Origin of the sequence: Streptococcus atopicus, from assembly GCF_049166725.1 — a bacterium.
GTDB lineage: Bacteria > Bacillota > Bacilli > Lactobacillales > Streptococcaceae > Streptococcus > Streptococcus hominis.
The window spans coordinates 173015-230442 of the sequence record NZ_JBMHFC010000001.1; the positions used below are offsets into that span (position 1 = coordinate 173015).

Here is a 57428-nt window from a genome sequence, read left to right on the forward strand (position 1 = left end):
GTTATGATTGACGGAAATGCGATTGGTGATGTCGGAATTATCGTTCTTCGTGACCGCAAAGTTCTGTCTGAAGATGGTATCTTTATCGTAGCCATTACAGTAAACCGTCGTGACAAGAAGATTATTTCCAAAGCCAAGGTTCATACACGTGGATTTGTTTATGTCAAGAAAAGCCGTGATATTTTGCGTGAGAGTGCTGACTTAATCAATAAAACAGTTGAAGATTACCTTGCAAAAGATAATTTTGACTGGAGTGAGTTGAAAGGCTCGGTGCGTGACAATCTTGCGAAATATCTCTTTGAGCAAACCAAACGTCGTCCGGCGATTTTACCCGTTGTAATGGAAGTGCGTTAAGCAGGTTAAATTAGCACATTTTATATAGTGATAAAATAGTGGGGTCAGGACGTTTGTTCCAACCCCTTTCTTACATTTATATTAAAAGGAGAAAAAATGGCATTTTTTGAAATAGAGTATCATTCAGCAGTGTTGGAAATGGAGCGTCGTGTCAATGTCATCTATCCTGATGCGGATGCAGTAGCTCCCGATCAGGTAGCAGATACGGATATTCCCGTTCTTTACCTTTTGCACGGCATGGGCGGCAATGAAAATTCGTGGCGAAAACGGACGAATATTGAGCGTTTACTGCGCCATACAAATTTAATTGTCATTATGCCATCAACAGATCTTGCTTGGTACACCAATACTGCTTATGGATTGAATTATTATGATGCCATAGCAAAAGAATTGCCTGAGGTTATGCAGCGATTCTTCCCCAATATGAGTCGGAAACGGGAGAAAACATTTATTGCAGGTCTGTCAATGGGAGGTTATGGGGCTTATAAAATAGCCTTGACGACAGATCGATTCTCTTATGCAGGGTCATTTTCAGGCGCTATTGGGCTCGGTCTAGATGATGTGGACATAGAAGAACTTCCAGGTGGGACGCTCAACTATTGGCAAGGTGTGTTTGGTGATTTGAAAGCAGCTGATGTCAAGCAGCATTTTTTGACGACAATGACAAAGAAGTCAGATAAAAAGACTAAATTTTACGCTTGGTGTGGGGAGCAGGATTTTCTTTATCAAGCAAATGAAGTAGCTGTTAAACAATTGCGCGAATGTGGCTTAGATATCACCTATCATCATAATCCGGGAAAGCATGAGTGGTATTATTGGGAAAATCAACTAGAAGAATTTCTGAAATGGTTGCCGATTGATTTTGAAGTGGAGGAGCGCTTATCCTAAAGTTGCTTGAGAGATGACTTTTTTGACAGCAATTTACATTTTTTTGTCAATATTTTATTCTTTCTTTTACAGTTCTCTATGTTAAGAAATTTTTAAGAGAATCTCATTATACTTACTCTTTACATTTGAGATTAGGAGGGAAGTATGAGGTTTATATTTCGAATATTTTCGGCGCTGTTGCGCTTGATATGGCGTTTAGTTTATAGTCTTGCATTAACAGCACTCTTTTTAGTGGGAATCTTGTATATCATGAGTCCTTCTAAAAGCAGTTTTTCGACAACACTTCAGCAAGATGTCAGTCAAATTTACCGATATGTAAGTGGACAGGATAGTCAACTAGGCGTCGGGCAAAATGTGAAAGACCTGACCAAACAGCTATCGGACAATCATGTTCACCAAGCGTCTGGTGTTCGATGGGACACAGCAAGCGCTACGGTTTATATAGATACACAAGATGAGACATTTCACTCAGCTTATCAAGAAGCCATTCGTGCTTGGAATCAAACAGGGGCTTTCACTTTTCAGATTGTAAATGATAAAAATCAAGCCAATATTGTGGCGACAGAGATGAATGATGGTACGGTGAGTGCGGCAGGTGAGGCAGAATCACAAACTAATTTATTGACGAAACGCTTCACAAATGTAACGGTTCGGCTAAATCGTTACTATCTATTGAATAGTCAATACGGCTACTCTTATGAACGAATCGTAAACACAGCAGAACACGAACTGGGACATGCGATTGGATTAGAACATAATGAAGAAAAATCTGTCATGCAGTCCGCTGGCTCGCTTTACGGGATTCAAGCAGTAGATGTTCAAGCAGTAAAGGAGTTGTATCAAGCATAAAATGATAAGAAATATCTTTAAAATCATTAGACGTTTCCCAGAGCAAGTTTTCTTGTTTGTCTTTAATTCTAGTATTTTTGCATGGCTATGGCAAAGTGGTTCTGATATTGCCAATCATATCGGTGTGACAGCTGCATGGCAGGAACATGTTCCTGTGTCCATTCAGAATTTCTTTGGTCAAAATAGTCAAGCTATTCAAGGATTTTTCAATCATTCAGCTGTGATGTGGTTGATTGGTTCGATGATAATTCTTTGGGTCATTCGTTTTGTAAAAGGAATCATCAAATTAGGGCTTTTTGCTTTGATTATTCTATTAGGTATTTACCTTGTGATGCAAAATCAAGAGATTTTAAGTAGTTTTAAATGAAAATGCGGTCGAAATGAACCGTATTTTTGTTTTCTAAGATAGCAGTTGAGATAGGAATCTGCTATAATAGGTTTATGATTATTTTACAAGCAAATAAGATTGAACGCTCTTTTGCAGGGGAGGTTCTTTTTGATAATATCAACCTGCAAGTGGATGAACGAGATAGAATTGCCTTAGTAGGGGAAAATGGAGCTGGTAAGTCCACTCTTTTGAAGATTTTAGTCGGTGAAGAAGCCCCAAGTGCTGGGGAAGTCAATAAAAGGCGGGATATATCCCTGTCTTATTTGGCGCAGGACAGTCGCTTTGAGTCTGTCAATACCATTTACGATGAAATGCTGCATGTCTTTGATGATTTACGTCAGCAGGAGCAACGATTGCGACAGATGGAGCTGTCTATGGGGGATTTAACTGGGACGGATCTGGAAAAACTGATGACAGACTATGACCGCTTGTCAGAGGATTTCCGTCAGGCAGGCGGCTTTACCTATGAGGCAGATATTCGTGCGATTCTCAATGGTTTCAAGTTTGATGAGTCCATGTGGCAGATGAAAATAGAAGAGCTTTCGGGCGGGCAGAATACTCGATTGGCTCTAGCGAAAATGCTACTGGAAAAGCCAGATTTATTGGTACTGGATGAGCCTACCAACCACTTGGATATAGAGACGATTGCTTGGCTGGAAAATTACTTGAGCAACTATAGCGGAGCTCTCATCATTGTCAGTCACGACCGTTATTTTCTTGATAAAGTAGCCACTGTGACACTGGACTTGACCCAGCATTCGTTGGACCGCTATGTGGGAAATTACTCTAGTTTTGTTCAGCAAAAGGAGCAGAAGCTCTTGACGGAGGCCAAGAATTATGAAAAACAGCAGAAGGAAATTGCTGCTTTGGAGGATTTTGTCAATCGCAATCTGGTTCGGGCATCTACAACCAAACGCGCTCAATCCAGACGCAAACAGCTGGAAAAAATGGAGCGTCTGGACAAGCCAGACAGAGGCAGTCGTTCTGCTAATATGACCTTTCGCTCGGCTAAGCCTTCTGGAAATGTCGTTCTGACTGTAGAAGATGCGGCTATTGGTTATGATAACCAAGTGTTGTCCGAGCCTATCAATCTGGATATTCGTAAATTTAACGCAGTAGCTATTGTCGGACCAAATGGTATTGGGAAAACAACTCTTATCAAGTCCATTGTAGGACAAATTCCTTTTATCCGTGGGCAGGAGCATCTGGGGGCAAATGTGGAACTGGGCTACTATGATCAGACTCAAAGCCGATTGACACCGAGCAATTCAGTCTTGGACGAGCTTTGGAATGATTTTAAGCTAACACCAGAAGTGGAAATCCGCAATCGTCTGGGTGCCTTTCTCTTCTCAGGCGATGATGTCAAAAAGTCTGTTAGTATGCTGTCAGGTGGGGAACGGGCGCGGCTTTTACTGGCTAAGCTGTCTATGGAAAATAAAAATTTCTTGGTGCTGGATGAGCCAACCAACCACCTAGATATTGATAGCAAAGAGGTGTTGGAGAATGCCCTGATTGACTTTGACGGCACTCTGCTCTTTGTTAGCCATGACCGCTACTTTATTAACCGCGTTGCCACGCAGATTATCGAGCTTTCTGATACTGGCTCTACTCTTTATCTGGGCGATTATGACTATTATCTGGAGAAAAAAGCAGAGCTGGAAGCTTTGCAGGAGGAGAAAGCTACTGCATCAGAGCCCACTCAACCTCAGCCAGTCACCAACTACCAACTCCAGAAAGAAACGCAGAAAGAAACTCGAAAATTAGCTCGCCGTTTGGAGCAGCTAGAAGCTGAAATCGAAGAGCTGGAGATGCAAACGACCGAGTTGACTACAGCTATGCAGGAGACCAATGATGCGAGCGAGCTTATGGAGTTTCAGCAGAAGCTAGACCAGCTGACTGAACGACAGGAAGCAGCCATGACAGAGTGGGAAGAAGTGGCAGAACAGGTGTGAGCGAGCTATTTTTAAGTCAAGAAAGTTCATCCGAAGCGGAGGAATTCTTCCCTGAGAGTAAATCCCGAACATTCCAAATGGGGATGAGAGTTTTTTGAGCAAAAAACCTCGTCCTTCATGAAGGACGGGGGAACTTTTAAGTAATTTTCCATTTTCCACATGCGGACGACAAGTTTTAGGGGAGAGATTGCTTTGACCAGTTTTCGGAAGGAAGTTTTTGGAGCAAATTCTGAACATTCTTGTTTCGGACAAAGCTTTTTTGAAAAAATAATGTCGTCCGATTTTCGGACAAGAAGATTTTGACAAAGAAAGACGTGTCCGAAAGTAAAATCCGAACTTTTTAAGAATATCTTCAAAAAACTAGGTTGGATTCCAACCTAGTTTTTTGTTTTGAGTTCTTTTTTGGCTTTGGCTAATTCATTTTTGAGAGAAAAATTCTTCGGCATGCTGATGAGGATAGTAGTGATAGCTCCAAGTAAGACAGAGAGTAAAATTAAGAGAATCAGTGGAATTTTAAAACGAAAGAGAATAAAGCTAACGGTGACGCTTTGCATATTAGCCAAAGATAGTCCAGCGATTAGGAGGATTGCAAGTAGCAGTAAAATGTAGTGCATTCTTTCTTTCATCATTTATCTCCTTTTGTTGACCTAATTTTTATTCAAACTCTGCCTTGCTCTTGACGTCGCCGTATTCTTCGGGGACTTCTTGCGCTAGAATGTCCTCGTAGTTGGCGAGTGGAATCTCTTGACCGTATTTATTCTTCAGGGCGGTTGTCACTAGGCGGTAAGCTAGATTGGCATTGCGGGATAGGATAGGACCGTGGAAGTAAGAGCCAAAGACATTCTTGTAGTGCACGCCTTCGCTTTGGTCTTCCTTGTTGTTTCCATTCCCATAAATAATTCTGCCGAGCGGTTTTTCATCTTCAGATAGGAATGTCCGTCCTTGGTGATTTTCAAAACCATAGTAGGTTTCGTCAAATTCATCATTATGAATCTTGATGTCGCCGATATAGCGATTATTTTTTTGATTGAGAGTGTAATGTCCCATAATTCCAAGTCCCTCAATCCGCCGACCAGAAGCTTCAATGTAATATTGACCTAGAAGCTGAAAGCCACCACAAATAGCTAGCACCACGCCGTCATGATTGATAAATTCTTCCAAACTATCTTTTTTTGCAGGCAGATCTCGTGCCACAATGGTCTGCTCGTAGTCTTGCCCTCCGCCGAAAAACGCCAAATCATAGTAATCTTTATCAAATTCATCTTCAAGTGAGACAATATCAACTTGAACGCGAGCGCCTAACTTTTCAGCTACATATTTGAGCATGAGAATATTGCCATTGTCACCGTAGGTATTCATGAGATTGCCATAGAGATGAGCAATCTTCAAATCATAAGTATAATCCCGATTTTCAGGAGAAGTTAGTGATGTATAAACCATTAGTTCATCTCCTTTCTGACGACTTGATGAGAAGCCAGCAATTCGCGAAACTCTAGCATGGCGGTGTAAGTAGCTAGGATATAGGCATGCTTGGTTTCTTGGTTTTTAATTTTTTCAAAGACCCGGCTTAAATCAGCTACTTCACTGATTTGTTCAGCATTATAGCCAGTCACCCGCAAGCGTCGGGCAATCTCAGAATGACGAACCCCGCCAGCAATCATATGCGGGATATCCATGTTTAAAACCTGCTCAAAATCTGCATCCCAGATCCAGCTCGTATCGATACCGTCCGCATAATTAGCATTGAGCAGAACTGACAAGCTAAATGGATAAGGAGCTAGTTTAATCATTTCTAGAGCTTGCGTAGCTCCAACAGGATTTTTAATGAGAACTAGCGTACACTCCTTGTTGCCAATCTTGAAAGTTTCCTGACGTCCGAAAACAGCTCTGCTCTTGTCAAAACCAGTCTTGATAGTAGTCGGCTCAACTTCAAAGAATTGAGCAACGGAAACGGCAGCTAAAGCGTTGTAGATATTGTAGAGACCACCGATATTGATGTGATAGCTTTGACCGTCAATGACAAAATCCGAACTGTTGTGACGAAGACTGGTCAATTGGGTTAGTTTGTAGTCTAATTCAGGGCGCCTAAAGCCACAGTGCTCACAAATATAATCGCCTAGATTGGCATAAGTGTTGAGCTTGTATTTTAGAATGTGCTGACATTTAGGACAGAGAATACCCTCCGTATTGTAATGAGCTAGTTTTGGCTTTCCTTTTTCTGTATCAAAACCATAATATTGAACCGGATTTTTGAGAGTAACAGAGTTAAACAGCGGACTGTCTCCATTTAGCAAGACGGTTGCCGTAGGAACCTTTTGAGCAGCATCCAAAATCATTTGGTAGGTTGTGTAAATCTCCCCGTAACGATCCATTTGGTCGCGGAAAATATTGGTAAAGACGAAAAGGCTCGGTTTAATGTAGTCGCAAATGCGAGAAAGACTCGCTTCATCAATTTCCAGTACAGCGATATTCTTGCCAGATTTTCCTTTTTTAGCGGTCAGAAAAGTCGTCGCAATCCCGCTAATCATATTGGCTCCGCTGGGATTGGTCACAACTTCGCCAAAAGCCTCTTTGAGGATTCCAACTGTAAGAGCAGTAGTCAGAGTTTTACCGTTTGTCCCTGTAATCACCACTACTTCGTAATCACGAGCTAGTATGTTTAAAATGTCGTTGTCAAATTTCAGAGCAAGTTTTCCAGGCAGAGTTGAACCACGTCCCAGTTTGCTTAAAACAAAATGGGAGGATTTCCCTGCAAGAGTGCCCAACATAGTATTTATCTTCATAAGAAATATTTTATCATAAAAAAGTAAAGAAGGTTACAGAAAAATATCTTGAAAAGTGATATAATAGTCAAGAACGTTTTTAGGTTGAGAAAGAGAGGACACTGAAAATGAATTTTCAGCAATTGTCCAATCTCCAATATTGGTCTAGTTTATTTTCTAGCCCTTGGAGTATTGTTACCAATATTATAGATATTGCACTGGTTGCTTGGATTTTATTTTATTTTACAAAAGCAATCGCTGGTACTAAAATTATGATTCTCGTTCGAGGGGTTTTAATCTTTGTGCTGGCTCAGATTCTTGCCAATGCCATTGGTTTAACAACGGTTTCTTGGTTGATTAATCAAGTCATTACCTATGGAGTTATTGCGGCTGTTGTGATTTTTACACCTGAGATTCGTACAGGTCTGGAAAGGCTGGGGCGTGCAACAGATTTGTTTTCAACAGCACCCATTAGCTCAGAAGAAAGAATGGTGCAGGCATTTGTCAAAGCAGTGGATTATATGAGTCCGCGGAAAATTGGGGCTCTCGTTGCTATCCAAGGTAGCAGAACCTTGCAAGAATACATTGCAACAGGGATTCCTTTAGATGCCGATGTATCAGGTGAGTTGTTAATCAATATCTTCATTCCCAATACACCGCTGCATGACGGTGCTGTCATTGTAAGAGACAATAAAATAGCTGTTTCTTGCGCTTATCTTCCGCTCACAGAAAATACAGGGATTTCTAAGGAATTTGGGACACGTCACCGCGCGGCAATCGGTCTGTCAGAAGTGTCCGATGCCCTTACTTTTGTAGTATCGGAGGAAACTGGAGGTATCTCTATTACACATAATGGAGTTTTCAAGCATAATTTGACATTAGAGGAATTTGAAGCAGAATTGCGGAAAGTGCTGATCTCAGATGAACAACCAAAATCACCATTTAGAAATCGTGTGCTAGGAGGTTGGAAACATGAAAAATCGTAAACAGATTTGGTACATCATTTCTTCCATCTTTTTTGCGGGTGTTTTATTTATTTACGCCACCACGACAAATTACCAAAATAATTCAAATGCTAGACAAACAACTTCTGAAAACTATACCAACACCTTGCCTAGTGTACCAATTGATATTAAATACAATAGTGAAAAATATTTTATCAGTGGGTTTGCATCTGAAGTGTCAGTAGTGTTGACAGGATCTAATCGTGTGACTCTTGCTAGTGAAATGCAAGAAAGCACACGAAAATTCAAGGTTGTGGCAGATTTGACAAAAGCTACAGAAGGAACGAGAGAAGTACCTTTGGCGATTAAAAATTTACCTAGTGGTTTAACTGCGACTGTCACACCAGCTAAGATTACAGTGAAAGTTGGCAAGAAAGCAAGCAAGACAGTTGAAGTGAAAACAACTATCAGTTCAGCCCAGTTAGCAGATGGGTTGATGGTTGATCGCGTGACGGTTGGTGACAATAAGGTAACTGTTACAAGTGACGAAGATACGCTGGCTAAGGTCGATCATGTAGAAGCGGTAGTGCCAACTAGTGAAAAAATATCCGCTAACTATTCAGGAAATGCCCCACTACAGGCAGTTGATGCAAATGGCACAGTTTTGCCAAGTGTGATTACTCCTTATGAGACAACCATAAAAATTACTGTTAAATCATCAAGTTCGTCTTCGAGTTCGACGAGCTCATCCAAATAAAAGTATTGAAAGGATTTTATAAAAATGGGAAAATATTTCGGAACGGACGGAGTTCGTGGAGAAGCAAATGTGGAGTTAACACCAGAGTTAGCTTTTAAATTAGGGCGTTTTGGTGGTTATGTATTGAGCCAGCATGAGAAAGATGTACCCCGTGTCTTTGTAGGACGTGACACACGTATTTCAGGAGAAATGCTGGAAAGTGCTTTAGTAGCTGGACTTTTGTCTGTTGGGATTCGTGTTTATAAGCTCGGAGTTATTGCCACGCCAGGCGTTGCTTATCTGGTGAAATCTGAGAGAGCAAGTGCTGGTGTCATGATTTCAGCTAGCCACAATCCTGCACTTGACAACGGTATTAAATTCTTTGGTGGCGATGGCTATAAATTGGACGATGAGCGTGAATTGGAAATTGAAGCTCTTCTTGATGCCAAAGAAGACGATTTACCGCGTCCAAGTGCGGAAGGTTTAGGAACTCTTATGGATTATCCAGAAGGATTGCGCAAATATCAACAATATCTCGTATCTACTGGTCTTGATTTAGAGGGAATGAAAGTTGCCCTTGATACAGCAAATGGTGCTGCTTCAACGAGTGCTCGTCAGGTATTTGCGGATTTGGGAGCTAGATTGACGGTCATCGGGGAAAATCCAGATGGGCTAAATATCAACTTGAATGTTGGCTCTACACATCCTGAAAAATTGCAAGAAACAGTCCGTGAATCAGGATCAGCACTTGGTCTGGCATTTGACGGAGATAGCGATCGCTTGATTGCAGTTGATGAGAATGGTGAGATTGTCGATGGTGATAAAGTTATGTATATCATCGGGAAATACCTCTCTGAAAAAGGTTTGCTTGCTCAAAATACAATTGTAACAACTGTTATGTCAAATCTTGGTTTCCATAAAGCTTTGGATCGTGAAGGCATTAACAAGGTGATTACAGCTGTTGGTGACCGCTATGTTGTAGAAGAAATGCGCAAATCTGGTTACAATTTGGGCGGTGAGCAATCTGGTCACGTAATCATCATGGATTATAATACGACGGGTGACGGTCAGCTAACAGCCGTTCAATTGACAAAAGTGATGAAAGAAACAGGTAAACCTTTGTCTGAATTAGCGTCAGAAGTAACGATTTATCCACAAAAATTGGTCAATATCCGTGTTGAAAACAGCATGAAGCACAAGGCTATGGAAGTACCTGCTATTAAAGCGGTGATTGAAAAAATGGAAGCGGAAATGGCTGGCAATGGTCGTATTCTTGTTCGTCCAAGCGGAACAGAACCACTTTTACGAGTCATGGCAGAAGCACCAAGCCACGAAGAAGTAGACTATTACGTTGATACAATTGCAGATATTGTACGTACTGAAATTGGTATTGAATAAAGTAAAGAAGCTCTTGTTTGTACAGCAAACGAGGCTTTTTTCTTTCTATTGCAACTTGTTTTGTTAATCAATTTTTTATATAATACAAGCAATATATGGGGTGATGATGTGAAAACAAGAGGGCTATTGGTACTGGATGTTGACAGTACCTTGATTAGAGAAGAAGGAATTGATTTGCTAGGTGCTGCAGCAGGAGTTGGTGAGCAAGTCGCAGCCATTACAGAACGGGCTATGCAAGGGGAATATGATTTTGAGACAGCTCTGATAGAACGCGTGGCCTTGCTCAAAGGACTTCCTGAAACAATTTTTAAACGAGTTTCTAAGCAAATTCATTTTACAAAAGGAGCTCAACAGTTGATAGAAGACATGCATCAGCGTGGATACAAGGTTGGCGTTGTATCAGGTGGCTTTCATGAGATGGTAGACGAATTAGCCGCGAAATTGAATGTAGATTACGTAAAAGCTAATCGTTTAGAAGTGAAAGACGGTAAGCTAACCGGCAGAGTTTTAGGAACAATTGTCACAAAAGAAGTCAAAAAAGCAATGCTAAGACAATGGGCGGAGGAAAACAATTTGACTCTTGCTCAAACCATTGCTGTAGGAGACGGTGCCAATGACCTCCCAATGATATTGACGGCAGGAATCGGGATTGCTTTTAACGCCAAGCCTCTTGTGAGAGAACAAGCGCCGTATCAAATCAATCAAACGGACTTGTATCAAGTCATAAAAATTTTGGAAGAGATAGAAAGTGAGGACTAAGTCATGCATATTTTAATTGCACCAGATTCTTTTAAAGAAAGTTTATCAGCCCAAAGTGTTGCAGAGGCTATAAAAGCAGGATTTTCCAAGGCACTCCCTGAAGCGACATTTGACTTGCTACCCATTGGAGATGGTGGTGAAGGAACGATGACAGCTTTGATCGCAGCCTTGCAGTTAGACACTTATACTCACATCGTAACTGGGCCTTTCGGAGAACCTGTTTCGATGAAATATGCTCGCAAAGGAGATATAGCTCTCTTTGAAATGGCTGATTTGGTTGGTTTAGCCTCTATTTCACCAGAAAAAAGAAATCCTCTGACTCTTGATACCAGGGGATTGGGAGAGTTGATTTTGTATCTAGCCAAGGAAGGTGTGAGGCAAATCTATATTGGCGTAGGGGGCTCTGCTACCAATGATGGTGGGATTGGAATGGCAGTTGGACTGGGTTATGAATTTTTCGATAAAGACAATCATTTGCTTCAAGCAAAAGGTGCATCGTTGGGGCGTGTGGCTCGCATTTCAGCTGACAAAGTTCCTACAATTTTAGAAAATCTGGACATCCAGATTTTGACAGATGTCACGAATCCTCTCTGTGGTGAAAACGGCGCAACATACGTTTTTGGAGGACAAAAAGGCTTATCCGCTCTGCTATTTTCTCAAGTGGATCAGGCAATGGCAACATTTTATAAACAGGCTAATCCAGCAATTTTTTCGCTGGCTGGTGCAGGTGCTGGAGGAGGTATGGCAGCTGGTCTGGTGACATTTGCGCATGGAAAAATTGTTTCAGGAATTGATACTTGTCTTAACTTGCTTGATTTTGATAATCGTGTCAAAAAGGCTGATTTAGTCATCGTGGGTGAAGGACGAATGGATCAACAAAGTTTGGCAGGCAAAGCCCCGATTGGAGTGGCAAGAAGAACACCAAGGAATGTCCCCGTTATCGCTATTTGTGGGAGCCTAAGTGATGACTTACCTGCTTTTCCAGTAGAAAACATTCAAGCTGCTTTCCCAATCATTTCTCAAGTCGAACCTCTAGCTATTATTCTAGCCAAGGCAGAAGAAAATCTCATCCGAACAGCTCAAAATATTGGAAATCTATTAAAAATGAAAATATAAGATTTAACTCTATCGGCTGAATCTTGAGAAAGTGGAATTTGACCTATTTGCATTTTCGTTGAGGCGATTATCTCTATCACATCTGCCATTTTCGACTAATTTAATAAGGGATTAGAGCTAGTATTCTTTCACTTCCTTAATTTTTTCTTTTGTTGTCCAATCTCACTCCCATTTTTCTTTTTTTTATGATAAACTATATAAGAGGGGGTGTAGACATGATAAAGATATTTGGTCAGTTGCGCTATCATTGGCAACCAGATCTTTCTCTTCTAATCATTTATTGGTCTTTATCGGTCATTCCGATTTTTATAGGTTTTGCATTTTTATTTGAGAGTTCAGAAGTTCCGTTTTTAGTTCTTTTCTCTTTCTTTTTGTTCATGGTATTATTGGGGATTGGTGTACATAGATATTTTACGATATACGACAACGGGATTTTAAGAATTACTACGGCAAATCCATTTACACCTTCGAAGATTGAAATTTCAACAATTCGTAAAGTAGAAGTGACAAAAACTTCTATTACTCTTTTATTTGATGGCAAAGAAAAAGGCCGTACGTTTTGTATGCGTAAGTGGCCTAAGAAGTATTTTGTAAATGCTTTGGCTTTGAATGATCATTTTAAAGGTGAAGTTGAACTAATGGACAACTTCACCCACGTAGACTATTTTGAAACCTATTATGCTCATCCTAAAAAAACTACTCTTTCTTAAGAGCTTTTGTAGGACAGTTTTTGATAGCTTCAATAACATCAGGTGTTTCAGGAATTTCTTTTTCCAGAAGTTCATCGTCTTGATGAAATTTAACAATGCCATTGTCATGATAATCAAATAGTTCAGAATAGGTTTGGCAAAGCCCGCAGGCAATGCATCGTTCAGGAATGAGTGTCACTTTCATACTCATATTGTAATCGGAATTTTGAAAAAATACAAGGAGGAAGTCATGGCAAAGGAACCATGGGAAGAAGATATTTACGACAAGGGAGAAAAAGAATTGACGAGAAGTAAAAAAACGAGCGATGTAGCGGCCAATCGTGTGTTGACAATTTTAGCGGTTATTTTTTTCATCATGGTGATTACAATTGTAGGTATGATGATTTATTTATCAACTGGCGGAAGCAGCAAAAAAGCAGCAACACAGGGCTTTTATAATACTAAGGCTACCAGCAAACCAAGTGAAAGTTCTAGCGTTCCAGAGTCTTCTAAGGCAACAAGTGATAGCAGTCAAACGCAATCATCTGAAGGAACGCTTACTGTTCAAGCTGGAGAAGGTGAGGCGGCCATTGCTGCGCGTGCAGGGATTTCGATTGCTGAATTGGAGCGTTTGAATCCTTCTCATATGACAACAGGCGCTTGGTATGCCAATCCAGGTGATGTGGTGAAAATTCGATAGGAGTGTAGAATGAAACAAATTCAAATTGCCATTGATGGTCCGGCTTCAAGCGGAAAGTCAACGGTTGCTAAGATTATTGCGAAAGATTTCGACTACACTTACTTGGATACAGGCGCTATGTATCGTGCGGCGACGTACTTAGCTTTACAAAATGATTTATCTGCAGAAAAGTGGTCTGAAATTGTCGCATTATTAGACACTTATCCAGTTAGTTTTGGGCGTGATAAAAATGGGGAGCAGCTTGTTTTTGTCGGAGATGTAGATGTGACGCATCCGATTCGTGAAAACGAAGTGACCAACAATGTCTCTTGGGTGTCTGCAATTCCAGAAGTACGAGAAAAGTTGGTGGATTTACAGCGAGAAATTGCATCTCAAAGTGGTATCGTCATGGATGGTCGTGATATTGGAACGGTTGTGCTACCTCATGCAGAATTAAAAATTTTCCTCGTAGCCTCAGTTGACGAAAGAGCTGAGCGTCGTTATAAAGAAAATCTTGAAAAAGGCATTCCGACGAACTTAGAAACTCTGAAAAAAGAAATTGCAGATCGGGACTATAAAGACAGTCATCGAGCGGTTTCTCCTTTAAAACCAGCAGTTGATGCCATTCATTTTGATACAACGGGTATCGGAATTGCTGAAGTTGTTGCTTTTATCGAAGAAAAAGCTAAAAAAATCCTTGACAAATAATCTGAAACTTGATATCATATAAAAGTTGAGAAAAGCAGAAGTGAGAGCTTCTCGCCTTGCGACTAACGTTGTCTGGCTCTACGGATTAAGTTTCAGAGATGAAATACTATCATGTAGTGCGGGCTTGCGTTAGCAAGTCCGCTCTTGTTTTTCTCTAAAAATAAAAAAGAGGTGAAAACCATAGCAAAACAAGACTTATTCATCAATGATGAAATTCGTGTGCGTGAAGTTCGTTTGATCGGTCTTGATGGTGAGCAATTAGGCATTAAACCACTTAGCGAAGCACAAGCAATTGCTGACGATGCAAATGTGGACCTTGTTCTGATTCAACCACAAGCTAAACCCCCTGTTGCGAAAATTATGGACTATGGAAAGTTCAAATTTGAGTATCAGAAAAAACAAAAAGAACAACGCAAAAAGCAAAGTGTTGTTACCGTGAAAGAAGTTCGTCTCAGTCCAACGATTGACAAAGGTGACTTTGATACAAAACTTCGCAACGCACGCAAGTTCCTTGAAAAAGGAAATAAAGTGAAGGTTTCTATTCGCTTTAAAGGGCGGATGATTACTCACAAAGAAATCGGAGCTAAAGTATTAGCCGACTTTGCTCAAGCAACGCAAGACATTGCGATTATTGAACAAAGAGCTAAAATGGATGGACGTCAAATGTTCATGCAGTTAGCACCAATCCCTGACAAAAAATAATCTGTCAGAAGTTAGAAAAAGGAGAAAAATATCATGCCAAAACAAAAAACACACCGCGCATCAGCTAAACGTTTCAAACGTACAGGTTCTGGTGGCTTGAAACGTTTCCGTGCTTACACTTCTCACCGTTTCCACGGAAAAACTAAAAAACAACGTCGTCATCTTCGTAAAGCAGCAATGGTGCATTCAGGAGATTTCAAACGTATCAAAGCAATGCTGACAGGTCTTAAATAAGAGATTTTGTAGCAGATTATTCTAGGAAATATTGGAGGAAATATAAATGGCACGTGTTAAAGGTGGCGTTGTATCACGCAAACGTCGTAAACGTATTTTAAAATTAGCTAAAGGTTACTATGGTGCAAAACATATCTTGTTCCGTACTGCAAAAGAACAAGTAATGAATTCTTACTACTATGCATACCGTGACCGTCGTCAAAAGAAACGTGATTTCCGCAAATTGTGGATTACACGTATCAATGCGGCAGCTCGTATGAATGGTTTGTCATACTCACAATTGATGCACGGTTTGAAATTGGCTGAAATTGAAGTAAACCGTAAAATGCTGGCTGACTTGGCTGTCAACGATGCAGCAGCTTTCACAGCTCTTGCAGATGCAGCTAAAGCAAAATTAGGTAAATAATGAAAATAGGCTGGGAGAATGTTTTCAGCCTTAAATCATACTGTGTCATAAAATAACGATGCAGTGGTTGATTGTTCAAAGTATAGCTTTGAAGTTGCAAGATAGAATTTGCGAAACAAGTCTCAAGACTGTTCGTTTTTCAAACTCAGCAACTTTACAGGAGTGGGATGGAACTAAATGCTATCTCACTCCTTATTTTTTTAGCTAAAACTGGAGAAAATTCGTGATTTAGGATATAATGGAAAAAAGCAAAGGAGGATGCTATGGCTTCTAAAATGTTGCATACGTGCTTGCGAGTGGAAGATCTAGAAAAATCTATTGCATTTTATGCAGATGCATTTGAATTTAAAGAATTACGGCGCAAGGACTTCCCAGAACATCAATTTACAATTGTTTATTTGGGGCTTGAAGGTGATGAGTATGAGTTAGAATTGACTTATAATTATGGACACGGACCTTATGTGATTGGCGATGGATTTTCTCATGTAGCTTTGAGTACGGCTGATTTGCTACAGCTTCACGCTGAACACACTGCTAAAGGATATGAGGTTACACAGCCAAATGGACTTCCTGGAACAAAGCCGAATTATTACTTTATTAAGGATCCGGATGGTTATAAAGTTGAAGTGATTCAAGAAAAAACTTTATAAGTTTGTAAATAATTGCAAATGAAAGGCTTGAAACTATTTTAGCCTTTTTTAGTAGGTAAAGTCTTTTTTAAACGAAAGAGACGAGGTAGAAAGGTAGTGTAGTGAAAAAAATACTTCTCATTGTCCTAAATGTCGCTTTTTTAATGATTATTATTTTTGGGAGTTTTCGGATTAGAAAATTACTGCAAGAAAGAAAATTAAATCAACAAATTTCACAAGTTCTGAAAAGGGCAGATACAAAATATCATCAGGGTTCAGTACGAAAGCAAACAGGACGTGTAGGAAGTCGGCTCATTACGTCTTACTATCCATTAACAGAGAGTAAGCAAGATATTGGTGTTATTAAAGAGAAAATCAATGCCGATATTCAGAAATTTTCAGATAAACAAAGTCAAGCATCGCAATACGATAAACTTATTTTTTATGTGAGTCATTTTACAGAGACAAATTTTTCTGGAGTAAAGCAAGTTGAAATCAAGCGACTATCTTATCCAGTGTTGACTACGAAAGTTGGAAAGGCTAGAGAAGAGGTTTTGGACTCGCTTTACATGTCGTCTGACAATAAATTGTTTAGCTTAAATCGACTTTTTAAAAATGCTGAGCACGCCAAAAAGATATTGCTAGAAGAAATGCAGCAGCAAATCACCACTCTCCATAAAACAAAAGAGCAGAAGATTCTGCAGGAATTTCAAGCAAAGGATACCTCTCAATGGATATTCAGTTATGAAAAAGGAAAACTCAAGCTATTTTATAACAACAATGAACGAGCTTCAAATATGGAAATTGCCTTATCAGCTTTGTATGAGGTGATTGATGAGCATTATTTAAAGGGAGAGGATTTGGCAGCTTATCAGTCCTATCAAGCTAAAAAACAGCAAAAATTAGTAGTTTTGACGTTTGACGATGGTCCCAATGCAGCAACGACATCGCAGGCTTTGGATATTTTAGCCAAATACCATGTCAAAGGAACTTTTTTCATGTTGGGGAAAAATGTAGCTGGAAATGAGCAACTTGTCAAACGTGTTCACGATGAGGGGCATGAGATTGGCAATCATAGTTGGAGTCATCCGCAGTTACCAACTCTTGCTCTTGAACAAGCGAAAAAACAGATTGAGGATACACAAGCAGCACTTCGGGCTGTTATCGGAGAGAGTCCAAAAATGATGCGTCCGCCCTATGGAGCTATCAACGATACAATCCGAAATGCTGTTGATATGTCTTTCATCATGTGGAATGTGGATAGCTTGGATTGGAAAAATCGCAATACTGGGTCTATCATGGAGCAAGTGAAAAAGCAGACTTGTCCGGGATCAATTATTTTAATGCATGATATTCATCAAACAACCATTAATGCCTTGCCGAGTGTGATTGAATATTTGCAAAAGAATGGGTACACTTTGGTTACAGTTAGTGAACTTCTGAATCATCGATTGGAAGGACATCAGCTGTATTACGGTGCAAATTAGATAGAAAAAAAGGATAGAAATGGTTATTTCCTATCCTTTTTCTATACTCTTTTTATTTCACATAGAGTTCACGATCTTTTAAGATAATTTCTTGAACGTGAGCATATTTTTTAAGCGTTTTTAATTCTTCTGGGTGGCTGACGAATGTAATGACATAGCCTTCTTTGCCCATACGGCCGGTTCGTCCAGCACGGTGTGTATAGGTTTCCAGATCGCGAGGCAGGTCATAGTTGATGACACATTCGAGAGAATCAATGTCAATTCCTCTAGCTACCAAGTCGGTAGCAAGTAAGAGTGTGAGTTCGTCATTTTTAAATTGGTTCAAGATGACTTTGCGGAATTTGACATTGACATCACTTGCCAGAGACACGGCCTGAATCTGACGATATTGTAGTTTTTCCTCAGCATTTCCTAAGTCTGAGAGAGCATTGAAAAAGACAAGGGCACGAAATTCTGAGACTTGAGCCAGCTTTCGCAAATATTCAACTTTGTCGCGCTGTTTGACCTGCATATAAAAATGTTGAATATTGTCAAGCTGTTGATCTTCCAGTTTGATGAGCAAAGTATTTTCAGCAAGCTTGTCTTGGTCAAACTTAGCAGTCGCACTCATGTAAATCAATTGATGTTCACGTGGTACATAGTGCAGGATCTGCTGAACGAAATGATATTGCGAATCGCTAAGCAGTTGATCAAATTCATCCAGAATGATTGTATCAACATTCATCATTTTGATTTTTCTTAGTTTGATAAGTTCAAAAATGCGTCCTGGCGTACCAATGAGAATTTCAGGACCTTTTTTTAATCGTTCAATTTGTCGTTTTTGACTGGAACCAGATAGAAAGAGTTGAGCTGTTAAGTCAAGTAGTTCAGCCCACGTTTTAGTAACGTCAAAAATCTGTCCAGCTAACTCAGTGTTGGGAGCTAAGATAAGTAATTGCTGGGATTTCTTAGGTTTTAGTTTTAGAAGAGTTGGGAAAAGGTAGGCAAGTGTTTTTCCAGTTCCGGTAGGGCTTATCCCAAGGACATTTTCACCGTCTGTAATAGGTTGAAAGAGTTGTTCTTGAATGGGAGTTAAATGCTCAAAGCCAAGTTTGGTGAGTTGGTCTTGCCAACTTTGAGGGAAATTAGTTGTTGTCATGATCAGCCTCAAATCTAATACCGGCAACTTGTCGCATGCTAAACAGAGTTTTATGCACGGTTGCAGCAGCGTCTAGCCAGTTTTGGTAAATTTCTTGTTTTATCTCACCGCTCAATACTTGAGCGAATCGTTTGGCTTCTTCAGCCATGGTGTGAGAAGAGCGTGTGATTTCAAGAGTTGTTTTCTCCTTGTTTAGATTTTGGAAAACAGCAGAAGTGATGAATTCGATTGAATTTAAGGTTAGCGTACCGTCTGTTGTGTAAATTTCAGCAGGGAAAAAGCTATTGATATTTTTTCCGGTTTGGATAGTCACTTGAAATTCTGGATAGATTAAACTTCCTACTCCATTTAGATCAACGGTATTTGGTAACTGCTGAGCGGTGTAATAAGCATTTTCTGGTGCTCCAAAAAGTCGTATAGCTGCATAGACAGGATAAATGCCTAAGTCCATTAGAGCACCGCCTGAAAACTTAGCAGAAAAGACGTTTGGCTCTTGTCCAGCTAACAGAGCTGGCATTTTGGAAGAATACTTCGCATAGGTGAAATGTGCTCCAAGGATCGTTTTATTTTTGAGAAAATCTGAAATGACATCAAATGATTGCTCATGATAGTTACGAGCTGCTTCAAAAATGTATACATGCTGTTTTTGAGCTAATGTTATCAATTCAGCCCATTCTTCTGGGCGTGAGACAGCAGGTTTTTCTACAATTACATGTTTGCTTGCTAAAACAGCAGCTTTTGCTTGTGGGAAATGCAGAGAGTTGGGGCTGGCAATATAAATAATGTCTATATCACTAGTTAAAAAATCCGCTATATCTGTGTAGCAATCTACATTTTCATAATGACTGGCAAATGTTTGAGCAGCTTGTATCGTCCGTGAATATACTGTAGTCAATTGGTACTCTTTTGTCGCATGAGCAGCCTTGACAAATTGGTAAACAATGTCTCCTGTTCCAATCGTTCCGAGTTTTAACATCGTTTTCTCCTTATTTTTTGTCTTGTCATTTATTTTGATTTACCTCTTTCATTATATCATGATTTGGTGTAAAATAGATAAGATGATAAAAAATGGAGTGAATAATGCAAAATAGACCGATTATTATTGGCGTAACAGGTGGTTCTGGTGGTGGTAAGACGAGTGTTTCAAGAGCCATTCTGTCAAATTTCCCAAATGAAAAGATTTCTATGATTGAGCATGATTCTTATTATAAGGATCAGTCACATTTGACGTTTGAAGAGCGAATCAAGACCAACTATGACCACCCTTTTGCTTTTGATACAGATTTGATGATTGCACAAATCAAGGAATTGTTGGCAGGACGTCCAGTAGATATTCCGACGTATGACTATACAGCTCATACACGCAGTGATAAAACGTATCGTCAAGATCCGCAAGATGTCTTTATTGTAGAAGGAATTCTGGTTTTAGAGGACAAACGCTTACGTGATTTAATGGACATTAAGATTTTTGTTGATACGGATGATGATGTTCGGATTATTCGTCGGATTAAGCGAGATATGGATGAGCGTGGACGTAGTTTAGATAGTGTCATTGAGCAGTATCTAGGTGTGGTAAAACCTATGTATCATCAATTTATTGAGCCTACGAAGCGCTATGCGGATGTGATTATTCCAGAAGGAGCTTCTAATACAGTAGCGATTGATTTGATTACAACGAAGATTGAAAAAATCTTGCAGGAAGCAAGAGAGCAATAGAAAGGAAGTCTAGTGAGGAATTGCTAGACTTTTTAGGTGATGATGATAAATAATGTAAAAAGAAAAAGAGAGTTTCATTCGCGCTCGAAATTTTTTGCCTGTCTGCTGACTTTTTGTGCGGGATTTATTGATGCTTATACATTTATTGAAAGAGGCGGGACATTGGTTGCGGGCCAAACAGGAAACGTTGTTTTCTTGTCAGTTGAATTGATTCATCATGAGACAGGAGAAATAGAAGTGAAGTTAGCAACGATGCTGGCTTTTATGCTAGGCATTTTTGTGCTAACTATTTTCAAAAATAACTTTGAAAATTCTTTATGGCGCTTATCCAGCATTCTTCCACTGATTTTGGTTTGTGGGCTTACAGGATTTCTATCAGTAACTGTGTCCAACCTTTTCATTGTTCCACCGATTGGTTTTTGTATGGGGTTGGTGGCAACAGCTTTTGGTGAAGTGGACGGCATTGTCTACAATAATTCCTTTATGACGGGCAATATCAAAAAAACAATGGTTGCTTTTGGTACTTATGTGCGGACAAAAGAAAAAACTTGCTTAGCGGAAGGTATTTTCTTCGTTGCTTTATTAGGAAGTTTTGTGACAGGAGCGATTGTTTCCACTTATTTGATACAATTTTATTTGTTGAAAACAATCTGGCTCGTAGCTATTATTTTACTAGCATTTTTAACTTTTAGAATGGTGCAATACATTCGCAGAAGATAAATTAAAACTGCAACTCAGCTTTGATGAGAGTTGCAGTTTTTTGATAGAGTTATGGAATGTTAGTCTTTGTAAGAAACGATACCAATAATGGTATCAACAGCGCGTTCCATTGTTTGCAGACTGACATATTCAAAGCGCCCATGCATGTTTTCTCCGCCGGCAAAGATATTTGGTGTTGGAATGCCCATAAAGGAAATCTTTGAGCCGTCTGTTCCGCCACGAATAGGTTCGATAATTGGCTGGATGTCCAATTTTTCCATAACAGCCTTTGCAATATTGATAGGTGTCATGTCTTTTTCAATGACTTGGCGCATATTGTAGTACTGATCTTTAAGCTCTAGCTGAACGCGTTCACCGCCAAGCGTTGCATTCATTTTAGCGGCAATAGAGCGCATGAGTTCTTTGCGTTTTTCAAAAGTTGCTGTATCGAAGTCACGAATGATATAACTTGCTCTTGCTTCTTCGACAGTTCCTTCTACATTCATAAGATGATAGAAGCCCTCGTAGCCGTCTGTTAGTTCAGGGCGAGCACCGTCTGGCAATTGATTATGAAAGTCAATGGCTAATTGCAGAGCATTGATCATTTGTCCTTTGGCAGTACCTGGATGGACATTGCGTCCTTGGAAAATAATTTCTGCACTAGCTGCAGAGAAAGTTTCAAATTGAAGTTCTCCGAGAGGTCCACCGTCAATCGTATAAGCAAAATCTACATCGAAATCTACTGCATCAAACTTGTCAGCTCCAACACCGATTTCTTCATCTGGACCAAAGCCAACTCGAATTTCGCAGTGCTTGATGTCAGGATGAGTTGTCAGATACTCAATCGCTGTCATAATTTCAGCAATACCTGATTTATCATCAGAGCCGAGAAGGGTTGTTCCATCAGTTGTAATCAAGGTTTGTCCCTTATATTTTTTCAGACTATCAAAATCAGCAGGGTCAAGGTTAAAACCAGATTGTCCTAGCGAAATTACACTGCCGTCATAATTTTCAATAATTTGTGGATTGACACCTTCTGCATTGAAGTCGGCTGTGTCCATGTGGGAAATGAGACCAATTTTGCGCGTGAGACTTGGGTCATTTGCAGGAAGAGTGCCAATAGCGTAGCCATTTGGTAAATAATATACATTTTCCAAACCAACGCGTTTCATTTCAGGAATGAGGATGTTATTGGCAAAATCTACTTGGTTTTGTGTGCTTGGTGTCGTCGTAGAATGTTCATCTGAACGCGTATTTACTTTTACATAAGTCAAAAAACGTTCTAAAAGAGTAGGGTAGTTCATAAGTTCTCCTTTTTGCATAGATGTAATTAGTGTATCATATTTTTGGAGGGAAGGCTATCTACAAATAGTGAAAGAATGACAATATGTTTCAATAAAAATCATGAACTTGAAAAGAAGCTCATGATTCATCCTATTAGTTATTCAAAATTAGTTTTTCAATAGCTGTGGCAACACCGTTTTCATCATTGCTATCTGTAACGTAATCAGCGAGTTTTTTTACATAATCACTGGAATTTCCCATAGCCACACCAAGACCTGCAAACTCTAGCATTTCGATGTCATTATTGGCGTCACCAATTGCCATAATTTCTTGGGGCTTGATATCTAATCGGTGAGCTAATTCCCTAAGAGCAGTCGCTTTAGTAGTGCCTTTGGGCATAGCTTCGTAAATGACTGGTTGGGAACGAACGCCACTGAAATGCTGGCAAATCTGGCTTGCAAATTGCTTTTCAAAGGTGTCTAATTCATCAGGCTGTGCTAAAAACATAGCTTGAAACATGATATTCTTGCCGCTGATAGCTTCTTTGAGGCTGATTTCTGTGGGGGTTGTAAAAACAAGGCTAGCGTCATAAGTGACTAGCTCACTTGGCTTTTCGTCTACTACTAAATAACGTTCTTCATCAAAAAGAGTCAATTGGGCAGGAGTTTGCTTGGAAATTTTATCCAAGTAAAGAATGTTTTCCACACTCAACTCTTTCCAAGCAACAAGATTCCAATCTTTCGTTTGATGAGTAGAGCAGCCGTTGTTAATGATGACATATTCGTTTTCTCTGCTCAGCCCTAATTGTTCATAGTAAGGTTTCACTCCGACCAAGGGACGACCTGTACAAAGAACGAGCTTTACTCCGTTTTCAACTGCCTCATGAATAGCATCAATATGTGCTTGGGGAATTTCTTTTTGGCTATTTAAAAGTGTGCCATCCATATCTAATGCGATTAATTTAATCATAGCACCCTCATTTCTGTAAATGTATTTGCTTTTATTATAGCACAAATGAAACGGGATATGGAACGCTTTTTCAAGACTGGTAAAAGTCACCTGCCTTATGTTATAATAAATAGAATACCCGAAAAGGATGAGAAAAATGAATGTAGATGAATTAAAAAAACGGCAGGAGAAGATTCGGAACTTCTCTATTATTGCTCACATTGACCACGGTAAGTCGACTTTGGCAGACAGAATTTTGGAAGCAACGGAGACGGTCTCCAGCAGAGAAATGCAGGCTCAGCTTTTAGATAGCATGGATTTGGAGCGGGAGCGGGGCATTACCATTAAACTTAATGCGATTGAGCTTAATTATAGAGCTAAGAACGGTGAAACTTATATTTTCCACTTGATTGACACACCGGGACACGTGGATTTTACCTATGAAGTCTCTCGTTCTTTGGCAGCTTGTGAAGGGGCTGTTTTGGTGGTTGATGCAGCACAAGGCATTGAAGCACAAACTTTAGCCAATGTCTATCTCGCCTTGGATAATGATTTAGAAATTTTGCCGGTTATCAATAAAATTGACCTTCCAGCTGCTGACCCAGAGCGGGTGCGGACTGAGATTGAAGATGTCATTGGTTTGGACGCAAGTGAAGCTGTGTTGGCTTCGGCTAAAGCTGGTATCGGGATTGAAGAAATCTTAGAGCAAATCGTAGAGAAAGTTCCTGCACCGACAGGAGATGTGACTGCACCACTCAAGGCTCTTATTTTTGACTCGGTTTATGATGCTTATCGTGGAGTTATTTTGCAAGTGCGCGTGATGGACGGAGTGGTCAAACCGGGTGATACCATTCAGCTGATGAGCAATGGCAAGACTTTTGATGTGACCGAAGTTGGTATTTTTACTCCAAAAGCCGTTGGACGAGATTTCCTGGCGACTGGTGACGTTGGCTATATCGCAGCTTCTATCAAGACTGTTCAAGATACTCGGGTTGGCGATACGGTGACCTTGGCGAATAATCCAGCAGATGAACCACTTCATGGCTACAAGCAAATGAACCCAATGGTTTTTGCTGGTCTTTACCCGATTGAATCCAATAAATATAATGATTTGCGGGAAGCTTTGGAAAAACTTCAGCTTAATGATGCCAGTCTACAATTTGAACCAGAAACGTCTCAGGCACTAGGTTTTGGCTTCCGTTGTGGTTTCCTTGGTTTGCTCCACATGGATGTGATTCAGGAACGTTTGGAGAGAGAGTTTAATATTGACTTGATTATGACGGCACCGTCGGTTATCTACAAGGTTAATATGACAGACGGCGAAGCCCTTGATGTTTCCAATCCGAGCGAATTTCCAGAACCGACCAAGATTGATTCCATTGAAGAGCCGTATGTCAAAGCACAGATTATGGTGCCGCAGGAATTTGTCGGAGCAGTCATGGAATTGGCTCAGCGTAAACGCGGTGACTTTGTGACCATGGACTATATCGATGAAAATCGAGTCAATGTCATCTACCAAATCCCGTTGGCAGAAATTGTCTTTGACTTCTTTGACAAACTAAAATCCTCAACTCGTGGCTATGCTAGCTTTGACTATGAAATCTCAGAATACCGCAAATCAAGTCTCGTTAAAATGGATATTCTCCTTAATGGCGACAAAGTAGACGCTCTTAGCTTCATTGTTCACAAGGAATTTGCCTATGAACGCGGAAAATTGATTGTTGAAAAATTAAAGAAAATTATTCCGCGTCAGCAATTTGAAGTGCCGATTCAGGCAGCAATCGGTCAGAAAATTGTGGCACGGACAGACATCAAAGCTCTACGGAAAAATGTACTTGCCAAATGTTATGGTGGAGATGTTTCCCGTAAACGTAAGCTTTTGGAAAAACAAAAGGCTGGTAAGAAGCGGATGAAAGCAATCGGATCTGTTGAAGTGCCTCAGGAAGCGTTCCTCAGCGTCCTCAGCATGGATGATGAGTGATATGTACAAAAGTTATAAAGAGAGTGGAATGCTCTCTTTTCTTGTGTCGTGAAATAATTGTGAACTCTAAATAAATATGCTAAAATAAAAAGATAGGAGGAATTAGTTATGAAGAAGAAAAAGAGCTGGCTGATTTTATTTTTAGCGGTACTCCTTATCTTTACACTAGAAGCATGTAGTTCAAGCGGAGGGAATAAACCCAAATCATCACAACAGTCATCTTCGTCAAGTAGAGTCTCTGCAAAAGAAAGCAGTAGCTCAAGTTCATCAAATGCTACGAAAAAAGATGTGAAGATGGAAGAAATGCAACGTGTTGGTTCGGATGATTACGGTTATATTGATATTCCTAAAAAGTGGGTGAAGTTTACTGATGTAAATGGTGGCGATAGTATTCAATATACAGATGGTTCTGCCTATAATATTGTGACCATGAATGCCTATACGAAAGAAAAAGCCAACATCAAAGAAGGAGAAGAATTTACGGCACAAACGATTGCTAATCGCATTTACTACAATTGGCAAAACAATGCAGACGTAAAGAAAATTTGGGGTTCAAAAAGCACGGTTGCAGGTAACGAAGCTTATCAAGTTAATGTTATAATGAAATCAGGTCAATACTTGATTAGTTGGATTTTCAAAAAAGACGAGAAAGTTTATCTCATTGCATTCGAGGGCGATCGAGCAACACTCATAAAGTTCATTAATTATATCGAAAATACATGGAGCTTGAGTAAAGAAAAAACAAAAATTTAAAAGTAAAGTGGAGTTCAAATTGTGATTTTACAAACATCGCGATTTCAATCCACTTTTTAAATAGTTTGGGAAAGCTATAATAAAGGCTTCAGCCATGATTTGGGTCTTTTTTGAAAGAATATTTTCTTCAATTTATCGTAAATATTTGCTAAATTTGGTATAATAGATTGAATTTTGTTTAAGAGAGAGAAAAAATGTCAACTTTAGAAATGTTAAAATCAGAATTAAACGGAATTGATATCCGTTTTGATGAACCTTTGAAACAATACACTTATACCAAAGTAGGTGGAGCTGCTGATTATTTGGTTTTCCCGAGAAATCGCTATGAATTGGCACGAGTGGTGAAATTTGCTAATCGGGAGCAGATCCCTTGGATGGTACTAGGGAATGCTAGCAATATCATCGTTCGCGATGGTGGTATTCGTGGTTTTGTCATTATGTTTGACAAATTAAACGGAGTGGCAGTGGATGGCTACACCATTGAAGCAGAAGCGGGTGCTAATCTCATCGAAACGACTCATATTGCACTTCATCATAGCCTGACAGGTTTTGAATTTGCTTGTGGTATTCCAGGGAGCATTGGTGGAGCTGTCTTTATGAATGCTGGTGCTTATGGTGGTGAAATTTCGCATATTTTACTTTCTTGTAAAGTGTTGACACGGGATGGAGAAATCAAAAATATTAGTGCTCAAGACATGAAATTTGGTTATCGCCGTTCTTACGTTCAACAGACAGGTGATGTGGTGATTTCTGCTAAGTTTGCCTTAGCACCAGGAATGCACCGTGTGATTCGTCAAGAAATGGAACGTTTGACCCACCTTCGTCAATTGAAGCAGCCATTAGAGTATCCTTCTTGTGGCTCTGTTTTTAAACGTCCGGTAGGGCATTTCGCAGGGCAATTGATTAGTGAAGCAAATTTAAAAGGGCATCGCATTGGTGGGGTAGAAGTTTCTACAAAGCATGCAGGTTTTATGGTCAATGTTGATAATGGAACTGCAGCAGATTATGAAAATTTGATTGCACATGTGATTGAGACAGTGAAAGCTCATTCAGGTGTGACTTTGGAGAGAGAAGTCCGAATTATTGGGGAGAAATGAGTGTCCCTAGTGGCAACATTCATATTATTCTCTAAAAAAATCAGTCAGGACAAGACTTTAATCTGTCAATCTATGAAAAAGAAGGAATTTATGGCAATTGAACAAACCAATCATTGAATTTAGAAACGTATCAAAAGTTTTTGAAGATAACAATACAGTCGTTTTAAAGGACATCAATTTTGAGTTAGAAGAAGGCAAATTTTACACACTTCTAGGCGCATCTGGATCAGGAAAATCAACCATTCTAAATATCATCGCTGGCTTGTTAGATGCTTCAAGCGGTGATGTTTTTCTTGATGGCGTCCGAATCAACGATATTCCGACTAATAAACGCGATGTGCACACGGTGTTTCAGTCCTATGCTCTTTTTCCGCATATGACCGTTTTTGAAAATGTGGCATTTCCGTTGCGTTTGCGTAAAGTTGAAAAACAAGAAGTAGAACGTCGGGTTGCGGAAGTCCTGAAAATGGTGCGTTTGGACGGTTTTGAGAAACGCTCTATCCGCAAACTTTCTGGTGGTCAGCGTCAGCGGGTTGCTATTGCGCGTGCTATTGTCAATGAACCGCGTGTGGTTTTGCTAGATGAGCCTTTGTCTGCACTAGATTTGAAGTTGCGGACAGACATGCAGTATGAATTGCGGGAATTGCAACAGCGTCTAGGGATTACCTTTGTCTTTGTCACCCATGACCAAGAAGAAGCGCTGGCTATGAGCGACTGGATTTTTGTGATGAATGACGGGGAGATTGTGCAGTCAGGGACACCTGTTGATATATATGACGAACCTATCAATCACTTTGTAGCGACGTTTATCGGGGAATCCAATATTCTTCCTGGCAAGATGATTGAAGACTATTTGGTCGAATTTAATGGCAAACGATTTGAAGCTGTCGACGGAGGAATGCGTCCTAATGAGCAAGTGGAAGTCGTCATTCGTCCAGAAGATTTGCGGATTACACTTCCGGAAGAAGGAAAACTTCAAGTTAAGGTTGACACCCAGCTCTTCCGCGGAGTGCATTATGAAATCATCGCTTATGATGGCTTGGGTAATGAGTGGATGATTCATTCGACTCGCAAAGCCATTGTCGGAGAAGAGATTGGGCTGGACTTTGAACCAGAAGATATTCATATCATGCGTCTCAATGAAACAGAGGAAGAATTTGACGCTCGGATTGAAGAATATGTCGAAATGGAAGAGCAAGAAGCAGGCTTAATCAATGCTATTGAGGAGGAGCGCGATGAAGAAAACAACCTCTAATCTTTTTGTTGCTCCTTATATTCTTTGGATTCTATTGTTTGTATTAGCGCCTGTTGCCATGATTGTTTGGCAGTCGTTTTTCAATATTGAAGGTCACTTTACTCTTGAAAATTATAAGATCTACTTCACTTCGCAAAATCTGACTTATCTCAAAATGAGTTTGAACTCTGTTTTATATGCGGGGATTATCACAGTTGTCACTTTAGTAATCAGTTACCCAACGGCATTTTTATTGACACAATTAAAACACAGACAGCTTTGGTTGATGCTCATTATCTTGCCAACCTGGGTCAATCTCCTTCTCAAAGCTTATGCCTTTATTGGGATTTTCGGGCAAAATGGCTCTGTCAATCAATTTTTAAGTTTTATCGGGATTGGTCCTCAGCAAATCCTGTTTACAGATTTCTCTTTTATTTTTGTAGCCAGTTATATTGAGCTGCCCTTTATGATATTGCCGATTTTTAATGTTTTAGAAGACATGGACCAAAATCTGATCAATGCCAGCTATGATCTTGGTGCCAATCGTTGGGAAACCTTCCGTCGTGTCGTTTTTCCTTTATCTATGAATGGCGTGAGAAGCGGTGTGCAGTCTGTCTTTATTCCCAGCCTCAGTCTTTTTATGCTGACGCGTTTGATCGGTGGCAATCGCGTTATTACGCTAGGTACAGCCATTGAGCAGCATTTTCTGACTACACAAAATTGGGGCATGGGCTCAACCATTGGTGTTGTCTTGATTGTAGCCATGCTCGTTATCATGTGGGCAACGAAAGAAAGGGGAGAACGATGAAAAAAACTGCTAGTATTTATTTAACAGTCGTCTTCTTAATTCTTTATTTGCCGATTTTTTATTTGATTGGCTATGCGTTTAATGCTGGCGATGATATGAGCAAGTTTACAGGCTTTAGTCTGACGCATTTTCAAAATATGTTCAGTGATACTCGCCTGATGCTCATTTTGGCACAAACTTTTTTTCTAGCTTTTCTATCTTCTTTGATTGCAACAGCAATCGGAACATTTGGTGCCATTTATATTTATCAAGCCAAAAAGAAATACCAAGATGCCTTTTTATCGGTTAATAATATCCTCATGGTGGCGCCAGATGTCATGATTGGGGCAAGTTTCTTAATTCTTTTTACAACTATCAAATTTCAATTAGGTTTTCTATCTGTTCTGGCGAGTCATATTGCCTTTTCAATTCCTATCGTCGTCTTGATGATATTGCCACGGTTAAAAGAGATGAATGATGACATGATTAAGGCGGCCTATGATTTAGGAGCAAGCCAAGTTCAGATGCTCAAGGAAATCATGCTGCCTTATCTGACGCCAGCTATCATTGCCGGTTACTTTATGGCTTTCACCTACTCTCTAGATGACTTTGCTGTGACCTTCTTTGTGACAGGAAATGGCTTCTCAACCTTGTCGGTTGAGATTTACTCGCGGGCTCGGCAAGGAATTTCCCTAGAAATCAATGCTCTCTCTGCTTTGGTATTTCTGTTTAGTATTCTTTTGGTGATTGGCTATTACTTTATTTCTCGTGAGAAGGAGGATGAAGCATGAAAAAGCTCTATTCATTTTTAATGGGCATTGTTGCCATTATCCTTGTCCTTTGGGGAGTAAGCTATCATATTGAAAGTCGGACAAAAAGCGGGAATGGTGACAAATTGGTCATCTACAATTGGGGAGACTACATTGATCCAGAGTTGCTGACGAAGTTCACCAAAGAAACCGGTGTCCAAGTCCAATATGAAACCTTTGATTCTAACGAATCCATGTACACGAAGATTAAGCAGGGCGGTACAACTTACGATATTGCTATTCCCAGTGAATACATGATTTCTAAAATGATGTCGGAGCACTTATTAGAAAAGCTGGATCATTCTCAGATTAAAGGCTTAGAAAATATTGGAAATCGGTTTTTAAATCAATCATTTGATCCCCGCAATCAATACTCCATTCCTTACTTTTGGGGAACACTAGGCATTGTCTACAACACTGAATTGGTCAAAACAGCACCTAAGCATTGGAGTGACCTGTGGCGACCTGAATATAAAAACTCTATTATGATGATTGATGGAGCTCGCGAGGTAATGGGTGTCGGGCTAAATGCTTTAGGTTATAGCCTCAATTCTAAAAATACTAAGCAATTACAAGAAGCAGTTGATAAGCTTTATACATTAACGCCGAATATCAAAGCCATTGTAGCAGACGAGATGAAAGGCTATATGATTCAAAACAATGCGGCGATTGGTGTTAGTTTTTCAGGAGAAGCACGGCAAATGTTAGCAAAAAACGATAAACTTCGTTACATTGTCCCCACAGAAGCCAGCAATCTTTGGTTTGACAATATTGTCATTCCTAAAACAGTTAAAAATAAAAAAGCTGCTTATCAATTTATTAACTTTATGTTAAGACCTGAAAATGCCTATAAAAATGCTTTGTATGTTGGCTACTCAACGCCTAACATGTCTGCTAAAGCGATGCTGCCAAAAGAAATTCAAGAGGACAAAGCTTTTTACCCAGATGAAGAAACAATGAAGCACTTAGAAGTTTATCAACAGCTCGGCTCAAAATGGCTAGGAATTTATAATGACTTGTATCTTCAAGTGAAAATGTATCGGAAATAATGCTCCGTGAAAATTGTTTCGAACTTCGTAAACTTTAACAGCCCGAGGAACTATTAAAGACTGCGGATAAAGGAAGCAAGGTTTCCATCAAAAAACTTCTGGAAGCCAGTTGAAGTCGTAGGACAAGGTTCACGCAGTGAATCTCATTCAAACTTTTTGATTTTCATTGAGAGTATGAAATTAAATATAAAAAAGCGGAAGTTGAGCAACTCCTAGACCTTGGTCTGATGAGTTGTCTCGCTTCCGCTTTTTTAATTGCTAGAGCTTGAAGTAGTTGTATTTGTATCGTTGTCAGTCGTTTTGCTACTTGTCTGACTAGAGCTAGTATCGCTTGATGTATTGCTAGACTGCGTGGTGTCAGAACTAGCGCTACTCGTTTCTGTTTCACCTTGACTTGCAGCTGTCGTGTCGCTAGATTGAGCCCCGTCTGTTGTTGTTTCTTTCTGAATTTCTTTGATAATAGTTGTTTGTGTCGTTTTGCTACTTTTTGTCCTGTTATCAGATTTATTATTGTTCATGAAAGTCAAGATTGTGATCGTTGCAGTGATAATCCCAAGAATACTCCCAATCGTAGCAAGGGTCTTCTGAAAAGCAGAAAGTCCTTTTTTGATATGATGACGAGTAGGTGTTTTTTCTTCTTTTGCATTTGACGTTTTGTTTTTCCGAGAATAATTTTCCATTGTGAGTTGATAATCTCCTTTCTCATCTTCATTATACTCTCTTTATTTAAAATTGTCTTAAAAAAATTTAAAATGTTGAAAATTTCATGTAAAGCAATCGAAAATTGATTGAAAAAATTACCTTTTACAAAAAATCAGCTCCATCCTTGTCTGTCCTGTTAGCAGATAGAAAGAGCTGATTCACTTATAAGGAAAGAACTAGGAAAGATGTGCTTGCGCAACAGCTAATCGTGCAGCAGGAACACGATAAGGTGAGCAAGAAACATAAGTAATGCCAATCTCTTGGAAGAAAGGAATAGAAGCAGGATCTCCTCCGACTTCACCGCAAATACCAATTGGAAGTTCTGGCTTTACTTGATGAGCTTTTGAAATAGCTATTTTCATGAGCTCGCCCACTCCAGCTCGGTCAATGGTTTGGAATGGATCAAATGACATGATTTCTCCCTCTTTGTAATGCTGGATAAATTTTCCAATATCATCACGAGAAAAACCATAGGTCATTTGCGTCAAATCATTGGTACCAAAACTAAAGAAGTCTGCTTCCTCGGCTAATTGATCTGCGATGAAACAAGCGCGTGGCAGTTCAATCATTGTACCGATTTCATAAGGGAATGGCTGCATGTGATGTTTCTTGAAAATCTTATCAATATGCTGACAAAGAGATGTTTTGATTGAAACCAACTCCGCCTTTTCTGCGATTAAAGGAATCATGATTTCTGGTTTAATGACCATGCCTTCTTTTGCTAGTCTTATAGCGCTATTAAAAATGGCTTCTACCTGCATTTTATAAATTTCAGGCTGTGTAATTCCCAAGCGGCAACCACGATGTCCCAGCATTGGGTTCGTTTCTTGCAGAGAAGTGATTTTCCGCATTAGTGTATCAAGAGGTACTTGCAATTTCCCAGCTAATTGCTCAATTTCCTGTTGTGTTTTTGGTAAAAATTCGTGCATAGGCGGATCTAGCAAGCGGACAATCATCGGTTTATCTTGAATGGTTTGATACATCTGATAGAAATCTTCTTCTTGAAATGCCAAAAGTGTCATTAAAGCAGACTTAGTTTCGATTTCATTCGTTGATAAAATCAATCTGCGCATTTCTAAAATCCGTTCCTCACCAAAGAACATATGCTCTGTACGAGCAAGACCAATGCCTTTGGCTCCAAATTGAACAGCTGTTTTCAAATCTTGAATGGTTTCGGCATTCGCTCGAACGGTTAGCTGTGCAATCTCATCTGCCCAAGAAAGGAACAGTTGTAATTCGTCATTATTATCAATCATAGTGGTTGGAATGCTTCCAATGTAGAGTTTGCCGGAAGTGCCGTCTACAGAAAGGATGTCTCCCTCTTTTAAGGTTACCTTACCACATACAAGTGTTTTTCCGTCTTCATTGATAGATAATTCTCCGCATCCTGCGACACAACAAGTGCCCATGCCACGAGCTACAACGGCTGCATGAGAAGTCATGCCACCGTGACTGGTCACGATTGCTTGACTAACTACCATTCCTTCAATGTCTTCGGGAGAAGTTTCTTGGCGAACTAAAATCACTTTCTTTCCAAGTGCATGAAATTCTTTGGCGCGCTCGGCAGTAAAGACAATTTCTCCTGTTGCGGCACCTGGACTAGCAGGAAGTCCCTGAGTTAAGTGATGAGCTGATGTTAAAGCTTTTTCTTCAAAAACAGGGTGAATCAGTTGGTCAATGGTAGAAGGACTGACTCGCAAGAGAGCTTCTTGCTTTGAAATCATTTTTTCATCTACTAAATCCAAAGCGATTTTTAAACTTGCTTTAGCTGTCCGCTTCCCATTTCGCGTTTGCAGAATATAAAGTTTCTCTTTTTCAATGGTAAATTCAATATCCTGCATATCTTTGTAGTGTTTTTCAAGAATCTTGGCGTAGTTGCAGAAATCTTCATAGGCTTGCGGTAAGATCCGTTTAAGAGAGTCAATGGGCTCTGGAGTCCGAATACCGGCAACGACATCTTCTCCTTGGGCATTGAGGAGAAATTCCCCAAACAGATGAGGTTCACCAGTGGCAGGGTTTCTGGTGAAAACAACGCCTGTGCCACTTTTTTGATCGCTATTGCCAAACACCATACTCTGAACATTGACAGCCGTTCCTAAGTCGTGGGGAATTTGGTTCAATTCGCGGTAAACTTTAGCGCGTGGATTGTTCCATGATTTGAATACCGCTTTGATAGCAGCGTAAAGTTGCTCTTTAGGGCTTTGTGGGAAATTTTGATAGTGTTCCTGATAGACTTCTTTATATTGTTGAATAAGTGATTGGTGTTCTTCTTTTGAAAAGTCATTGACCTTCTTATTCAATTGTTTTTCGGTTTTTTCTAAACATTGGTCGAATTCTTCTTTGGGGATGCCGTAAACGACATCAGCAAACATCTGCAATAAACGCCGATAACAATTGTAAGCGAAATTGGCATTTGTCGCATCTGCTAAAGTCTGAACACGCAAGTCATTTAGTCCAAGATTGAGAATCGTGTCCATCATACCAGGCATAGAAATTTTAGCTCCGCTACGGACAGAAACCAGTAGTAGTGAGGGTTCATTCCCCATGAAAAATTTATTCGTTTTGGTTTCTAGTTTAGTAATCGCTTTCAAAACTTCCTCTTTTAAAATAGATTCGAAAAAGGAAGGAGTTTCTAAATAACGTAGACAACTTTGAGTTGTAATCGTAAATCCCTCAGGTACAGGTAGCCCCAAATGGGTCATTTCTGCCAAATTGGCACCCTTACCACCTAGTAGCGCCTTGTCTTCAGCGCGTCCTTCTTCAAAAGAATAAATCCATTTATCCATTTTTGCCTCCAATTTATTAAATATGTGTCATAATAAAAGACAAATACATTGTAATATACGTCATATATGTTTGTCAACTGAAAAAACCAATCATAAATCGTTGACAAACGAGTTTTATTTGTTATAATATGACACATAATAATGATTTGAAATTGATATTGGAAAAGGAGTAAAAGTTGAAATTAACAAAACGACAAAAAGAGATCGTTGAGATTGTAAAGAAAGATCAACCGGTTAGCGGTGAAAAAATCTCAGAACTGCTAGATGTGTCTAGGGCAACTTTGCGCTCAGATTTATCCTTTCTAACCTTAGTGGGGATTTTAAAAGCAAGTCCGAAAGTTGGCTACACTTATGCTGGTTCGGATTTGGAAACGCTCTTTTTCTTTGATACTTTTCAGAAGAAAGTTGAAGATGTCATGACCTCACCAGTATTGGTGACGCACGATTCGTTTATTCAAGATGCCATTATTACTTTATTTATGTATGATTCAGATGTTCTCTATGTGATAGATGAAAAAAAGCAATTGCTGGGCATTTTGTCGCGAAAGGATTTGTTAAGAGCGGCGCTCAATGCCAATATTGATGTGACACCAGTAGCTGTTTGCATGACCAGAATGCCGCATATAAAAACCTGCCATAAAGATTTGAATATCCTTGAAGCTGCGGCACTTTTGCAGGATTTTGCCATTGATTCCTTGCCTGTTGTGGAGGAGCAAAATGAAGGTCATATTATCGGAACAATTACTAAATCAGCCTTGTTGGACTTTATTATCCAAGAAGCTAGAAATGCAGAAGTGAATAGATAAAAAAGGAGTTTTCATGAAACAAGAGATTACCATTTACGCCATTTCTGATTCTTTGGGAGGAACATCCCAAAAATTACTGTCAGCCGTTATGGCTCAATACCCAGATTTGATTTTTAATAATAGCTATCGGTTTCCTTTTATCAATAAAGAATCTGAATTGTTGGATATTTTGCAGGATGCTATCAAAGATGACGCAGTTGTTATCAGCACGTTGGTAGATAGCCATTTAGCTGCAACAGCTAGAGAATTTAGCAGGGTCAATCATTTATCTTATTTGGATTTGATGAATCCGTTCTTTGAAATCATCAAGGAAAAAACAGGTACTCAGCCGATTGAAGTTCCGGGAGTTCTGCACCGTTTGGACACGGAATATTTCAATAAAATCTCTGCTATTGAATTTGCTGTTAAATATGACGACGGCAAGAACCCGCAAGGATTTTTGGAGTCAGACCTTGTGATTCTAGGAGTTTCTCGGACTTCCAAGACTCCGCTCAGTATCTATTTAGCTAATAAAGGTTACAAAGTGTCCAATCTTCCCTTGATTCCAGAGGTTCCGCTACCGCAAGTCTTGGATAAAGTAGATAGAAGAAGAATGATAGGCTTGGTGTGTGACCCAGATAAATTGGCAAAAGTGAGAAGTAACCGTCTGGATGCGCTCGGTTTGACACAAGCTACAAGCTATACAGATATTGAAAAAATTTATGAAGAATTGGACTATTCTAAAAAAGTTTTCCAAAAATATCAGGCTCATGTTATCAATATGACAGATAAATCTATTGAAGAAACGGCTTGCATCATTGAAGAACATTTAAAATCTCTGGCTTCAAAATAAGAATTAAAGCCCTAAGGTGCTGTATTTAAACGAGGTGAACGAATGGAACAATACAAACGAATTTTATTAAAAGAGTTTGATTCCAAGCAAAAAGTCATTACAGAGTTAATCAATCTGGAAGCTATTTTAAATTTGCCAAAAGGGACAGAATTGTATCTTAGCGATATTCACGGTGAGTTTGAGGCTTTTGACTACATCTTAAGAACCTGCGCGGGGAATCTGAATGAAAAAATCAACGACTGCTTTGGAGAGGAATTATCAAAAGCGGAAAAAGACAAGCTGACCTTGCTGATTGCTTATCCCCAGGAAGTTTTGAGCGATGGTTTTCTTTATCCTTTGAAAGACAAGAGCTGGTATGGAGAAATTATTCAAAACTTGTTGACTTTGCTAACTTTTGTGGCAGCAAAATACACTCGTTCCAAAGTGAGAAAGGCTTTGCCGCCACAATATGCTTATGTGATTGAAGAATTGCTCTATACAGATCGAAATTTGCCGGATAGCAATATTTATTTTGAAACGATTCAGAACTATTTGATTGATTTAGGCGAGGCAAGTCAGTTTATTTCGGCATTAGCAAAGGTCATTCGGCAGTTAATCATTGATCATCTTCATATAGTTGGCGATATTTTTGACCGCGGGGCAGCCGCAGATAAAGTAATGAATGAAATCATGGCTTATCATTCTGTGGATATTCAATGGGGTAATCACGATATTATCTGGATGGGGGCTTTCTTTGGCTCGAAAGAATGTTTGCTTATTCTCTTGCGAATAGCTGCTAGATATGGCTATCTTTACGATATTGAGAGAGCTTATGGTCTCAATCTAAGACCGCTCGTTCTTTTTGCCGAAAAGACTTATTCGGAAAATGCAAAATTTAAGCCCAACTTAGGAAAACGAAGCGACCGCTATTCTCCTATCGAAATTCTCCAGTTGGAAAAGGTTCACCAAGCACTAGCAATCATTCAGTTTAAATTAGAAAATCAACTGATTAAAAGGCGGCCGGAGTTTGATATGGCTCAAAATTTGACGCTTGATAAGATTGATTATTGGGAAGAGAGTATTCTAGTTGGAGAAAAGAAGCATTTTTTAGCTAATACTTGCTTCCAAACAATCAATCCTCAAGAGCCAGATCAGCTGACAGACGAGGAAGAGGAAGTGGTTGCTACTTTGCTAGATTCTTTTCAGCATTCAATTCAAATCAAACGTCACATTTCTTTTTTGATGAACAAGGGTTCGATGTATAAGATTTATAATAATCACCTCCTTTTTCATGGCTGCATTCCTTTGGAAGAATCTGGAGATTTTCAACCTTTACAGATCAATGAAATTCGCTATGCTGGTAAAGAATTGCTCGACTTTTTTGAATACCATATTCGAGAAAGTTCCAAAAATCCGAAAATTCAAGACGATTTCTCAACGGATCTTATCTGGTACTGTTGGAATGGGAAACTATCTCCCTTGTTTGGTAAGGACAAGATGACGACCTTGGAGCGTTATTTTATCGAGGATAAGGAAACGCATGTTGAAAAAGAAAATCCTTATTTCTCTTATCGGAATTCTGCTAAGATTTGCAAGTTGATTTTGGAAGAATTCGGTCTCTTTTCTGAAGATTCTAGGATTGTAAACGGGCATACACCTGTAAAAACATTGAAAGGCGAATCCCCAATCCGAGGAGAAGGCATGCTGTTCGTTATTGACGGTGGTTTGTGTGAAGCCTATCAAAAGAAAACGGGAATTGCTGGCTATTCCTTGCTCAATAATTCTTATGGTTTCCAGATTGTCACGCATCAGCCTTTTCAAAATGTTCAAAACATGATTGAGCAGGCTGTAGATCTCTCATCCTTGAAGAGAGTGATTGAGCATGTCCGTGAGCGAACTTTGATAAAATCAACGACAATCGGTCAAAGCCTCATCGAACAACAACAGGAACTATCCGCTCTCTTGCATGAATTTTATGATTAACCTTCATGGCTCTTCAAGTCAAAACTTGGAGGGTCTTTTCATTTCAAGTCTTGCTGTTGTCCCCATTTCTTTTTCGTGTTACAATAGGAGTATTGAAATGGAGAGATTTAAGATGATTTATTTAGACAATTCAGCAACGACCAAGCCTTACCCAGAGGCTTTGGCTACCTATACAGAAGTTGCTTCTAAAATTTGGGGAAATCCTTCTAGTCTCCACAGTTTGGGCAATCAGGCGACCCGCTTGTTAGATGCATCTCGCAGGCAAATTGCGGAGCTTCTCGGTAAATCCTCTCAAGAGATTTTCTTTACGTCTGGAGGGACGGAAGGTGATAATTGGGTTATCAAGGGTGTGGCTTTTGAAAAAGCGCGCTATGGCAAGCATATCATTGTATCTGCTATTGAGCATCCAGCAGTGAAAGAATCCGCTCTCTGGCTGATGCAGCAAGGTTTTGAAGTGGATTTTGCGCCTGTTGATAAAAAAGGTTTTGTAGATGTTGAAAAATTAGCTACCCTTATCCGATCGGATACGACTTTAATTTCAGTCATGGCGGTCAACAATGAAATCGGCTCTGTTCAACCAATTGCAGCTATTTCAGAACTTTTAGCGGACAAGCCAACTATTTCTTTTCATGTGGATGCAGTACAAGCCATAGCTAAGATTCCAACGAAAGATTACTTGACCGAGCGCGTGGACTTTGCGACATTTTCTAGTCATAAATTTCATGGATTACGGGGTGTTGGTTTTGTCTATATCAAGTCTGGTAAGAAAATCAGCCCGCTGTTGAATGGTGGTGGTCAAGAATCAGATAAGCGTTCTACGACTGAAAATTTGGCGGGTATTGCAGCAACCGCAAAAGCCTTGCGCATGTCTATGGAAAATTTGGAAATTTTCACCACACGAACCGCAAAAATGAAAGAAATTATCCTAGAAGAGCTAGCTAAGTATCCTGATGTGACGATTTTTTCAGGAATAGAAGAGTTTGCGCCCCATATTTTGACTTTCGGAATTAAAGGCGTACGAGGTGAAGTGGTAGTTCATGCTTTTGAAGAGTATGACATTTATATCTCTACTACGAGTGCTTGTTCCTCTAAAGCGGGCAAACCAGCTGGAACTTTGATAGCCATGGGTGTTGAAAAATCCCTGGCTCAAACTGCTGTTCGGATTAGTCTGGATGCCGATAATGATATGAGTCAGATTGAGCAATTTCTGACAACGTTTAAACTCATTTATGAAAAAACTAGAAAAGTAAGGTAAACAATGCAATATTCAGAAATTATGGTTCGCTACGGCGAGCTTTCGACTAAAGGAAAAAATCGCATGCGTTTTATTAACAAATTGAAACGCAATATGCAGGCAGTCCTCTCTATTTACCCAGATGTGCATGTGAAAGCAGACCGAGATCGTGCACATGTCTATCTTCACGGAACGGACTATCAACCTGTTGCAGAATCGCTTAAACAGATTTTTGGGATTCAAAATTTTTCGCCGTCTTATAAAGTTGAGAAATCAGTTCCTGCTTTGGTTGAAGCGGTACAGATAATTATGAAAGAAATTTATAAAGAAGGAATGACGTTTAAGATTGCCAGCAAACGTAGCGACCACAATTTTGAATTGGATAGCCGTGAGCTGAATCAAACTCTTGGGAATGCCGTGTTTGATGCCATCCCACATGTTCAAGTCAAGATGAAAGCGCCAGATATTACACTGCAAGTAGAAATCCGCGAAGAAGCAGCCTATCTGTCCTATGAAACGATTCGTGGAGCAGGCGGTCTTCCTGTCGGAACATCTGGAAAAGGCATGCTGATGCTGTCAGGCGGGATTGATTCACCCGTTGCAGGTTATCTGGCTCTAAAGCGCGGGGTGGATATTGAAGCGGTGCACTTTGCTAGCCCGCCTTATACAAGTCCCGGTGCTCTCAAAAAGGCGCGGGATTTGACGCGCAAATTAACCAAATTTGGTGGCAATATTCAATTTATTGAAGTGTCATTTACAGAAATTCAAGAAGAAATCAAAGCTAAAGCACCAGAAGCTTATCTGATGACCCTAACTCGTCGTTTTATGATGCGCATTACAGATCGCATTCGTGAAGAACGCGAGGGACTTGTTATCATCAATGGAGAAAGCCTTGGTCAAGTTGCTAGCCAAACGCTAGAGAGTATGCAAGCGATTAATGCTGTCACTAACACTCCCATTATTCGCCCAGTTGTGACCATGGATAAGCTGGAAATCATTGACATTGCTGAAAAGATTGATACCTTTAATATCTCAATTCAGCCCTTTGAAGATTGCTGTACCATTTTTGCTCCAGATCGTCCGAAAACCAATCCAAAGATAAAAAATGCAGAGCAATACGAAACACGTATGGATGTGGAAGGATTAGTGGAACGTGCTGTTGCTGGTATCATCATTACTGAAATCACACCAGAAGTAGAAACAGACGAAGTGGATGAAATGATTGAAGGATTGTTGTAGCGAAAATTGTTTTGCTGTTGCTTAACGATTCATCAGATAGCTACTTTTTGATAAAAAATACTTGTCAAACTATTCCAGAAATGCTATACTTATAGAGTTGACTATGCACAGCCTGTGCAACCGCTCGAACATCGTCATAAGTGGTTCGTCCCACGATGCTAGGCGAGTCTTCACAAAATTAGGGGAAACCCGTAAAATTCATAGGAGGTGCATAATGAGCACATACGCAATCATTAAAACTGGCGGCAAACAAGTTAAAGTTGAAGTTGGTCAAGCAATTTACGTTGAAAAATTAGACGTTGAAGCTGGTCAAGATGTAACATTTGACGAAGTTGTTCTTGTTGGTGGTGAAAACACTGTTGTCGGAACTCCGCTTGTTTCTGGAGCTACTGTTGTTGGAACTGTTGAAAAACAAGGAAAACAAAAGAAAGTTGTTACTTACAAGTACAAACCTAAAAAAGGTAGCCATCGTAAACAAGGCCACCGTCAACCATATACTAAGGTTGTCATCAATGCAATTAACGCTTAATTTTTAAGGAGAGCACATGATACAAGCAGTCTTTGAACGAGCCGAGGATGGTGAGCTGAGGAGTGCAGAAATTACTGGACACGCCGAAAGTGGCGAATACGGCTTTGATGTCGTGTGTGCGTCGGTTTCTACGCTTGCCATAAATTTCATCAATTCGATTGAGAAATTCGCAGGCTATGAACCAATCTTAGAATTAAACGAAGAAGAAGGTGGATTTTTACGAGTAGAGATTCCTACGGATATCCCACCTCACCAAAGAGAAATGACTCAACTTTTCTTTGAATCATTCTTCTTAGGTATGGCAAACTTATCGGAGGACTCAGCTGAGTTCGTCCAAACAAGAGTTATCACAGAAAACTAACACGGAGGAAAAACATTATGTTGAAAATGAATCTTGCTAATCTGCAACTTTTCGCCCACAAAAAAGGTGGAGGTTCTACATCTAACGGACGTGATTCACAAGCAAAACGTCTTGGAGCTAAAGCGGCTGACGGACAAACTGTAACTGGTGGATCTATTCTTTACCGTCAACGCGGTACTCACATCTATCCAGGTGTCAATGTTGGACGCGGTGGAGATGACACTTTGTTTGCGAAAGTGGAAGGCGTTGTACGCTTTGAACGCAAAGGTCGCGATAAAAAACAAGTTTCTGTTTACCCAATTGCGAAATAAGAATTTAAAGACCCGTGCCTCTAAATGGTGTGGGCCTTTCTTGTGGGAATGATAAATCATTTTAACAAAAACTTGCAGATAAAATGAACAATTTTTATCTTACAAAAGATACATAAGAGGCTGGGGTAGCCCAGTCAACCTATTCTGAGATAGCTGTAAACAATTTTGCAGCTATCTTTATTTTAAGTACATTTTACATGTGTTTTTTATGTATTTTAGTATCATATTAGTTGAATAATTCCAGTTATCAAATTATAATATATAATGTAGTTTTATTCAATTTTTAGGAACGGGTAATAGGTTTTTACTCTCAACTTTACCCATCAGATAAAAATTATATAGATATTTTACCATGAAAGGAATATACTAAATGAAAAGTTTTAAACTTTATAATGGAAAACGAGATAAATTTTCTTTACGGAAGAAAAGTGTTGGTCTTGTTTCCATTGCGATAGCCACTTTAGCCATGTATGGAATTGTGGGAGGAAGTCAGACAGTTCAAGCCGAGGAGCAGAAGAGTACTAACAGTCAAGTTACCAGTGTTTCAGATTCATCAGAGAAAATGGAAACTGAAAAAGCTGTTGTTCCAACTCCAATATCAGAAGATGCTTCTTCAGTCAGTAGTTCTTCAGTATCAGAAAATGAAATAATGGATGCGGCTCAATCTGTTTCAGGACTTCAAAGCTCAAGTACAGAAAGCACGTCATCAGAAGATTCATCTCCATCAAGCAGCAATAGCTCATCAACGGAAGAAGAATCTTCTAAACCATCTCTAACTCCGTCTCAGTCAGAAACAACTCCGAAGACGAAAGAAACGAATACAGCACTTCAAACAAGAGCAGCACGCAGTCGCAGAAGTGTGACAGAAACTCCTTCTCAGATTTCAGATTTTAAAGTGACTGTTACAACAAGAGATGGTGAAACTATGACTGCTGGGACTTCAAAAAATCTCTCAGCACAAGAAGTTTCTTTTGAAAAAGTTGAGATGAGGTTTAATCTTACTCAAGATGGCACTTTAAAGTCAGGTGATACAATTCGTATTCCGGTTAAACTAATAAATAATGCCTATGCAGCCTATTATTCTAACCTCAGTTCTGGTACAGTAGAAAAAATTGATGGTGTTGGAACAATTAAATTCGATTATTCTAATCCTAATGATCTTGCTTATGTGATTACATTAAGTAATGAGTTTGCTTCTGCTGCTACAAATACCCAAAAGGCAATTACAATAACTCAAAGAGCCGCTAGTGGAGCAAAATTTACGGCTAAATCAAGTAAGTCAAATATTGAACTGGATATAAATGGAAACACTTTTACATTTAAGCCAGTTCCAAGAGAATTTCCTAAAGCACAAGCTCCGTTTGCGGTATATCATAATATTTCGACTGATGCTGCTAATTCAATTAAAATTGGTACTTCGACTGGTGATGCGAATTATTATAACAATATGTTGTCTAGTGATGGTAAAGAGCCTGGAGATACTAAAATTCCAACAGGGGATATTATTACCATTCATCGCATAAAGGCAGAAAATGGATCAAAGATTGTTGATATTAAGCCAGAACCTTATAGAATTACTAGTACATTAGCTATTAGTGAAGATGGCAAATATCTCGTTAATAAAGATACGTCAACATCTATACCAATCAAAACTGAGAAACAAAATCAGTTAATTTCCTTACCTGCGAATTCAACAGATAATGATATTTTGAAAGCTTTAAAAAAAGCTGGAAAGAATTCTTCAGTGGTTATTGATAATGGCGATGGCACTTACACAGTGGCTATTAACTTAGGAAAAATGACAGGTAAGGGTGCAACTACCTATCATGATATTTGGCCGACAGACGATTACGCACAAATGGGCGATGAGTATCAAGAAATCAATCGCTCAGAAGAAGTTAATAAAAAAGTTAGTGAAATTTTAAAAAATATGAGTGTAATTCAAGGTACTTCTCATTCCACACGAATTACTTTTGCAGATTCATCTATCAATAATAAAATCACTGGCACTTCAAAAAGTTATAGTGTAGAGGATGATGATAGTGTATCTCCTGCACTTAGAGAAGGAACAATTACACAAACAACAACCCCTTCACAAGCACGTTCAGAAGGGCAAAGGAAGATAGCAATACATTATGTAGATACTAATGGTAAGGAGATTGCAACTCAGGACTATCAATATGGCTATCCAGCAGGTTTATCGATTGCGCAACAATCCCCTGATTATACTGCAAATCCAAAAATAATTTTAGGCTATACACTTTTGACTACTGATAAGCAGATTTCATCGTACGGAACACAATTAAAAGGAACTCAAAAAATTCCGTTTACTAATGACGATCAAGATTTTTATTATGTATACGCTGTAAATAAATCTAGTGCCAAAGTTACGTATATTGACGATGATACTAACGGAGGAAAAGTTCTTGAAACGAAGGATTTGAATGGTTTTTATGGGCAGACTGATCCTTATCGAACAACTGAAACCATTAAGACGTATACCGATCGAAATTATGAACTTGTTTCAGATAATTATCCAGCAACTGGTGTAACCTATAATGAAAATCTTCAAACCTTTGAAGTTCATTTGAAACACAAAAAGACTTCAGTAGCAGAAGAAAAGACGGTTAAGGAAACTATCCATTATACATACGAGGGCGGTGCACCAGCAGCTCCAGGCCACACTAGCAGCTTAAAATTCACCAGAACAGCAACAACTGACCTTGTTACAAATGTTACAACTGGTGATTGGACAGCGGAAAATGGAACAAGTTTTGCAGCCGTAACATCGCCGACAATCAAAGGTTACACTCCAGATTTAGCGGAAGTTCCAGCAGTTGACAACATTACTGTTGATAGTTCCAATATCGAAAAGACAGTCGTTTACAAAGCTAATCCAGCTAGTGCAAAGGTCACTTATATTGATGACACAACAGGAGAAACGCTTGAAACGAAGGATCTGAATGGTTTTTATGGGCAGACTGATCCTTATCGAACAGCTGAAACCATTAAGACGTATACCGATCGAAATTATGAACTTGTTTCAGACAATTATCCAACAAATGGTGTAACCTATAATGAAACTCTTCAAACCTTTGAAGTTCATCTACGTCATAAGGGAGCTGCAGTTCTAGAAACAAAGACAGTCACAGAGACCATCAAGTATGTTTATGAAGATAACACACAGGCAGCGGATACAAAGGTTCAGACTTTGAAGTTCTATCGGATTAACACCAAGGATCTGGTGACTAATAAGATTGTCTATAAGGGTCCTTGGATCCTGTCTACCGGAACCTTCCCAGAGGTAGTTTCTCCAAAGATTGATGGTTATACACCAGATAAGGCAACTGTAGCAGCCGTTGAACAGATTACGGGAGATAGCGCAGATATTGAAGAAACGGTTACCTATAAAGCAGATAAGCAAAAAGTAACCTATACCATCATTGACGACACTGCCCAAAAAACGCTGAAAGATAAGGAAGTACTTACCAGCGGAGGCTCTGATACTCCTCTTCCAGACAGTGCTCGAGAAAAATATGATTTAATGGTGAATGCTTATCTAGCTCAAGGTTATGAATTGGTTTCGAAAGAGCAGCTCCCAGCTAAGTTCGACCTTGACAGTAGCCACGATCAAAATGTGGTTGTTCACTTGAAGCATGGTACAACTGATATCCAAGAAAGCAAGTCTGTAAACTTGACTGTTCGTTATCACGGTGCCGGTGGACAAACACCAGCAGACAAGGTGCAGACAGCGACTTGGACGCGTACAGTAACAAAAGATAAGATCACAGGCACAGAAGTTTCTGCCACAGCTTGGAAAGCGGATAAGGCAAACTATGATGCTGTTCCGTCTCCAATGATTCCTGGTTATAGCGTGGATGTCGAGACGGTGCCGTCTGAAGCAGTTACTCAAGAGAATATTGTTAAGGATGTATATTACACAATCCAAACGCAAAAAGTTACTTACACAGTTGTAGATGAGACAACAGGTCAGACTCTGGAAAATCAAGTTGAATTGACAACAGGCGAGTCTGGTGCTGCTCTTCCAGCTGCTGCGAAAACGAAATACGACACCGTAGTCGCGGGTTACTTAGCACAAGGTTACGAAGTGGCTTCTAAGGATGAATTGCCAGCTCAGTTTGATACTGACAGTAGCGTAGACCAAAACGTGGTGATTCGCTTGAAACATAAAGTGTCAACTTCTACAGAAACCAAGACTGTAACGCAAACGATTAACTACGTTTACGAGGATGATAATACACCAGCAGCTCCAGAGAAGAAAGCTAGCTTGACTTTCACTAGAGAAGTGAAAACAGATGAAGTGACGAAGGATGTTACACCAGGGGCTTGGGCACCATCTACTGGCACCTTCCCAGAGGTAGTCTCTCCAACTGTTGATGGTTATACACCAGATAAGGCTAAAGTTGACGCAGAAAACGTAACTGCTAATCAGGCGGATATCAAGGTTACGGTTAAATACAAGGCCGACAAGCAAAAAGTCACTTACACTATTATTGATGATACAACCCACACTACTTTAAAGAACAAGGTAGAGTTGACAACAGGTGATTCTGGTGCAAATCTTCCTGATGATGCGCAGACGAAGTATGATAAAGCCGTTGATGATTATCTTGCTAAAGGTTATGAATTGGTATCTAAGGACAATCTTCCTACTCAGTTTGACACAGATAGTAGCGTAGACCAAAATGTCGTTGTTCACTTGAAACATAAAGTGACAGCATCTACGGAAAATACAACTGTTACTGAAACAATTCATTATGTTTATAAGGATGGTAGCCAAGCAGCAGAAAGTCATAAAGCTACACTAGACTTTGCTAGAGAAGTGAGGACTGATGAAGTAACAAAAGCTGTTACAAAAGGTGCATGGTCTCCAAGTACAAGTACTTTTGTGGCAGTCACTTCTCCAATAATTGCAGGTTACACAGCTGACAAACCAGTTGTTGAAGCTGTTGATGGTATCATAGGTGATAGTAAAGATGTGGTTGTAAAAGTCACATATACAGCTGATAAGCAAAAAGTCACTTATACAGTCATTGATGAAACGACACAAAAAACTTTGGAAAACCAAGTAGAATTAACGACTGGTGATTCGGATTCTGCCCTTCCAACAACTGCTAAAACGAAGTATGAACAAATTGTCAAAGGATATACAGATAAAGGCTATGAGTTAATCTCTAAAGATGATTTACCAGCCAAGTTTGACAAGGATAGCACGAAAGATCAAAACGTTGTCATTCGTCTGAAACATAGTACAACAGATAACAAAGAAAGCAAGAAAGTGAGCTTGACGGTTCGCTATCATGGAGCAGGTAGCCAGACGCCAGCCGATAATGTGCAAACAGCAACTTGGACACGGACGGTGACAAAAGACAAGGTGACGGGCGATGTTGTGAAGGCAACGGATTGGACAGCAGATAAAGCAAATTATAATGCTATTCCATCGCCAGTAATTCCAGGATATACAGTAGATGTGGCAACAGTTCCGCAAGAAAAAGTCACGCAAGAAGATATTGTTAAAGATGTTCATTATGGTATTCAAACTCAAAAAGTAACTTATACAGTTATTGATGATACGACAGGCACCACTCTGGAAAACCAAGTAGAGTTGACGACGGGAGAGTCAGATTCAGCTCTTCCAGCAGCTGCTAAAACGAAGTATGGTCAAGTTGTCAAAGGGTACACAGATAAAGGCTATGAATTGGTTTCTAAGGACGATCTTCCAGCTCAGTTTGATAAAGATAGCAGCGTGGACCAAAATGTGGTGGTTCATTTAAAACATAAAGTAACAACATCTAGTGAGATTAAAACTGTCAAGGAAACGATTCATTATGTTTATCAAAACGGTAGCGAAGCAAGATCAAGTTATGGTACTTCATTGAGTTTTACTCGAGAAGTGAAAACGGATGAGGTGACAAAACTTTCCACTAAAGGCTCTTGGTCACCCGTTACAGGAACTTTCGCAGCGGTCACTTCCCCAATGATTACAGGTTATACAGCTGATAAACCAATTGTTGCAGCTGTTGATGGTATCACAGGTGATAGTGAGGATATCGTTGAAACAGTTGTTTATAAAGCTAATCAAGAAAGGGCCCAAGTTCGCTATATTGATGATACAACGGGTGCAACTCTTGAAACGAAAGAATTAACTGGTGATTATAATACAACGGATTCTTACAGAACAGCGGACACGATCTCTCATTATACAAGTCAAGGCTATGAGCTTGTTTCAGATAATTATCCAAGTACGGGTGTAATTTATAATGAAACTTATCAAAAATTTGAAGTTCACTTGAAACATGGCACAGCAGAAAGTCAAGAAAGCAAGAAAGTGAGCTTGACGGTTCGTTATCATGGAGCAGGTAGCCAGACGCCAGCCGATAATGTGCAAACAGTAACTTGGACACGGACGGTGACGAAAGATAAGGTAACGGGAGATGTTGTGAAGACTACGGATTGGGTAGCTGACAAGGCAACCTATGACGCTGTTCCATCTCCAGTCATTCCAGGCTACACAGTAGATGTGGCAACTGTTTCGGCAGAAACAGTCACTCAAGAGGATATGGTTAAGGATGTTTATTATACTGCGATCCCAGTAACTCCAGATAAACCAACTCCTCCAGTAGTTCCGTCAACGCCGGACAAGCCAACTACTCCGACAGTTGTACCAACGACTCCTACAAAAGCAACTCCAACGAAAACAGAAATCTTGCCAAGCACAGGTGATTCTCAAGTTGGTCCAACGCTTGCAACGCTGACGGGCGTAAGTTTACTTTTATCAGCTTTCGGTTATATTGGTCGTCGAAAAAAAGAAGATTGATGAATCTTTTGTAAACATATAAAAGTAATCTAAAGGTTGAATCATTCGATAGAAAGGATAAGCTTCACAAGCAACCTAATGTGGTTGATTTGTGGGGCTTCTTTTTTTATAAAAATATTGAAACAAGATTCTTGACAAAAGAAAAGCTTCATGGTTTAATATACCCCATAAGGGTATAAATGGAGGTGCTTATGTTTCACTTATTTACGAAAATAGATAGTATTTCTACAAGTGAATTGGAACAAAAATTAAAAGAGAAGATTCAACTGCTAGATGTACGAACACCGTCTGAATATCGGCGTGGTCATATCAAAGGCGCAAAGAATGTCCCACTCAATGAAATCGCAAGATACACGCCAGCAACAAATGAAACACTGTATGTCATTTGCCATTCCGGTGTGCGGAGCAAAATGGCAGCCAAAAAGCTAAAGAAAAAAGGCCACGATGTTGTCAATGTTCAAGGCGGTATGAGTGCTTGGACCGGAAAAGTTGTTTAAAAGTGATAAAGGAGGAAGTTGAATGAAAATTATCATTGTTGGTGGGGTTGCAGGTGGAATGTCTGCAGCGACGCGTTTAAGACGGCTAAAAGAAGACGCTGAGATTATTATTTTTGAAAAGGGGCCATTCGTTTCCTTTGCGAACTGTGGTCTGCCTTACTATGTTTCTGGAGAAATTGCTGAGCGGGAAGACTTGTTAGTGCAAACGCCTGAGAGTTTGAAGGCACGCTTTCGTTTAGATGTGCGACCTTTCCATGAAGTGACGGCTATCTCACCAGATCAACATATAGTGACGGTTCGGCATGACGGAAAGGAATTTACAGAGAGTTATGATAAGTTGATTTTATCTCCGGGGGCAAAGCCTTTTGTGCCTCCAATTGAAGGTTTGGAAACAGCTGAAAATACCTATACTTTACGTAATGTTCCTGACCTAGATGAGATTATGTTGGCTTTGGAGAAAGAACCAAAAGAAGCTGTGGTGATTGGTGCTGGATTCATTGGGCTTGAAATGGCAGAAAATCTTCGTAAGCGTGGTTTGAATGTGACAATTGTTGAGAAAGCACCGCATGTTTTGCCACCGCTGGATGAAGAAATGGCTGCTTTTGTTCAGGCTGAATTGTTGAAAAACGGCATTCAAGTAATTACTTCTCAGTCTGCTACGCGGTTTGAGGACAAGGGAAAGGTCATTGTGCTGGAAAATGGGCAAAAGATTGCTTCTGATGTGACCATTCTGTCTGTCGGGGTGCAACCGGAGAATGCTTTGGCACAGGCGGCAGGTATTGAACTGGGACTGCGTGGCGGTATCTTAGTCAATGAGCGTTATGAAACCAGTCAACCTGATATTTATGCAGTCGGCGATGCGATTGTTGTCAAGCAAGAAGTTACAGGAGAAGATGCACTGATTTCATTGGCTTCGCCTGCCAATCGTCAAGGTCGTCAAGTTGCGGATGTGATTGCTGGAGTAGCTCGAAAGAATAAAGGCAGCATTGGTACAGCTATTGTTCGGGCATTTGACATGACGGCAGCTTCAACAGGGCTGAGCGAGCGCATTCTTCGTATGAATGGCCTGCCTTATCAAGTTATTCATGTCAGTGGTAAGGATCATGCTGGCTACTATCCGGGTGCGACTGATGTGACCTTGAAACTCCTCTTTGAGCCAACAAGTGGCAAAATTTATGGTGCACAAGGTGTTGGGAAAAAAGGCGTTGATAAGCGGATTGATATTTTGGCAACGGCTATTAAAGGTAATCTAACCATTTTTGATTTGCCAGAGTTGGAATTTACCTATGCGCCACCGTTTGGCTCTGCTAAAGATCCGGTCAATATGCTGGGATATGCAGCCTTAAACTTGGTAGAAGGTTTGAGTGACAATATCCAGTGGTATGAATTGGAAGATGAACTAGCTGCTGGTAAGAAGTTCCTAGATGTGCGGACGGCCAGTGAGCTTCAACAAGGTCGTTTGAAAGTAGATACAGTTCACATTCCATTGAATGAGCTGCGTGAGCGTTTAGGAGAGCTAGACAAGTCGCAGGACTACATCGTGAGCTGTCATAGCGGACTTCGCAGCTATATTGCTGAGCGCATTCTTAAACAAGCAGGATTTTCTGTTAAGAACCTAGACGGCGCTTTTGCCTTGTACAAAATGGTAAAACCAGAGGGAGTAGAATATGGAAACTAGCATCAGCATGCCTGAATTTTATAAAAAATATCAGACAGAAACCTTATCCATTCTTGATGTGCGAGAGGCTTATGAGTTCGCGTCAGGGCACGTTCCGACAGCACAGAACCTGCCTTTGAGTAGTTTGGAGGAAGGCTACAAACAACTCAGCCAGCAGGAGAAATACTATGTCATCTGCCAATCTGGCGCACGTTCTGCGGCTGCGTGTCAGTTTTTAAGTGCGCAAGGATTTGATGTGACCAATGTGGCTGGGGGTATGAATATCTGGCCCGGAGAGGTAGAGTAAAGTAAAAGAAATCCCGATTAAGTGCTATCTTAATCGGGTTTATTCGTATTACAATTCAATAATATGAGCTTCGTAACCAATGGCTTCTAGGAATTTGAGTAGGTCTGTCGTGTTTAAAAAGAGTGTTTTCTCATTGGTATTGGGATGAAAACTCATTCGTTTTTCTGACATGATTTCTTTGTCAAAATAGACTTGAATGTCTTTATCGGCATTGTTTAACAATCCAAATGGAGAGACGACGCCTGCTGGCAACATCATTTTTTCAAATAGACTGTCAGCGGATGCCATGCGGATTCTATTGGCTTTTACCAGTTCTTTAAATAAGTCCATGTCCAAGCGCTTTTTGTCGTCCATGATGAGCAAGTAGTAGGCGGTTTTCTTCTTGTTAGTGAGAAACATCGTTTTGGTGCGGACACCTTCAATGCCTTCGATAAAGCTGTCTGCTTGCTCGGTCGTAAGTGCTGGTTCGTGCTCCACGATTTCAAATGGAATGTTTAACTTGTTTAAGGTTTCTTCTACTTTTGTGTATAAGTCCATTTTACTTGCCTCCTTTGATTTGTTTTATTACTCTTATTATACCATATTGAGGAGGACTTTTCTTTCAATGGTTGGCAACCTGCCCCCCAAAAGCAGTCCATTCCGTCGATCGGGTCACTAGTCTGTCCTAAAAGCGATTCACTCTGTCCGTCGGGCGGACGGTTTGCCCAGAAACAAGTTTGCTTTGTCCGCCGGGCTGATGGTTTGCCTAGAAACAAGTTTGCCTTGTCCGCCGGGCTGACGGCTTGCCTAGAAACAAGTTTGCTCTGTCCGCTGGGTTGACGGCTTGCCCTAAAATAGATTTGCTCTGTCTGCTGCGCTGACGACTGCCCTAAAAAGTAGTTTGTTGTGTCCGCCCATCGGATACCCTTTTTAGAGATAATTCTGTTTATTGCTTCATTGCACTTTTCTAAAAAATGAGATGATAGCTTGAATTGCACTAGTCGTATACCTCAAATAAAGAAACCTCAGCAGTTTTCGTCGTCTGCTGAGGTTATTTTCGTTTGATAAGATATTGGACGGCTTTCTCTAGTCGCTCTTTTTGAGATTCAGGATCGTCCAAAGGGTGATTGAGACAGTCGGTAAGATTTTCGGTAATCATCAACTCAATGACCCGCTCGACACTAGAGCGAACAGCAGTTAATTGGGTGATAATGTCTGCACAGTCGCGTTCTTCCTCTATCATTTTTTGAATACCTCGCAGTTGTCCTTCGGAGCGTTTCAGCCGTGTAATAAGTTTTGAGTTTGCCATGTCTTTGTCCTCTGTTTATTTTTTTACATTATATCTTGAATGGACCCCTTTGTCAAAGTTCTCGCTCCGCCCTTTTCATGGTATAATGAAAGAAATAGAGTGTCACTTACAATGGAGTTTCTATTTGAGCAGAAAGCTGCTAGTAACTGGATTTCATGGGTGTATGAAGGTTTAGTTATGCCTTGATTTATGGTATAATGATAAAACACTTGAAAGAGGATAAAAGGATGAATATTCAACAACTGCGCTATGTTGTAGCCATTGCCAATAGTGGCACCTTTCGTGAAGCCGCTGAGAAAATGTATGTCAGCCAGCCGAGTTTGTCCATTGCAGTTCGGGATTTAGAAAAAGAATTGGGTTTTAAAATATTCCGTAGAACGAGCAGCGGCACATTTTTGACACGTCGAGGAATGGAATTTTACGAAAAAGCTCAAGAATTGGTCAAAGGATTTGATGTATTTCAAAATCAATACGCCAATCCAGAGGAAGAAAAGGCAGAATTTTCCATTGCCAGCCAGCACTATGATTTCTTGCCACCTCTGATAACGGAATTTGCCAAACGCTATCCAAAAGATAAGAATTTCCGAATTTTTGAATCTACTACGGTGCAGATTTTAAACGAAGTAGCACAAGGACACAGCGAGATTGGCATTATCTATCTGAACAATCAAAATACTAAAGGAATGATGCAGCGGATTGATAAATTGGGACTAGAAGTGATAGATTTGATTCCTTTTCAGACGCATATCTATCTACGGGCAGATCACCCCTTAGCTGGGAAAGAGGAGCTTACTATGGAAGATTTAGCAGATCTGCCGACAGTTCGTTTTACACAGGAAAAGGACGAATATCTTTATTACTCAGAGAATTTTGTGGATACTAGTGCCAGTTCTCAGATGTTTAATGTGACGGACCGTGCCACTTTAAATGGTATTTTAGAGCGGACAGATGCTTATGCGACAGGCTCTGGATTTTTGGATAGCAATAGCGTAAACGGCATTACGGTGATTCGGTTAAAAGACAATTTGGAAAACCGTATGGTTTATGTCAAACGCGAAGAAGTAGAGCTTTCGCCGGTCGGTGCAGCTTTTGTTGCTGTGATGGAAGAATATTTTGCAAAAAGAGGTAAAAAATGAAACGAAAAGTGATGGTGCCAATTGTGATTGTAGCCTTGATTGCGCTGGATCAATGGGTCAAGTTTGAAATTGTCAAAAACATTCAATTAGGCGAAGTAAAGCCTTTCATTCCAAAGATTTTGAGTTTGACCTATTTGCGAAATACAGGAGCGGCATTTTCAATTCTGGAGAACCAGCAATGGTTGTTTGCGGTAATTACTTTAGTGGTGATTGGCGCTGCTATCTGGTATTTGAGCAAGCACATCAAAGGTTCTGTCTGGCTGCTGTCTGCTTTGAGTTTAATTATTGCAGGTGGAATTGGAAATTTTATTGACCGCATGCGCCAAGGTTTTGTTGTGGATATGTTTCAGCTCGATTTTATCAATTTTGCAATTTTTAATGTTGCGGATAGTTATCTGACGATTGGTGTGCTTGTGCTGATAGTGATGATGTTAAAGGAAGAGGGCAATGCAAGTTAAAGTAGAGATTGGCGGTGTACGGTTGGACAAGGCGGTTGCTGATTTGACACCATTATCCCGAAGTCATGCCAATGAACAAATCAAAAATGGACAAATCTTAGTCAACGGACAAGTGAAGAAAGCCAAGTATGCTGTCAAGGTAGGCGACGTGATTACTTATGAATTGCCCGAACCAGAAGCACTAGAATATGTTGCAGAAAATCTGCCGCTAGATATTGTTTATCAGGATGAAGATGTTGCAGTGGTGAACAAGGCTCAAGGTATGGTGGTGCATCCCAGTGCAGGGCATACGAGCGGAACGCTGGTCAATGCGCTGATGTACCACATCAAGGATTTGTCCGGTATCAATGGTGTTTTGCGCCCCGGAATTGTCCATCGGATTGATAAGGATACATCAGGATTGCTGATGATTGCCAAGAACGATGATGCGCATATCAAGCTCGCTGAGGAATTAAAAGATAAAAAATCCCTGCGGAAGTATTGGGCGATTGTACATGGTAATCTGCCGAATGACAGAGGTGTTATTGAAGCACCGATTGGACGCAGTGAAAAAGATAGAAAAAAACAAGCTGTAACGGCAAAAGGAAAGCCAGCTGTTACACGTTTCCATGTTTTAGAACGTTTTGGCAATTATACGCTGGTAGAATTGCAGCTGGAAACAGGGCGTACGCATCAAATTCGTGTGCACATGGCTTATATTGGTCATCCAGTAGCGGGTGACGAAGTGTACGGGCCGCGGAAAACGCTAAAAGGGCATGGACAATTCTTACATGCCAGAACACTTGGATTTACTCATCCTAAGACGGGAGAAGTCATGGAATTTACAGCAGAAGCGCCAGCTATTTTCCAAGAAACACTAGAGAAGTTGCGAAAAGGAATGGAGTGAGAGAATATCTCTTTCTGCTTCATTTCTTTTTTATTTTGCTCGAAATTTTGGTATAATAATGCAATATATCAGCTTTGGAGAGGGTTATGAAATATAGACGAATTGTATGTAAAGTCGGTACCAGTTCTTTAACAAATGAGGATGGAAGTTTATCGAGAGCGAAAGTGAGAGTGATTACTCAGCAGTTAGCCATGCTACATGAAGCAGGGCACGAAGTGATTTTAGTCTCATCAGGAGCAATAGCAGCGGGTTTCTCATCTTTGGGCTTTAAGAAACGCCCGACAAAAATTGCAGACAAGCAAGCGTCCGCAGCGGTAGGTCAGGGCTTGTTGCTAGAAGAATACACGACGAATCTGCTATTGAAAAAGATTGTCTCGGCTCAAATTTTACTAACACAAGATGATTTTGCGGATAAACGACGCTATAAAAATGCACATCAAGCGATTTCTGTCTTGCTTAACAGAGGAGCCATTCCGATTATCAATGAAAATGATACGGTTTCCATTGCTGAGTTGAAAGTCGGTGACAATGATACGTTGAGCGCTCAAGTTGCGTCTATGGTGCAAGCGGATTTGTTAGTTTTATTAACGGATGTTGACGGGCTTTATACGGCAAATCCAGTCAATAATCCTGATGCCAAGCGCCTTGATTTGGTAGAGGAGATTACGACAGATTTGCTTGAAATGGCAGGTGGAGCAGGCTCTTCTAATGGAACAGGTGGTATGCTGACCAAGCTAAAAGCAGCAACGATTGCCACTATGGCAGGGGTTCCTGTTTACATTTGCTCTTCTTTGAAAGAGCAACCCCTCATCGAAGCCGCAGAAAATCAGGGAAATGGCACATTTTTTACTGCTTCAGCCAAAAATATGAAAACGCAAAAACAATGGTTGGCTTTTTACGCTACTAGTCAAGGCTCTATCTGGGTGGATAGAGGAGCAAGCACAGCATTGAGTGAGCAAGGCAAGAGCTTACTTGTTTCAGGAATTTCAAAAATGTCAGGACACTTTTCTTATGATGATATTGTGACCGTCTATGAAAAGGACACAGAGCGCATTTTAGGAAAAGGACGTGTTCGTTTTGGGCAGTCAGCTTTACAAGATATGCTGAAAGCCAATAAACCAAAGGGAGTGGTAATTCACCGAGACAATTGGATTTCACTAACGCCTGAATTGGAATTATTATTGTCAGAATTTTAAGAGGAAGTAGGATATGAATAGTACACAAGGCTTACTAGAGAAAATCAAGCAAGCAAAAAAATCAATTAACACAGCTTCAACAACTGAGAAAAATAAAGCTCTGTCTTTGATGGCTGATTATTTAGAAGCAGCTACGGACGCAATTTTGATGGCCAATGCGGAAGATATGACAGCAGCAAGAGGTCATATTTCTGAGGTCATGTTGGATCGTCTGTATTTAGATGCCAATCGCATCAAAGACATGGCAGCTGGCATTCGTCAAGTGATTGCGTTGACAGACCCCGTTGGAGACATCTTAGAAGTCTCTCATTTGGAAAATGGACTAGAAATCACTAAAAAGCGGGTAGCTCTTGGAGTGATTGGAATTATCTATGAAAGTCGTCCAAATGTGACATCTGATGCAGCCGCATTAGCCATTAAGAGCGGAAATGCAGTTATCCTTCGTAGTGGAAAAGAGGCACACAAAACAGCAGCTGCCATTGTTTCCGCGCTAAAGGCGGCACTTCGTCAGACCGCGATTTCAGATGATTGCTTGCAGTTGGTGTCAGATACCAGTCGTGAAAGTGCTCAAATCTTGATGAAAGCAAAAGGATATTTGGACTTGCTAATTCCTCGTGGGGGTGCGGGGCTGATTCAAGCTGTCGTTGAAAATGCGACTGTTCCTGTGATTGAGACTGGTACGGGGATTGTTCATATCTATGTTGATAAGGACGCTGACCAAGAAATGGCACTAGAGATTATCAACAATGCCAAAACCAGTCGTCCTTCGGTCTGCAATGCAATGGAAGTCTGTTTGGTTCATAAAGAAATTGCTTTCCAGTTTCTCCCAACATTAGAAGAACGCTTAGTAACTGTTCGTAAAGCGCGTGGGGTAGTACCTGTTCAACTTCGATTGGATGAAACAGCTCGCTCTTTCATCTCAGGGGAAATAGCAGAGCCTAGCGACTTTGATAGCGAATTTTCAGATTACATCATGGCTGTAAAGGTAGTGGATTCTTTGGAAGAAGCTATCACACATATTGAGCAACACAGCACACATCATTCAGATGCCATTATTACCAACAATGCCACCAGCGCAGCGATTTTTACAGAGCAGGTTGATAGTGCAGCAGTCTATGTCAATGCCTCCACACGTTTCACAGACGGTGGAGAATTTGGTTTAGGCTGTGAAATGGGGATTTCTACTCAGAAATTACACGCACGCGGTCCGATGGGCTTAAAAGAATTA

The 57428-nt window shown here is 40.1% G+C and carries 56 protein-coding genes and 2 other annotated features (2 of these 58 running past the window's edge); of the genes, 44 read left to right on the plus strand and 12 right to left on the minus strand.

Annotated elements, in window-relative coordinates:
- The 5 genes from ACOMA9_RS00800 to ACOMA9_RS00820 form a co-directional block, all read left to right on the plus strand.
- Window positions 1–354, plus strand: partial view of a ribonuclease J gene (locus tag ACOMA9_RS00800; RefSeq protein ID WP_126406837.1) — the final stretch only. 1308 nt of this gene lie to the left of the window's left edge; 354 of the gene's 1662 nt are visible here — the last part of the coding sequence; the start codon falls outside the window, past its left edge; its stop codon occupies window positions 352–354.
- A gap of 96 nt (window positions 355–450) precedes the next feature.
- Window positions 451–1242, plus strand: a complete 792-nt coding sequence (locus tag ACOMA9_RS00805; RefSeq protein ID WP_151379914.1) for an alpha/beta hydrolase — start codon at window positions 451–453, stop codon at window positions 1240–1242.
- 144 nt (window positions 1243–1386) lie between these two features.
- Window positions 1387–2091, plus strand: a complete 705-nt coding sequence (locus ACOMA9_RS00810; protein WP_270736243.1) for a matrixin family metalloprotease — start codon at window positions 1387–1389, stop codon at window positions 2089–2091.
- A 1-nt stretch (window position 2092) separates the two neighbouring features.
- Window positions 2093–2458, plus strand: a complete 366-nt coding sequence (locus tag ACOMA9_RS00815; protein ID WP_003027587.1) for a hypothetical protein — start codon at window positions 2093–2095, stop codon at window positions 2456–2458.
- 74 nt (window positions 2459–2532) lie between these two features.
- Window positions 2533–4431 (plus strand): ABC-F family ATP-binding cassette domain-containing protein, encoded by a 1899-nt coding sequence (locus tag ACOMA9_RS00820; RefSeq protein ID WP_330945054.1) that lies wholly within the window; start codon window positions 2533–2535, stop codon window positions 4429–4431.
- A 377-nt stretch (window positions 4432–4808) separates the two neighbouring features.
- Here ACOMA9_RS00820 and ACOMA9_RS00825 read toward each other — a convergent pair whose 3' ends face one another.
- Genes ACOMA9_RS00825 through murT form a run of 3 tightly spaced genes read right to left on the minus strand, consistent with a single transcriptional unit; the run spans window position 4809 to window position 7214 of the window.
- Window positions 4809–5057 carry a LapA family protein gene (locus tag ACOMA9_RS00825; RefSeq protein ID WP_270235596.1) on the minus strand — a complete coding sequence of 83 codons (249 nt, stop codon included), beginning with the start codon at window positions 5055–5057 and terminating at the stop codon, window positions 4809–4811.
- A gap of 28 nt (window positions 5058–5085) precedes the next feature.
- A complete protein-coding gene (gene gatD / locus ACOMA9_RS00830) occupies window positions 5086–5871 on the minus strand; it encodes a lipid II isoglutaminyl synthase subunit GatD (protein WP_003025079.1) in 786 nt (261 codons plus the stop codon).
- A complete protein-coding gene (gene murT, locus ACOMA9_RS00835; RefSeq protein WP_037612635.1) occupies window positions 5871–7214 on the minus strand; it encodes a lipid II isoglutaminyl synthase subunit MurT in 1344 nt (447 codons plus the stop codon). Before murT ends, gatD begins: the two co-directional genes overlap by 1 nt.
- 107 nt (window positions 7215–7321) lie before the next feature.
- On the opposite strand from murT, the gene cdaA reads away from it, so the two are divergent.
- The 6 genes from cdaA (at window position 7322) to ACOMA9_RS00865 (ending at window position 12856) form a co-directional block, all read left to right on the plus strand.
- Complete coding sequence (gene cdaA / locus ACOMA9_RS00840; protein WP_003032693.1) at window positions 7322–8179, plus strand: diadenylate cyclase CdaA; 858 nt, start codon at window positions 7322–7324, stop codon at window positions 8177–8179.
- Complete coding sequence (locus tag ACOMA9_RS00845) at window positions 8166–8894, plus strand: CdaR family protein (RefSeq protein ID WP_021001550.1); 729 nt, start codon at window positions 8166–8168, stop codon at window positions 8892–8894. The genes cdaA and ACOMA9_RS00845 overlap by 14 nt, the downstream gene beginning before the upstream one ends.
- 24 nt (window positions 8895–8918) lie before the next feature.
- Window positions 8919–10271, plus strand: coding sequence for a phosphoglucosamine mutase (glmM, locus tag ACOMA9_RS00850; protein WP_421424352.1), 1353 nt, complete (start codon window positions 8919–8921; stop codon window positions 10269–10271).
- Between the two features lie 108 nt (window positions 10272–10379).
- On the plus strand, window positions 10380–11030 hold the full coding sequence (gene serB, locus ACOMA9_RS00855; protein ID WP_151379908.1) for a phosphoserine phosphatase SerB: 651 nt from the start codon (window positions 10380–10382) through the stop codon (window positions 11028–11030).
- Between the two features lie 3 nt (window positions 11031–11033).
- Window positions 11034–12146 carry a glycerate kinase gene (locus tag ACOMA9_RS00860; protein WP_330945057.1) on the plus strand — a complete coding sequence of 371 codons (1113 nt, stop codon included), beginning with the start codon at window positions 11034–11036 and terminating at the stop codon, window positions 12144–12146.
- 215 nt (window positions 12147–12361) lie between these two features.
- Complete coding sequence (locus ACOMA9_RS00865) at window positions 12362–12856, plus strand: EbsA family protein (protein ID WP_057489621.1); 495 nt, start codon at window positions 12362–12364, stop codon at window positions 12854–12856.
- Here ACOMA9_RS00865 and ACOMA9_RS00870 read toward each other — a convergent pair.
- The gene (locus ACOMA9_RS00870) at window positions 12843–13040 is read right to left on the minus strand and encodes a ferredoxin (RefSeq protein ID WP_106079221.1); all 198 of its coding nucleotides are present in this window, start codon (window positions 13038–13040) and stop codon (window positions 12843–12845) included. The two genes, ACOMA9_RS00865 and ACOMA9_RS00870, sit on opposite strands and share 14 nt — an antisense overlap.
- A gap of 45 nt (window positions 13041–13085) precedes the next feature.
- Between ACOMA9_RS00870 and ACOMA9_RS00875 the strand changes: the two genes are divergently transcribed.
- From ACOMA9_RS00875 to ACOMA9_RS00905, 7 genes are all read left to right on the plus strand, one after another.
- Window positions 13086–13535, plus strand: coding sequence for an SAG1386/EF1546 family surface-associated protein (locus tag ACOMA9_RS00875; RefSeq protein ID WP_021001556.1), 450 nt, complete (start codon window positions 13086–13088; stop codon window positions 13533–13535).
- 9 nt (window positions 13536–13544) lie between these two features.
- Complete coding sequence (gene cmk, locus ACOMA9_RS00880) at window positions 13545–14222, plus strand: (d)CMP kinase (protein ID WP_330945058.1); 678 nt, start codon at window positions 13545–13547, stop codon at window positions 14220–14222.
- 26 nt (window positions 14223–14248) lie between these two features.
- Window positions 14249–14378, plus strand: a sequence feature (ribosomal protein L20 leader region).
- A 15-nt stretch (window positions 14379–14393) separates the two neighbouring features.
- Window positions 14394–14924, plus strand: coding sequence for a translation initiation factor IF-3 (gene infC, locus ACOMA9_RS00885; protein WP_003025051.1), 531 nt, complete (start codon window positions 14394–14396; stop codon window positions 14922–14924).
- Window positions 14925–14957: 33 nt separating this feature from the next.
- Window positions 14958–15158: a 50S ribosomal protein L35 gene (rpmI, locus tag ACOMA9_RS00890; protein WP_003025048.1), complete on the plus strand. Its 201-nt coding sequence runs from the start codon at window positions 14958–14960 to the stop codon at window positions 15156–15158.
- Between the two features lie 46 nt (window positions 15159–15204).
- A complete protein-coding gene (gene rplT / locus ACOMA9_RS00895) occupies window positions 15205–15564 on the plus strand; it encodes a 50S ribosomal protein L20 (protein WP_000124834.1) in 360 nt (119 codons plus the stop codon).
- Window positions 15565–15827: 263 nt separating this feature from the next.
- Window positions 15828–16214: a lactoylglutathione lyase gene (gloA, locus tag ACOMA9_RS00900; RefSeq protein WP_330945059.1), complete on the plus strand. Its 387-nt coding sequence runs from the start codon at window positions 15828–15830 to the stop codon at window positions 16212–16214.
- Between the two features lie 101 nt (window positions 16215–16315).
- Window positions 16316–17680: a polysaccharide deacetylase family protein gene (locus ACOMA9_RS00905; protein ID WP_151379904.1), complete on the plus strand. Its 1365-nt coding sequence runs from the start codon at window positions 16316–16318 to the stop codon at window positions 17678–17680.
- Between the two features lie 52 nt (window positions 17681–17732).
- Here the strand turns inward: ACOMA9_RS00905 and ACOMA9_RS00910 are convergent, their stop codons facing one another.
- Both ACOMA9_RS00910 and ACOMA9_RS00915 read right to left on the minus strand, forming a co-directional pair.
- Window positions 17733–18818 (minus strand): DEAD/DEAH box helicase, encoded by a 1086-nt coding sequence (locus ACOMA9_RS00910; protein WP_247906559.1) that lies wholly within the window; start codon window positions 18816–18818, stop codon window positions 17733–17735.
- Window positions 18805–19794: a Gfo/Idh/MocA family protein gene (locus ACOMA9_RS00915; protein ID WP_330945060.1), complete on the minus strand. Its 990-nt coding sequence runs from the start codon at window positions 19792–19794 to the stop codon at window positions 18805–18807. The genes ACOMA9_RS00910 and ACOMA9_RS00915 overlap by 14 nt, the downstream gene beginning before the upstream one ends.
- A gap of 104 nt (window positions 19795–19898) precedes the next feature.
- Between ACOMA9_RS00915 and udk the strand changes: the two genes are divergently transcribed.
- The gene (gene udk / locus ACOMA9_RS00920) at window positions 19899–20534 is read left to right on the plus strand and encodes a uridine kinase (RefSeq protein ID WP_049513421.1); all 636 of its coding nucleotides are present in this window, start codon (window positions 19899–19901) and stop codon (window positions 20532–20534) included.
- Between the two features lie 39 nt (window positions 20535–20573).
- Window positions 20574–21254, plus strand: a complete 681-nt coding sequence (locus ACOMA9_RS00925) for a YoaK family protein (RefSeq protein ID WP_330945093.1) — start codon at window positions 20574–20576, stop codon at window positions 21252–21254.
- Window positions 21255–21313: 59 nt separating this feature from the next.
- On the opposite strand, the gene pepT is transcribed toward ACOMA9_RS00925, so the two are convergent.
- Complete coding sequence (gene pepT, locus ACOMA9_RS00930; protein WP_330945061.1) at window positions 21314–22537, minus strand: peptidase T; 1224 nt, start codon at window positions 22535–22537, stop codon at window positions 21314–21316.
- Window positions 22538–22670: 133 nt separating this feature from the next.
- The gene (locus ACOMA9_RS00935; protein WP_421424358.1) at window positions 22671–23486 is read right to left on the minus strand and encodes a Cof-type HAD-IIB family hydrolase; all 816 of its coding nucleotides are present in this window, start codon (window positions 23484–23486) and stop codon (window positions 22671–22673) included.
- A gap of 136 nt (window positions 23487–23622) precedes the next feature.
- On the opposite strand from ACOMA9_RS00935, the gene lepA reads away from it, so the two are divergent.
- From lepA to ACOMA9_RS00970, 7 genes are all read left to right on the plus strand, one after another.
- Window positions 23623–25446, plus strand: coding sequence for a translation elongation factor 4 (gene lepA / locus ACOMA9_RS00940; RefSeq protein ID WP_330945063.1), 1824 nt, complete (start codon window positions 23623–23625; stop codon window positions 25444–25446).
- A gap of 108 nt (window positions 25447–25554) precedes the next feature.
- On the plus strand, window positions 25555–26199 hold the full coding sequence (locus ACOMA9_RS00945; RefSeq protein ID WP_247936700.1) for a hypothetical protein: 645 nt from the start codon (window positions 25555–25557) through the stop codon (window positions 26197–26199).
- Between the two features lie 194 nt (window positions 26200–26393).
- Window positions 26394–27296, plus strand: a complete 903-nt coding sequence (gene murB / locus ACOMA9_RS00950; protein ID WP_003025014.1) for a UDP-N-acetylmuramate dehydrogenase — start codon at window positions 26394–26396, stop codon at window positions 27294–27296.
- Window positions 27297–27393: 97 nt separating this feature from the next.
- Complete coding sequence (locus ACOMA9_RS00955) at window positions 27394–28551, plus strand: ABC transporter ATP-binding protein (protein ID WP_003032878.1); 1158 nt, start codon at window positions 27394–27396, stop codon at window positions 28549–28551.
- Window positions 28532–29338 carry an ABC transporter permease gene (locus ACOMA9_RS00960; RefSeq protein WP_106382540.1) on the plus strand — a complete coding sequence of 269 codons (807 nt, stop codon included), beginning with the start codon at window positions 28532–28534 and terminating at the stop codon, window positions 29336–29338. Before ACOMA9_RS00955 ends, ACOMA9_RS00960 begins: the two co-directional genes overlap by 20 nt.
- A complete protein-coding gene (locus ACOMA9_RS00965; RefSeq protein WP_411942270.1) occupies window positions 29335–30108 on the plus strand; it encodes an ABC transporter permease in 774 nt (257 codons plus the stop codon). Before ACOMA9_RS00960 ends, ACOMA9_RS00965 begins: the two co-directional genes overlap by 4 nt.
- On the plus strand, window positions 30105–31175 hold the full coding sequence (locus ACOMA9_RS00970; RefSeq protein WP_421424363.1) for an ABC transporter substrate-binding protein: 1071 nt from the start codon (window positions 30105–30107) through the stop codon (window positions 31173–31175). The genes ACOMA9_RS00965 and ACOMA9_RS00970 overlap by 4 nt, the downstream gene beginning before the upstream one ends.
- A gap of 251 nt (window positions 31176–31426) precedes the next feature.
- On the opposite strand, the gene ACOMA9_RS00975 is transcribed toward ACOMA9_RS00970, so the two are convergent.
- Both ACOMA9_RS00975 and ppdK read right to left on the minus strand, forming a co-directional pair.
- Window positions 31427–31855 (minus strand): DUF6556 family protein, encoded by a 429-nt coding sequence (locus tag ACOMA9_RS00975; RefSeq protein ID WP_106083724.1) that lies wholly within the window; start codon window positions 31853–31855, stop codon window positions 31427–31429.
- A 198-nt stretch (window positions 31856–32053) separates the two neighbouring features.
- Window positions 32054–34663 (minus strand): pyruvate, phosphate dikinase, encoded by a 2610-nt coding sequence (gene ppdK, locus ACOMA9_RS00980; RefSeq protein WP_421424366.1) that lies wholly within the window; start codon window positions 34661–34663, stop codon window positions 32054–32056.
- Between the two features lie 176 nt (window positions 34664–34839).
- Here ppdK and ACOMA9_RS00985 point away from each other — a divergent pair, with 176 nt between their 5' ends.
- From ACOMA9_RS00985 to ACOMA9_RS01040, 12 genes are all read left to right on the plus strand, one after another.
- Entirely contained in the window at window positions 34840–35469 is a 630-nt protein-coding gene (locus ACOMA9_RS00985; RefSeq protein WP_003024999.1) for a CBS domain-containing protein, read from the plus strand.
- A 13-nt stretch (window positions 35470–35482) separates the two neighbouring features.
- Window positions 35483–36301 (plus strand): pyruvate, water dikinase regulatory protein, encoded by an 819-nt coding sequence (locus ACOMA9_RS00990; protein ID WP_003027505.1) that lies wholly within the window; start codon window positions 35483–35485, stop codon window positions 36299–36301.
- A gap of 42 nt (window positions 36302–36343) precedes the next feature.
- Window positions 36344–38263, plus strand: coding sequence for a fructose-1,6-bisphosphatase (locus tag ACOMA9_RS00995; protein WP_268734088.1), 1920 nt, complete (start codon window positions 36344–36346; stop codon window positions 38261–38263).
- Between the two features lie 112 nt (window positions 38264–38375).
- The gene (locus tag ACOMA9_RS01000) at window positions 38376–39518 is read left to right on the plus strand and encodes a cysteine desulfurase family protein (protein ID WP_268734100.1); all 1143 of its coding nucleotides are present in this window, start codon (window positions 38376–38378) and stop codon (window positions 39516–39518) included.
- Between the two features lie 3 nt (window positions 39519–39521).
- Entirely contained in the window at window positions 39522–40736 is a 1215-nt protein-coding gene (thiI, locus tag ACOMA9_RS01005; RefSeq protein WP_268734087.1) for a tRNA uracil 4-sulfurtransferase ThiI, read from the plus strand.
- 108 nt (window positions 40737–40844) lie between these two features.
- Window positions 40845–40916 (plus strand) — a sequence feature (ribosomal protein L21 leader region).
- Window positions 40917–40950: 34 nt separating this feature from the next.
- The gene (gene rplU / locus ACOMA9_RS01010; RefSeq protein ID WP_003035040.1) at window positions 40951–41265 is read left to right on the plus strand and encodes a 50S ribosomal protein L21; all 315 of its coding nucleotides are present in this window, start codon (window positions 40951–40953) and stop codon (window positions 41263–41265) included.
- A gap of 16 nt (window positions 41266–41281) precedes the next feature.
- Window positions 41282–41626 carry a ribosomal-processing cysteine protease Prp gene (locus ACOMA9_RS01015; RefSeq protein ID WP_003040403.1) on the plus strand — a complete coding sequence of 115 codons (345 nt, stop codon included), beginning with the start codon at window positions 41282–41284 and terminating at the stop codon, window positions 41624–41626.
- A gap of 17 nt (window positions 41627–41643) precedes the next feature.
- Entirely contained in the window at window positions 41644–41937 is a 294-nt protein-coding gene (gene rpmA / locus ACOMA9_RS01020) for a 50S ribosomal protein L27 (protein WP_003032879.1), read from the plus strand.
- Between the two features lie 370 nt (window positions 41938–42307).
- Window positions 42308–48775: a mucin-binding protein gene (locus tag ACOMA9_RS01025; RefSeq protein WP_421424370.1), complete on the plus strand. Its 6468-nt coding sequence runs from the start codon at window positions 42308–42310 to the stop codon at window positions 48773–48775.
- Window positions 48776–48966: 191 nt separating this feature from the next.
- Window positions 48967–49272 carry a rhodanese-like domain-containing protein gene (locus tag ACOMA9_RS01030; RefSeq protein ID WP_421424372.1) on the plus strand — a complete coding sequence of 102 codons (306 nt, stop codon included), beginning with the start codon at window positions 48967–48969 and terminating at the stop codon, window positions 49270–49272.
- Between the two features lie 22 nt (window positions 49273–49294).
- Window positions 49295–50950: an FAD-dependent oxidoreductase gene (locus ACOMA9_RS01035; protein ID WP_330945066.1), complete on the plus strand. Its 1656-nt coding sequence runs from the start codon at window positions 49295–49297 to the stop codon at window positions 50948–50950.
- On the plus strand, window positions 50940–51236 hold the full coding sequence (locus tag ACOMA9_RS01040; RefSeq protein ID WP_421424374.1) for a rhodanese-like domain-containing protein: 297 nt from the start codon (window positions 50940–50942) through the stop codon (window positions 51234–51236). Before ACOMA9_RS01035 ends, ACOMA9_RS01040 begins: the two co-directional genes overlap by 11 nt.
- A 48-nt stretch (window positions 51237–51284) precedes the next feature.
- Here ACOMA9_RS01040 and ACOMA9_RS01045 read toward each other — a convergent pair whose 3' ends face one another.
- Both ACOMA9_RS01045 and ACOMA9_RS01050 read right to left on the minus strand, forming a co-directional pair.
- Complete coding sequence (locus tag ACOMA9_RS01045) at window positions 51285–51773, minus strand: prolyl-tRNA synthetase associated domain-containing protein (protein WP_003032586.1); 489 nt, start codon at window positions 51771–51773, stop codon at window positions 51285–51287.
- A gap of 493 nt (window positions 51774–52266) precedes the next feature.
- The gene (locus ACOMA9_RS01050) at window positions 52267–52524 is read right to left on the minus strand and encodes a metal-sensitive transcriptional regulator (protein WP_330945068.1); all 258 of its coding nucleotides are present in this window, start codon (window positions 52522–52524) and stop codon (window positions 52267–52269) included.
- A 227-nt stretch (window positions 52525–52751) separates the two neighbouring features.
- On the opposite strand from ACOMA9_RS01050, the gene ACOMA9_RS01055 reads away from it, so the two are divergent.
- The 5 genes from ACOMA9_RS01055 to ACOMA9_RS01075 all read left to right on the plus strand — a co-directional run.
- Window positions 52752–53660: a LysR family transcriptional regulator gene (locus tag ACOMA9_RS01055; RefSeq protein ID WP_003041613.1), complete on the plus strand. Its 909-nt coding sequence runs from the start codon at window positions 52752–52754 to the stop codon at window positions 53658–53660.
- The gene (gene lspA / locus ACOMA9_RS01060; protein WP_421424375.1) at window positions 53657–54118 is read left to right on the plus strand and encodes a signal peptidase II; all 462 of its coding nucleotides are present in this window, start codon (window positions 53657–53659) and stop codon (window positions 54116–54118) included. Before ACOMA9_RS01055 ends, lspA begins: the two co-directional genes overlap by 4 nt.
- Window positions 54108–55004, plus strand: a complete 897-nt coding sequence (locus ACOMA9_RS01065) for an RluA family pseudouridine synthase (RefSeq protein ID WP_421424377.1) — start codon at window positions 54108–54110, stop codon at window positions 55002–55004. The genes lspA and ACOMA9_RS01065 overlap by 11 nt, the downstream gene beginning before the upstream one ends.
- Window positions 55005–55090: 86 nt before the next feature.
- Window positions 55091–56200: a glutamate 5-kinase gene (gene proB / locus ACOMA9_RS01070; protein WP_330945069.1), complete on the plus strand. Its 1110-nt coding sequence runs from the start codon at window positions 55091–55093 to the stop codon at window positions 56198–56200.
- 13 nt (window positions 56201–56213) lie between these two features.
- Window positions 56214–57428: the 5' portion of a glutamate-5-semialdehyde dehydrogenase gene (locus ACOMA9_RS01075; protein ID WP_247905663.1), read on the plus strand. It continues 48 nt past the right edge of the window; 1215 of the gene's 1263 nt are visible here — the first part of the coding sequence; it begins with the start codon at window positions 56214–56216; its stop codon lies off the right edge, out of view.

What these genes read in the sequence shown, in the direction of transcription:
- gatD (WP_003025079.1), bottom strand. Translation starts at nt 5,871, where the DNA reads ATGGTTTATACATCACTAACTTCTCCTGAAAATCGGGATTATACTTAT.
- ACOMA9_RS00965 (WP_411942270.1), top strand. Translation starts at nt 29,335, where the DNA reads ATGAAAAAAACTGCTAGTATTTATTTAACAGTCGTCTTCTTAATTCTT.
- ACOMA9_RS01065 (WP_421424377.1), top strand. Translation starts at nt 54,108, where the DNA reads ATGCAAGTTAAAGTAGAGATTGGCGGTGTACGGTTGGACAAGGCGGTT.
- rpmI (WP_003025048.1), top strand. Translation starts at nt 14,958, where the DNA reads ATGCCAAAACAAAAAACACACCGCGCATCAGCTAAACGTTTCAAACGT.
- ACOMA9_RS01050 (WP_330945068.1), bottom strand. Translation starts at nt 52,524, where the DNA reads ATGGCAAACTCAAAACTTATTACACGGCTGAAACGCTCCGAAGGACAA.
- rplT (WP_000124834.1), top strand. Translation starts at nt 15,205, where the DNA reads ATGGCACGTGTTAAAGGTGGCGTTGTATCACGCAAACGTCGTAAACGT.
- ACOMA9_RS00820 (WP_330945054.1), top strand. Translation starts at nt 2,533, where the DNA reads ATGATTATTTTACAAGCAAATAAGATTGAACGCTCTTTTGCAGGGGAG.
- ACOMA9_RS00810 (WP_270736243.1), top strand. Translation starts at nt 1,387, where the DNA reads ATGAGGTTTATATTTCGAATATTTTCGGCGCTGTTGCGCTTGATATGG.
- ACOMA9_RS00970 (WP_421424363.1), top strand. Translation starts at nt 30,105, where the DNA reads ATGAAAAAGCTCTATTCATTTTTAATGGGCATTGTTGCCATTATCCTT.
- ACOMA9_RS00975 (WP_106083724.1), bottom strand. Translation starts at nt 31,855, where the DNA reads ATGGAAAATTATTCTCGGAAAAACAAAACGTCAAATGCAAAAGAAGAA.
- ACOMA9_RS00815 (WP_003027587.1), top strand. Translation starts at nt 2,093, where the DNA reads ATGATAAGAAATATCTTTAAAATCATTAGACGTTTCCCAGAGCAAGTT.
- gloA (WP_330945059.1), top strand. Translation starts at nt 15,828, where the DNA reads ATGGCTTCTAAAATGTTGCATACGTGCTTGCGAGTGGAAGATCTAGAA.
- ACOMA9_RS00865 (WP_057489621.1), top strand. Translation starts at nt 12,362, where the DNA reads ATGATAAAGATATTTGGTCAGTTGCGCTATCATTGGCAACCAGATCTT.
- thiI (WP_268734087.1), top strand. Translation starts at nt 39,522, where the DNA reads ATGCAATATTCAGAAATTATGGTTCGCTACGGCGAGCTTTCGACTAAA.
- ACOMA9_RS01000 (WP_268734100.1), top strand. Translation starts at nt 38,376, where the DNA reads ATGATTTATTTAGACAATTCAGCAACGACCAAGCCTTACCCAGAGGCT.
- lepA (WP_330945063.1), top strand. Translation starts at nt 23,623, where the DNA reads ATGAATGTAGATGAATTAAAAAAACGGCAGGAGAAGATTCGGAACTTC.
- rplU (WP_003035040.1), top strand. Translation starts at nt 40,951, where the DNA reads ATGAGCACATACGCAATCATTAAAACTGGCGGCAAACAAGTTAAAGTT.
- ACOMA9_RS00825 (WP_270235596.1), bottom strand. Translation starts at nt 5,057, where the DNA reads ATGAAAGAAAGAATGCACTACATTTTACTGCTACTTGCAATCCTCCTA.
- pepT (WP_330945061.1), bottom strand. Translation starts at nt 22,537, where the DNA reads ATGAACTACCCTACTCTTTTAGAACGTTTTTTGACTTATGTAAAAGTA.
- cdaA (WP_003032693.1), top strand. Translation starts at nt 7,322, where the DNA reads ATGAATTTTCAGCAATTGTCCAATCTCCAATATTGGTCTAGTTTATTT.
- ACOMA9_RS00875 (WP_021001556.1), top strand. Translation starts at nt 13,086, where the DNA reads ATGGCAAAGGAACCATGGGAAGAAGATATTTACGACAAGGGAGAAAAA.
- ACOMA9_RS01055 (WP_003041613.1), top strand. Translation starts at nt 52,752, where the DNA reads ATGAATATTCAACAACTGCGCTATGTTGTAGCCATTGCCAATAGTGGC.
- cmk (WP_330945058.1), top strand. Translation starts at nt 13,545, where the DNA reads ATGAAACAAATTCAAATTGCCATTGATGGTCCGGCTTCAAGCGGAAAG.
- murB (WP_003025014.1), top strand. Translation starts at nt 26,394, where the DNA reads ATGTCAACTTTAGAAATGTTAAAATCAGAATTAAACGGAATTGATATC.
- ACOMA9_RS00945 (WP_247936700.1), top strand. Translation starts at nt 25,555, where the DNA reads ATGAAGAAGAAAAAGAGCTGGCTGATTTTATTTTTAGCGGTACTCCTT.
- ACOMA9_RS00990 (WP_003027505.1), top strand. Translation starts at nt 35,483, where the DNA reads ATGAAACAAGAGATTACCATTTACGCCATTTCTGATTCTTTGGGAGGA.
- ACOMA9_RS00915 (WP_330945060.1), bottom strand. Translation starts at nt 19,794, where the DNA reads ATGTTAAAACTCGGAACGATTGGAACAGGAGACATTGTTTACCAATTT.
- ACOMA9_RS01045 (WP_003032586.1), bottom strand. Translation starts at nt 51,773, where the DNA reads ATGGACTTATACACAAAAGTAGAAGAAACCTTAAACAAGTTAAACATT.
- ACOMA9_RS01035 (WP_330945066.1), top strand. Translation starts at nt 49,295, where the DNA reads ATGAAAATTATCATTGTTGGTGGGGTTGCAGGTGGAATGTCTGCAGCG.
- lspA (WP_421424375.1), top strand. Translation starts at nt 53,657, where the DNA reads ATGAAACGAAAAGTGATGGTGCCAATTGTGATTGTAGCCTTGATTGCG.
- glmM (WP_421424352.1), top strand. Translation starts at nt 8,919, where the DNA reads ATGGGAAAATATTTCGGAACGGACGGAGTTCGTGGAGAAGCAAATGTG.
- ppdK (WP_421424366.1), bottom strand. Translation starts at nt 34,663, where the DNA reads ATGGATAAATGGATTTATTCTTTTGAAGAAGGACGCGCTGAAGACAAG.
- ACOMA9_RS00870 (WP_106079221.1), bottom strand. Translation starts at nt 13,040, where the DNA reads ATGAAAGTGACACTCATTCCTGAACGATGCATTGCCTGCGGGCTTTGC.
- ACOMA9_RS01040 (WP_421424374.1), top strand. Translation starts at nt 50,940, where the DNA reads ATGGAAACTAGCATCAGCATGCCTGAATTTTATAAAAAATATCAGACA.
- ACOMA9_RS00995 (WP_268734088.1), top strand. Translation starts at nt 36,344, where the DNA reads ATGGAACAATACAAACGAATTTTATTAAAAGAGTTTGATTCCAAGCAA.
- ACOMA9_RS00910 (WP_247906559.1), bottom strand. Translation starts at nt 18,818, where the DNA reads ATGACAACAACTAATTTCCCTCAAAGTTGGCAAGACCAACTCACCAAA.
- ACOMA9_RS00845 (WP_021001550.1), top strand. Translation starts at nt 8,166, where the DNA reads ATGAAAAATCGTAAACAGATTTGGTACATCATTTCTTCCATCTTTTTT.
- ACOMA9_RS00805 (WP_151379914.1), top strand. Translation starts at nt 451, where the DNA reads ATGGCATTTTTTGAAATAGAGTATCATTCAGCAGTGTTGGAAATGGAG.
- ACOMA9_RS00960 (WP_106382540.1), top strand. Translation starts at nt 28,532, where the DNA reads ATGAAGAAAACAACCTCTAATCTTTTTGTTGCTCCTTATATTCTTTGG.
- ACOMA9_RS01025 (WP_421424370.1), top strand. Translation starts at nt 42,308, where the DNA reads ATGAAAAGTTTTAAACTTTATAATGGAAAACGAGATAAATTTTCTTTA.
- ACOMA9_RS01030 (WP_421424372.1), top strand. Translation starts at nt 48,967, where the DNA reads ATGTTTCACTTATTTACGAAAATAGATAGTATTTCTACAAGTGAATTG.
- ACOMA9_RS00860 (WP_330945057.1), top strand. Translation starts at nt 11,034, where the DNA reads ATGCATATTTTAATTGCACCAGATTCTTTTAAAGAAAGTTTATCAGCC.
- proB (WP_330945069.1), top strand. Translation starts at nt 55,091, where the DNA reads ATGAAATATAGACGAATTGTATGTAAAGTCGGTACCAGTTCTTTAACA.
- ACOMA9_RS01015 (WP_003040403.1), top strand. Translation starts at nt 41,282, where the DNA reads ATGATACAAGCAGTCTTTGAACGAGCCGAGGATGGTGAGCTGAGGAGT.
- ACOMA9_RS00925 (WP_330945093.1), top strand. Translation starts at nt 20,574, where the DNA reads ATGATGATAAATAATGTAAAAAGAAAAAGAGAGTTTCATTCGCGCTCG.
- murT (WP_037612635.1), bottom strand. Translation starts at nt 7,214, where the DNA reads ATGAAGATAAATACTATGTTGGGCACTCTTGCAGGGAAATCCTCCCAT.
- ACOMA9_RS00935 (WP_421424358.1), bottom strand. Translation starts at nt 23,486, where the DNA reads ATGATTAAATTAATCGCATTAGATATGGATGGCACACTTTTAAATAGC.
- rpmA (WP_003032879.1), top strand. Translation starts at nt 41,644, where the DNA reads ATGTTGAAAATGAATCTTGCTAATCTGCAACTTTTCGCCCACAAAAAA.
- udk (WP_049513421.1), top strand. Translation starts at nt 19,899, where the DNA reads ATGCAAAATAGACCGATTATTATTGGCGTAACAGGTGGTTCTGGTGGT.